Genomic DNA, 40,447 nt, shown 5'->3' on the forward strand with positions numbered 1-40,447 from the left:
GTTCGGGAGAGGAATACCGCGAACGCCGCGTGCAGGACCATGAAGAGGGTGGCCCGGTGCCGGGACGCGAGGTCGGTGAGGGCGCGGTGTTCCGATGCCCCGAGGTGGAACTCGACGGTGGCCGCGGCCTGCGTCATCGTCGCGGGTCGGGGCCGATCGGTGGGCAGTTCGAGCTGGTCGGGTTGCGCGGCGAGGGTGTCGCGCCAGTAGGCGATCTGCCGCGCCATGGTCGACTCGGGATCGTCCTCCGATCCGAGGGCGGCGCGCTGCCAGAGCGCGAAGTCGGCGTACTGCACGGGCAGCGGCTCCCAGCCGGGTTCCTGCCTCGAGGTGCGGGCCGTGTACGCGAGCATCAGGTCGCGGATCATCGGCCGGGTGGAGAACCCGTCGCCGCTGATGTGGTGCAGCGCGAGCGCAAGAACGTGCACCGGCTCCCGGTCGTCGGTGGGCGTGAGCCGGAAGACGGTGCCGCGCACCGGGATCTCCGCGGTGACGTCGAATCCTTCGGTGAGCACCCGAGCCAGGTCGGCGAGGAGCGTCTCCTCGGTGGTCGGCACCGGGTCGAGGACCAGGGCCACCCGCTCGACCGGGAGCACCACCTGGATCGGTCCGTCCTCGGTGTCCGGGTAGACGGTGCGCAGGGCCTCGTGTCGCGCGAGCACGTCCCGCACCGCGGCCTGCAGCGCGTCGACGTCGAGGCTGCCGGTCAGGCGCAGCGCGTACGGAATGTTCTGCGCGGCCGAGGTGACGTCGACCCGGTTGAGGAACCAGATTCGGGATTGGGCCAGCGACAGCGGAATCCGGTCGGGTCGCGGACCCGCCACCAGCGGCGGTCCGGCGGCGCGGTCCGACGCGTCGGCGCGGGCGGCCAGTGCCGCGACCCCGGGGGCCTCGAACACGTCCCGGATCCGGATGGTCGAGCCGAGCGCGGTGTTCACCCGGGCCACCAGCTGGGTGGCCACCAGTGAGTTCCCGCCGAGCACGAAGAAGTCGTCGCTCGCGCCGACCCGATCCACGCCGAGCAGGTCGGCGATGATGCCTGCGACGGCGACCTCGGCGGGCGTCGACGGGGCCAGGTAGTCGGCGACCGCGAGCACCGGCTCGGGCAGCGCCCGGCGGTCCAGCTTGCCGGTGGGGCCGAGCGGCAGGGCCTCGAGCACGGTCAGCGAGGACGGCACCATGTACGACGCGAGGGACGCGGCGACGGCGGATCGCAGCCGCTCGGTGTCGATCCGGGTGCCGGGGTTCGGGACGAGGTAGCCGACGAGCCGCTCCCCGACCGCCGTCGAGGCGACGACCACGACGGCCTGGCCGACCGACGGGTCGGCGAGCAGCGCTGCCTCGACCTCACCGAGCTCGATCCGCTGTCCGCGCAGCTTCACCTGGAAGTCGGTGCGCCCCACATACTCCAGTTCGCCGTTCCGGTTCCACCGCACCAGGTCGCCGGTGCGGTACATCCGTTCGCCCGCCCGGTCGAACGGGTTCGCGACGAACCGGTCCGCGGTCAGGTCTGCCCGGCCCAGGTAGCCGCGGGCCAGCTGGATGCCCGTGAGGTACAGCTCACCCGCGACACCCACCGACACCGGCCGCAGCCGGGTATCGAGCACCCGGACACCGGTATTCCACAGCGGTGCACCGATCGGCACCACCGACGTGTCCGCGTCGTCGACGCGGTGGTACGTCACGTCGACCGCGGCCTCCGCCGGGCCGTACAGGTTGTGCAGCACCGCCCCCGGCAGCGCGCGACGCACCCGCGCCGCGACCTCGGCGGGCAGCGCCTCCCCGCCGGAGAAGATCCGCCGCAGGCCGGTGCAGTCGGCAAGGCCCGCGGTCGGCGCGGCGACGAAGAGCGCCAGCATCGACGGAACGAAGTGCACGGTGGTGACGTTCTCGGCGACGATGAGGTCGACGAGCCGGGCGGGGTCGCGGTGCGCGTCGGGTTCGGCGACCACGACGCGGGCGCCGGACAGCAGCGGCCAGAAGCATTCCCACACCGACACGTCGAATGTCACCGGCGTCTTCTGCAGGACGACGTCGGTGCCGTCGAGTCCGTATTCGCCCTGACGCCACAGCATCTGGTTCACGATCGCCCGATGCGTCACGACGACGCCCTTCGGCCTGCCGGTCGACCCGGACGTGTACACGACATAGGCCGGGTGGTCGGGATGCAGCGGCGCGAGACGATCCGCGTCGGTGACCGGGCCCGCCGGGACGGCGTCGAGGTCGAGGCCGTCGATCGGGAGGGCCGCGACCGCACCGGTCGGGACGTCCACCGGACCCGCGGTCAACACGCACAGCGGCCACACGTCCGCGACGACGAGCGCGTTGCGGTCGGCCGGCTGGTCGGGGTCGACGGCGACATAGGCCGCACCGGCCCGCACCACCGCGTGCACCGCGACGAGGAAGTCGACCGAGCGGCGGATCGCGACCGCGACGACGGTGTCCGGGCCAGCGCCCTCCGCGATCAGCAGCCGCGCCAGCCGGTTGACCCGCGCGTCGAAGTCTGCGTACGACAGGCACCCGTCGGCCGCGGTCACCGCGCGCGCGTCCGGCGTCCGATCCGCCTGCGCGGACACGAGATCCGACAGGGTCCGGTCCGGAACCGGCACCGTGGTCGCGTTCCACTGCTCGGTGGACGCGATCTCGTCGGGGGCACGCAGCTCGACCTCGCCGACCGCGCGGCGCGGGGCCTCGAGGCAGGCGGCGAGCACCCGGACGAACCGATCGGCGAGCGTCGCCACGCTCGCGCGGTCGAACAGGTCGGTGGCAAACACGATGGTGCCGGGCAGCGCGCCCGCGGCGTCGGCGCGCTCGGACACCGTCACCGACAGGTCGAACTTCGCGGTGGCGACCTCCGTGTCGAGGGGGGTCAGCGTGAGACCGGGCAGGTCGACCGGTGCCGCGTCGAAGTTCTCGAACGAGAGCAGCACCTGGAACAGCGGCGTGTACGCGCTCGATCGGGTCGGGGCAAGCACCTCCACCAGCCGCTCGAACGGCAGGTCGGCGTTGGACAGCGCGGCAAGGTCACCGTCCCGCACGCCGCCGAGCACCTCGTCGAAGGAGGCGGCCGGGTCGATTCGGGTGCGGAGCACGAGGGTGTTGACGAACATGCCGACCAGATCGTCGAGGGCACGCTCACCGCGGCCGGCGACCGGGGTGCCGACCGCGACGTCGGCGGCGCCGGACAGCCTGCTCAGCAGGACCGCGAGTGCCGCGTGCACGACCATGAACACCGTGGTGCCGTGGTCGGCCGCGTACCCGCGGAGGCGCTCCACGACGGCGGCCTCAATCGTGAAGCCGATCCGGTCACCGCGCCCCGACCGGACCGCCGGACGCGGCCGGTCGGTGGGGAGTTCGAGCAGGTCGGGAAGTCCGCCGAGGGTGGTGCGCCAGAACTCAATCTGCCGCGCCGCCACCGACCGCGGGTCGTCCTCCGACCCGAGGACGGTCCGCTGCCACAGCGCGAAGTCCGGGTACTGCACCGCAAGCGGCGCCCACCCCGGTGCGGCTCCGTTGCGCCGCGCCCCGTAGGCGATGACGACGTCGCGGGCCAGCGGACCGACCGAGAAGCCGTCGGCCGCGATGTGGTGCACCCCGATCAGCAGCACGTGCTCCCGGTCACCGACCCTCAGCAGCCTGCCGCGCATCGGGATGCCCGCGGTGACGTCGAATCCGCTGCCGAGCACGGCAACCGCCTCCGCGGACACGTCGTCCGGGTGGGTCGGGATGGCGGTCAGGTCGAGGTCGACCTCGTCGACGGGCAGCACCACCTGGTGCGGCCCCGCCCCGGTGTCGGGGAACACGGTGCGCAGCGACTCGTGCCGCTGCAGCACGTCCCGCACCGCCGCCTGCAGGGCGGGGACGTCCAGTTCGCCGGTCAGCCGCAGCGCGAGCGGGATGGTGTAGGCGGCCGAGCCGGGGTCGAACCGGTTGAGGAACCACATCCGGGTCTGGGCCGGGGACAGCGGGATCCGCGCAGGCCGGGCGCCAGCGACCAGTGCGGGCCGGGTGGACGGGTTCCCGGCCGCGGTCGGTGCGGCGGCGACCAGTGCGGCGAGGGCGTGCACGGTCGGCGCGTCGAACAGCGCGCGCACCCCGATGGACGTGCCAGCGGCGGCGTTCAGTCGGGAGACGACCTGGGTCGCGGTCAGCGAGTTGCCGCCGACGGCGAAGAAGTCGTCGTCCGCTCCGACCCGTTCGGCGCCGAGCACCTCCGCGTAGACGGCGGCGACCAGCGCCTCCGTCCCGTCGGCGGGTTCACGGTAGGACGATGCCCCCGAAGCGAATTCGGGTTCGGGCAGGGAGCGTCGGTCGACCTTGCCCGCCGGTGTCGTCGGGATCGTCTCCAGCACGACCAGGGCAGACGGCACCAACGCCCGCGGCAGGCGCCCTGCCGCGGCCTCAAGCACCGCGGTCACGTCGACCGGGGCACCGTCGGCGGGGACGACGTAGCCGACCAGCTGATCGCCGAGGACGGGGTGCCGGTGCACGGTCGCCGCCGCAACGGCGACCGCGGCATGCCGCGACAGCGCCGCCTCAATCTCGCCGAGTTCGACCCGCAGTCCGCGGATCTTCACCTGCGCGTCGGCGCGGCCGACGTACTCGAGCAGACCGAGCGCGTCCAGGCGCACCAGATCACCGGTCCGATACATTCGGGAACCGTTGTCGCCGTATGGGTTCGCGACAAACCGGTCCGCGGTCAGCGCGGCCCGCCGATGGTAGCCGCGCGCCAGTCCGGGGCCCGACAGATACAGCTCACCAACGACACCGACCGGAACGGGTCGCAGCCGGGTGTCGAGGACCGCCGCGGCGACCCCCTGCAGCGGGGCACCGATCGTGATCCGCTCCCCGACCGCCATCGCATCGGTCAGGGTGACGACGATCGTGGTCTCCGTCGGCCCGTACCCGTTGAGGAATCGACGTCCCGGCCCAAACTGTTCGAGCAGCGCGGGCGGGCACACGTCGCCGCCGACGGCAACCATTTCCAGGTCGGGAAGGTTCGTCGGATCGACCGTGCCAAGCGCGGCTGGCGCGGTCAGCACGTGCGTGACCCGCTCGCGGCGCAGCAGATCGGTCAGTTCGCCGCCGCCAATCACCTCCGGTGGCGCGACGACCATCGTTGCGCCAGCGCTGAACGCCTGGATCATCTCGAACAGAGAGGCGTCGAAACTCGACGACGACAGCCGCAGCACCCGCGACCGCGCGGTGGTGGCCATCTCGGGGCGCGCCTGCGCGGTGAACGCGCCGAGCCCGGCATGGGTGACCACGACGCCCTTCGGCACCCCCGTCGAACCCGACGTGTAGATCACGTACGCCGCGTGCTCGAGCAGCAACGGCATGGTCCGGTCGGCATCGGTCACGGCCGCGGACGGGAACCCGTCGGCGGCCCCCAATGTCAGCCACTCGACCCCGCCGGGCAGCGCGGCGGCACCGGCCGGGTCGGTGAGCCCGAGCAGCACACCGGAATCGGCGAGCATGTGCGCGATGCGATCGGCCGGATAGCCGGGGTCGACGGGCACGTACGCGGCGCCGCTCTTCGCGACCGCCCACAGGGCGACGATCGAGTCCACCGACCGCGGCAGCGCCACCGCCACCGCGCGCTCCGGTCCGATGCCCCGCCCGATCAGCAGGCGCGCCAGTCGATTCGACCGTTCGTCGAGTTCCCGGTACGACAGCTCGACGCCCGCGCACGCGACGGCGACACCGCCGACATCGACACCCGCGGTCAGCAGGTCCGGCAGCAGCGCGGCGGGCACCCCCGCCGTCGCGGCGACCGGCAGTCCGGCCCGCTCGTCAGCGGACAGGATCTGCACGTCGCCCACCGGCACCGCGGGGTCCGTCGCCACCGCGTCGAGCAGTCGCACGAATCGCTCGGCGAATCCCAGCACCGACGCCCGGTCGAACAGGTCCGTCGCATAGGTCCACGCCACCGAGGCGCCGCCGGGACGCGCCAGCAGGGTCACCTGCAGGTCGGCCTTCGCGGGCACGATGCCGAGATCGACCGTGTCGATGCGCAGGCCGGGCAGTTCGAGGCTGCTCACGTCCTGGTCCTCGATGGACAGGCCGACCTGGAAGATCGGCGAGTGGGACTGCGACCGCACGGGCCGGAGCACGTCGATGAGCTTCTCGAACGGCAGGTCCGCGTTGTCGAAGGCGGCGAGATCCACCTCACGGACCGCGGCAAGGTGGTCGGTGAAGCTCGCGGCGGGGTCGATGTTGGTCCGCAGCGCGAGAGTGCCGACGAACATGCCTGCGAGATCGGCGAGGTCGCGTTCCGTGCGACCCGCGATCGGTGTGCCCACCACGATGTCGGTGCTCGCGCTCAGCCGGGCCAGCAGCACCGCGAGCGCCGCGTGCAGCACCATGAACCGGGTTGCGTCGTGCCTGCGCGCCAGCGTGTCGAGGCGCCCGAGCAACGCCGGGTCGAGGTCGAGGTCGACGACATCGCCGCGCATCGACGCGACCGCGGGCCGCGGCCGGTCCACCGGCAGTTCCAGCAGTTCGGGTGCACCACGCAGCTGTTCGCGCCAATAGGCGATCTGCCGGGCGGCCCGGCTGCCCGGGTCGTCGTCGGCTCCGAGCAGTGTGTGCTGCCAGAGGCTGAAGTCGGCATACTGCAGCGGCAGCGGCGCCCAGCCCGGTGCGTGTCCGTCGGTGCGGGCGGTGTACGCCAGCATCAGGTCCCTGGCCAGTGGCGCGACCGACGCACCGTCGGCGCTGATGTGGTGGATGACCAGCACAAGAACGTGCTCCCCCGCGCAGCGGAACAGGCTGCCCCGCAAGGGGACCGAGGTGGTGACGTCGAACCCTTGGGACAGTTCGGCGAGGATCGCCGATCGCAGGGCCGCGCCATCGGCCACCTCGACCGGGTCCCGCAGCACCGTCGCCTCGGCTGCGGGCAGAATCCACTGCGTCGGCCCGGCCGCGGAGTCCGGGTACACCGTCCGCAGCACCTCGTGCCGGTCGACGAGGTCCCCCACCGCGGACCGCAGGGCGGGGACGTCGAGGTCACCGGACAGGCGCAGCACCAGCGGAATGTTGTAGGCCACCGACGCCGGGTCGTAGCGGTTGAGAATCCACATCCGGGACTGCGCGGGCGACAGCGGAATCCGGTACGGCCGGGTGCCCCGCGTCAGCGCGGGCCGGTCCGAGACGCCCGCCGAGTCGACCGCGACGGCCAGCGCGGCAACGGTCGCGGCGTCGAACACCGACCGCACCGCCAGCGCGGTGCCGAAGGCCGCGTTGACGTGTGCGACCACCCTGGTGGCGCTGAGCGAGTTGCCGCCGAGGTCGAAGAAGTCGTCCTCGGCGCCGACCCGCGTCGTTCCGAGCACCTCCACGTAGATGTCCGCGATCAGCGATTCCGTCACCGTCCGCGGCGCCACGTACGGGCGCGCCGCGAACACCGGTTCCGGCAGGGCCCGCCGATCCACCTTGCCCGCCGGGGTGCGGGGCATCTTCTCGAGGACGGTGATCGAGGCGGGAACCATGTACCCGGGCAGCGCCGCGGCCAGGTGTGCGGTCAGGTCGGCCGGCGCGACCGCCCGGCCCGCGGCGGGGACGACGTACGAGGCGAGTGACACCGCCCCTCCGGATCCGGTGTGCCCCACGGTGACCGCGAACTCGACGTCGGCGTGGCCGGCGAGCGCGGCATCGATCTCGCCGAGCTCGATCCGGTGTCCCCGGATCTTCACCTGGAAGTCGCCACGGCCGAGGTACTCGAGCTCGCCGGTGGCCCGGTCGCGGCGGGCCAGGTCGCCGGTGCGGTACATCCGGTCCCCGCGGCCGCCGTACGGGTTCGCCACGAACCGGTCCGCGGTCAGGCCGGCCCGGTCCCGGTACCCGCGGGCGAGTCCGGGGCCCGCGACGTAGAGTTCGCCGGTGACACCGGCGGGCACCGGGCGCAGTCGCCCGTCGAGCACCAGCACCCCGGTGTCCCGGATCGGGGTGCCGATCCGCACCGGTGCACCGGCGGTCATCGGTCCGGCGAGGGTCGCCATGATCGTCGACTCGGTCGGCCCGTATGCGTTGAACATCCGGTGCCCTGGCGCCCAGGCCGCGACCAGGGCCGCGTCGCAGGCGTCGCCGCCGACCACCACGACCTCGAGGTCGGGAAGGGCGGCGGGATCGAGCGTGGCCAGCGCGGCCGGGGTCACGAACGCATGGCTCACCCCGGCGCGGCGCATCCGCTCGGCGAGGTCGTCACCCCCGTACACCCCGACCGGCACCACGACGAGGCTGGCGCCCGCGGTGAAGGCCATCAGCAACTCGAGGATCGACGCGTCGAAGCTCGGTGACGCGAAATGCATGGTCCGGCAGCGGGAGTCGATGCCGTAGCGCTCGCTCTGCTCGGCGGCGAAGGCCGCGAGGCCTGCGTGGGTGACCACGACGCCCTTCGGGACGCCGGTCGATCCGGAGGTGTAGATCAGGTACGCGGGGTGCTCCAGGCGCAGCGCCGACCGGCGGTCCGCGTCGGTCACCGGCGCCGCGGACAGGTCCGACGTCGCCGCCACGGTGTCGTCGACACGGACCCAGTCCACCTCGCCCGAGCCAGGCAGGGTGGCCGAGGACGCGAGATCCGTCACGCCGAGCACCGCACCGGAATCGGCGAGCATGTGCGCGATCCGGTCCGTCGGATAGGTCGGGTCCACCGGCACGAATGCCGCACCCGACTTCGCAACCGCCCATACCGCGACGATCGATTCCACCGACCGGGGCAGCGCCACCGCCACCGCCAGCTCCGGGCCTGCGCCCCTGCCGATCAGCAACCGCGCCAACCGGTTCGACCGTGCGTCGAGCTCCGCATACGACAGTTCACCGTCGTCGCTGACGATCGCGGTGCCCCCGCGGGCGAGTCCCGTCCCGGTCGCAAGCAGCTCCGGAAGCGTCGCCTGCGGAACCTGGGGTTCGGCCTCGGCGGTCACGGCCGCGCGCTCGCCAGCATCGAGGATGTCCACGTCGCCGACCGGGACGGCCGCGTCCGTGACCACCGACTCGAGGACCCGCACGTACCGCTCGGCGAACGCCTCCACCGATGCCCGGTCGAACAGGTCCGTCGCGTAGGTCCACGCCACCTCGGCGCCACCGGACCCGGTGGGGGTCACCGCCACCTGCAGGTCGAACTTGGCGATCGCGGCGTCGACCCGCTCGGGCGACACGATCAGGCCGGGCAGGTCGACGCGCGGCGGCGGCGCATCCTCGACCGAGAGCATCACCTGGAACAGCGGATGGTATGCCGACGACCGGGTCGGGGTGAGGACCTCGACCAGCCGCTCGAACGGCAGGTCCGCATGGGCGTAGGCGTCGAGATCCGTTGCGCGCACCCGCTCGAGCAGGTCGAGGAAGGACGCGTCCTGGTCGATCCGGGTGCGCAGCACCAGGGTGCCGACGAACATGCCGACGACGTCGTCGAGTGCCGCGTCGCCACGGCCCCCGACCGGGGTACCGATCGCGACGTCGGCGGTCGCCCCCAGCCGGGCCAGCAGGACGGCCAACGCCGCGTGCAGCACCATGAACGGCGTCGACCGGGTCCGGCGGGCCAGGTCGTGGACGGCACCGAACAGCGCGGAGTCGATCGTCGTCTCGACCGCCGCGCCCCGGTGGGTGGGCTGCGTCGGATGGGGGCGGTCGGTGGGCAGGTCGAGACGCTCCGGGAGCCCCGCCAGCGCCGCGGTCCAGTAGCCGAGCTGGCGGGACGCGACCGAGTCGGCGTCCCGGTCCGATCCGAGGGCGTCGAGCTTCCACAGCGCGTAGTCCGCGTACTGCACCGGTAGCGGGGTCCAGTCCGGCGCCGACCCGCGCATCCGGGAGGTGTACGCCACCATCAGGTCCCGTGCCAGCGGCCGCATGGACCAGCCGTCGGCGCTGATGTGGTGCACCACCATGACCAGGACGTGCTCGGTTGTGGTGAGCCGAAGCAGCGCGGCCCGCAGCGGCACCTCGGTGGTGACGTCAAAGCCGTCGGCGACGAGGCGGATGACCGCGGCGGGCAGGTCGGCCGGATCGACGTCGACCGGCGCCAGGTCCGGTGTCGCGTATCCGACCGGGAGGACGAGCTGTTCCGGCCCGGCCGTCGAGTCCGGGAACACCGTCCGCAGCACCTCGTGCCGTTCGAGGACGTCGAGCATCGCGGCGTGCAGCGAGTCGAGGTCGAGGTCCCCCGACAGGCGCAGGGCCGCCGCGATGTTGTATGCGCCGGACGCGGTGTCGAGCTGGTTGAGCAGCCACATCCGGGACTGCGCTGGCGAGAGCGGCAGCCGGTCGGGGCGCGGGCCTGCGACCGGCGGCAGCGGTGCCAGGGCACCGGGATTCGCCGCCTCGGCCGCGGCGGCGAGCGCGCGCACGGTCGGAGCCTCGAACAGCTCGCGCACCCCGATCGCGGCACCGAGCTCGGCGTTGATCCGGGCCACCGCGCGGGTCGCGGTCAACGAGTTCCCGCCGAGGTCGAAGTAGCTGTCGGTGGCACCGACGTCCGGTACGTCGAGCAGTTCGGCGAACACCCGGGCAATCGCGAGTTCGGCCGCGGTGGCGGGGGCATGGAACTCGGTTGCCGCGCGTTCGGGTTCGGGCAACGCCCGCCGGTCCAGCTTGCCGTTGGCGCTGAGCGGCATCGACTCGAGAATGACGAACGCCGAGGGCACCATGTAGGACGGCAGTTCGGCGGCCGCATGCGCGCCGAGCGCCGCCACGTCGAGCGGTCCCGCGTCCGGTGCCGCCGCTGCGGCGGCGGTCACGTAGCCGACCAGCCGTTCGGATGCGCCCGAGCCGCGGACCGTTGCCGCCGCCTGCGCGACCGCGGGGTGCCGCTGCAACGCGGCTTCGATCTCGCCGAGCTCGATCCGCAGGCCGCGGAGCTTGACCTGGAAGTCGGTGCGCCCCAGGTATTCCAGCTCCAGGTTCTCGCTCCACCGCACCAGGTCACCGGTCCGGTACAGCCGCCGCCCGTGATCGAACGGGTCCGCGACGAACCGGTCCGCCGTCAGGTCCGGGCGGCCGATGTAGCCGCGCGCCAGCTGCACACCGGCGAGGTACAGCTCGCCGGGCACGCCCGCCGGGACCGGTCGAAGTCGGGCGTCGAGCACATACACCCGGGTGTTCCACACCGGTGCACCGATCGGCACCGGGCCCGTGCCCGTGGGATCGGTGGGGTGGTAGGTGACGTCGACGGCGGCCTCGGTGGGGCCGTACAGGTTGTGCAGGTCCGCGCGCAGTCGCTCGTGCCAGCGGGAGACGGTGGTGCGCGGCAACGCCTCACCGCTCGCGAACACCCGGCGCAGCGAGGTGCAGGCGGTGGGGTCGGCGTGGTCGAGGAAGACGTCGAGCATCGACGGCACGAAGTGTGCGGTCGTGACCGAGTGGTCCCGGATCAGTGCGGACAGGTAGTGCGGGTCCCGGTGACCGTCCGCAGCAGCCACCACCAACCGCGCGCCGGCAATGAAGGGCCAGAACAGTTCCCACACCGACACGTCGAAGGTCGCCGGCGTCTTCTGCAGCACCACGTCGCTGCCGTCGATCGGGTAGGTGTCCTGCATCCACAGCAGCCGGTTGACGATGGCGTCGTGGGTGACGGCGACGCCCTTCGGGCGGCCCGTGGACCCGGAGGTGAAGATCGCGTAGGCCGGGTTGCTCCGGCGCAGCGGCGTTCGCCGCCCGGTGACGGGTGCGTCGTCGGTTCCGGTGAGGTCGAGGTCATCGAGGACCACCGCATCGACACCCACCGGAATCGCGGCGGCATCCGCGGCGCCGGTCAGTACCAGGACCGGTGCCGCGGTGTCGAGGACATGCCGGTTCCGTTCCGCCGGATGGTCGGGGTCGAGCGGCACATAGGCGCCGCCCGCCCGGACCACCGCGTGCAGCGCGACGACCTGGTCGATGGAGCGGCGCATCGCGACGCACACCAGCGACTCCGGACCCACGCCGCGCGAGGCGAGGTGGCGGGCCAGCCGATGCACCCGCGCGTCGAACTCCGCATAGGTCAAGGAGATTCCCTCGGCGGTGATCGCGACCGCGGACGGTGTCGCCGCGGCCTGCCGGACGAGCAGGTCCACCAGGGTGACGGCCTCGACGTCGTTGGCGGTCGCGTTCGGCCGGACCAGCGTCGCCGCCCGCTCGGCGTCCGACAGCAGGTCCAGTCGTGCGACCGGGGCGTCCGGGTCGGCGGCCAGCGCGGTAAGGGCCCGGGTCAGTCGCTCGGCCAGTCGATGCACCTCGTCGGCGGAGAACATCTCCGGGGAGTACTCCAGCGTGAGACGCAGTTCCGGCTCGAGCAGGGTGACCAACGCGATCGGATAGTGGGTTGCGTCGGCGACGTCGATCCCGGTGACCCGCAGCCCCGCGATGTCGGTGTTCTCGTCGAGCCCGGCCCGGTCGATCGGGTAGGACTCGAACACGGTGAGGGTGTCGAAGACGGCGCCCGCCCCGACCGCGGCCTGCACCTCGGCCAGCGAGAGGTGGTGCCGGTCGAGCAGCCGCACCTGCTCGTTCTGCACCCGGGTGAGCAGGTCGCTCACCGATTCGACCGGATCGATCCGCACCCGCACCGGGACGGTGTTGATGAACAGGCCGAGCATCTCCTCGACCCCGGCGAGGTCGGCGGGGCGGCCGGACACGGTTGCGCCGAACACCACGTCGTCGCGGGAGGTCGTCCGGGACAGCAGGATTCCCCACGCCACCTGGATCACCGTGTTCACGGTGACACCGCGCTCGCGGGCCAGGTCCGCGAGCGCGGCGGTCAGCTCCGCGGTGATCGGCGCGTCGATGTCCGCGGGCACGGACGCGACCTGCCTGCCTGCCTGGTCCGGCGCGAGCAGGGTCGGCTCCCCCACCCCGTCCAGCGCCCGCACCCACTCGTCGACCGCACCGGCCCGATCCTGCATGTCCAGCCAGGCAAGGTAGCCGCGGTAGGCCTTGGCGGGCACCGTGATCGGCGCATCCGTCGCATACAGCAGCAGCAGATCCTTGACGAACAGCGGCATCGACCACCCGTCGAGGAGAATGTGGTGATTGGTCGCCACCAGGGCTGCGGTGCCGTCGGGCAGCCGGACCAGCAGCCACCGCAGCAGCGCGGGTACCGCCATGTCGAAGCGCCGATCGCGCTCGGCGTCGACGATCCCGGCGAGGTCCGTCTCCGCGGCGTCGAGCTCCCGCCAGTCCACCGTCACCCGATCCTGGATCAGCTGGGCGGGGATGCCGTCACCGTCGTACACGAACGCGGCACGGAGATTGTCGTGCCGGTCCAGCAGTCGCTGCGCGGCACGGCGCAGGCGGGCGGCGTCGACGGTGCCGCCGAGCCGCAGCACGATCTGTGAGGTGTACACGTCAACGGCGTCGGCCGTCAGGCCAGCGTGCAGCAGCAGACCGGACTGCAAGGGCGACAGCGGCCAGATGTCCGTCATCGACGGGTACTCGTTCTCCCACAGGTCGATTCGATCCTGGGTCACGGACACCAGCGGGACGTCGGACGGGGTGAGTCCGCCCGCGGTGCCGCGCCGCACGTGGGTGACCATCGCCAGCAGCGCGGTCCGCCACAGTTCGGCCAGCTCGGCGACCTCCGCCTCGGTCAGCACGCCGGACGGGAAGTCGACGGTCGCCGACAGGCGCTCCCCCGCATCGGGGTCCGCGGTGACGATCGCGTTGATGTCGAGGGCAACCCGGGTCGGCATACCCGACCCGCTGCCCCCATTGAGGTCGGCGCGTTCCGGCTCCGGGATCCAGCCGAGTTCCCGGAGCGCATCGGGGATGTCCGCGGCAGCGACGCGGCCGAGATAGTTGAATGCGATCTGCGGTTCGGCGTACCCGGCGAGCACCGGGCGGGTGTCGGCGCGCAGATGTCGCAGCACCCCGAATCCGGTGCCGTGGCCTGGAACCGCGCGCAGCTGCTCCTTGACCCGCTTCAGCGCGCGGCCGGTGGCGGGTCCACCCGCCAGCGCGTCGTCCAGGTCGATCCCGGTGACATCGAGCCGGGCCGGGTGCGCGGTGGTGAACCAGCCGACGGTCCGCGACAGGTCCGCGCCGGTGATCAGGTCCTCGTCACGGCCGTGTCCCTCCAGGGTGAGCAGCACCGACGGTTCCCCGGTGCCGCGGCGCGCGCGCCACTGCACGACGGCGAGGGTCAGTGCGGTCAGCAGCCCGTCACCGACACCCCCGCGGTAGGCGGCGGGCACCGTGGTCAGCAGGGCCTCGGTCGCGTCGGCGGACAGCGTGAGGTGCACGCGCCCGGCGGTCGCACCGGTGTCGAGCGTCGGGTCGAGCGGGCGGGCGCCGATCCGCGGGTCCGGTCCGTCCAGAATGGCCTGCCAGGCCGCCAGTTCGCCGACGATCACCTCACCGGCGGCCATCTCGGTGAGGCCGTGCGCCCACCGCCGGGCCGACGTGCCGACGGGGTCGAGCGCTGGCTGTTCACCGGAGACGATCTGCCCCCACGCGGCGGCGAGGTCCGGCACCAGGATCCGCCACGAGACGCCGTCGATGACCAGGTGGTTGGCGACAACGAGGAGCCTGCCTGCCGTCGACGCATCGGCCGGGTCGAGCCAGACCACCTGCACCATCACCCCGGCCGCGGCGTCGAGACGCCCTGCGGCGGACGCGCACCGGGCGGACAGCTCCGCATCGAAGGCGTCGGTCCCCGGCGCCGAGTCCGTCACCACCCGCTCGATCAGGTCCGCGGCGGCGACCGTTCCCGCGGGCCGCACCACCAGCGCGGGGACGGCGTCGCGGACCAGAACGGATCGGAGCGCGTCGTGGTGATCGAGCACCGATGCCAGGGTCGCCGTGAGGGTTTCGACATCGAGACCTGCGGGGGCGGTGAGCGTCAACGCCTGATAGAAGCGATCGATGTCGCCGCCGCGCTCAAGCGTCTCGGCGGCGATCGGGACCAGCGGCATCGATCCGACTCCGCCGCCCGGCAGTTCGGGCAGCCGCTGCGGGTCGGCGTCGACCGCCAGCGCCACCTCGGCGAGCGCGGCAACCGTCTTGCGCTCGAACACGTCCCGCGGGGTGAACCGAAGACCGGCCGCCTTCGCCCGGGACACCAACTGGATCGCGATGATGCTGTCGCCGCCGAGGGCGAAGAACGAGTCGTCGACGCCGATCCGGTCGAGCCCGAGCACCTCGGCGACCGCGCGCGCGATGGTGGCCTCCGCCGGGGTGGACGGCGCCCGGAACGCGGTGGTGCGCACGCCGGGATCGGGCAGGGCGGCCCGATCCACCTTGCCCGCCGCGGTCAGGGGGATCTCGGTCAGTTCGACGACCGTCGAGGGCACCATGTGGGCGGGCAGGAACTGGCCAGCGAACGCCGTCAGCGCCTCCGCATCAAACGAGTGACCGGCCGCGGTCCGCGCGTAGCTCACCAGGACCGCCGTGTCGCCGCGGCGGTGCGCGACCGTCACCGCGAAGTCGACCCCCGCGTGCGCGGCGAGCACCGCGTCGATCTCGCCGAGCTCGACCCGGAAGCCACGGATCTGGACCTGAAAGTCACTGCGCCCCACGTAGTCCAGGACCGCTGTCGGCTCGCCGTCCGGCCCGATGCGCCAGGTCCAGCGGACGGTGTCCCCGGTCCGGTACAGCCTGCCCCCGACCGCCCCGAACGGGTCGGCAACGAACCGGGATGCGGTGAGCGCGGATCGCCGATGGTAGCCCTGCGCAAGGCCGGGTCCGCCGAGATACAGCTCGCCGACCACGCCGGGCGGCACCGGGCGCAGCCAGCGGTCGAGGACCACCGCGGTGGCGCCGGGGATCGGGGCACCGATCGTGATGTCGCGCGGGTCGCGCAGCGGATCGGTTGTGGTGATGACGATCGTGGTCTCGGTTGGGCCGTAGCTGTTGACGAACCGGCACCGTTCGCCGAACCGGGCGACCAGGTCCGGCGGGCACACGTCACCACCGACGACGACCGCCTCCAACGCGTCCAGCCCCGCCGGATCGACGGTACCCAGCATCGCCGGCGCACAAATGACATGCGACACCCGTTCCGCGCGCATCAGTTCGGTGAGCTCGGCGCCGCCAAGCAGGTCGGCGGGGGCAATCACCAGTGCCGCGCCCGCGCTGAACGCCTGCACCATCTCGAACATCGAGGCGTCGAAGCTGGGGGACGAGAATCGCAGCATCCGCGAGCCCGCCGTTACCCCGAGTTCCGGGCGGGCCGCGGCCGCGAAGGACGCGAGCCCGGCGTGCGTGACGACGACCCCCTTCGGGGCGCCGGTCGATCCGGAGGTGTAGATCATGTACGCCGGATGGGCGGCAGTCAGTCGCGCCGGTCGATCGGCGTCGGTCACCGCCGCCGGCGACAGCGCCGCGCAGCCGCCCTCGACGGCAGCCGTGTCGAGGGCAAGCCACTCGAGGTCACCGGGCAGCCGATCGAGGTGCGACGTGGAGGTGATGCCAAGGGCCGCACCGGAGTCGGTGATCATGTGCGCGATCCGCTCGACCGGATAGCTGGCGTCGACCGGCAGGTAGACCGCACCGGACCTCGCGATCGCCCACAGCGCGACCACCGACTCCGCCGATCGGGGCAGGGCCATCACGACGACGCTGCCCGGCCCGGCGCCCCGCGACAGCAGCAGTCGCGCCAGCCGGTTCGAGCGGGCGTCGAGTTCCCGGTAGCTGATCGTGTCGGGGCCGCGCCGCAGCGCGATCGCGTCCGGGTCAACGGCGGCCCCGGCGGCGAACAGGTCCGGCAACAGCACCGGCTCCGGCGCAGCGCCGCCGACGAACGGCACCAGCGCGGCCCGCTCGGCCGCGTCGAGCACGTCGAGGTCGGCGACCCGGTCGGCGGGGTCCGCGGACAGGAAGCGGTCGAGCAGCCGCAGGAACCGGTCGTGGTGATCGCGCAGTTCGCGGTCGGTGTACCGGTTCGGGTTGGCCTCGAAGTCGATGCGGGTGCTGCGCCCAACCACGCTCGGGTAGATGTTGATTGACAGATCCTCGACCGGACCGGTCGAGAGCACGTTGAACCGTCCGGTCTCGGCGCCGAGGGTGATCTCGGAATGGAAGTTCATGATGTTGATCGCGGGACCGAAGAACCCGCGGTCCCCGCCGGCGCCGAGGCCCTCCGCGAGGTCGCGTCGGATGTCCTCGTGCCGGTACCGCTGGTGCCGCAGGGCACCCGTCATCTCCAGGCCGGCAGCCGAGATCAGGTCACCGACGGTGGTGTCGGGGGTGATCGACATCCGCAGCGGGACGACGTTGGACACCATGCCACCGGACCTGCGCAGCACGGCGGTGGTCCGGGCCGACACCGGCAGGCTCAGCACCACGTCGGTGGCGCCGGTCATGCGCGCGAGGTAGGCGGCCAGCGCGGCGACCGTGATCGCGGTGTCGGCGGACCCGTGCCGGGTCGCCGCCTCCTGGAGCGCCGTCAGGGTCGGGGCGGGCAGTGCCCCGCCCGCCAGTCGCGAGCGGGCGTCGACGGCCCCGGGGCGCGCGGACAGGCTCAGCGGCGACGGCAGGTCCGCCGACCGCGCGAGCCAGTACTCGCGGTCGGTGTGGAACCGGGTCGACTCGCGGTAGCGGTCCTCGGCGTCGGTGACCGCCGTCAGCGCCCCGGCCACCGAGGGCGCCACGTCCCGGCCGAGGACCGCCGCGGTGTACAGCTCCGCCATCCGGGTCATGAACGTGACGGCACCGAACCCGTCGAGCGCGATGTGGTGGATCGCGAAGTACCAGTAGTAGTGCCGGTCCCCCACCTGCAGCACCGCGCCGCGGAGCAGCCGGTCGGTGAGCAGGTCCATCGGGGCGGAGTGGTCCTGCCGCATCCAGGAGACGGCCGCGGCATGCGGGTCGGCCTCGCCCCGCAGATCGCGGTATGGCAGCTCGTCGTCGAGCGTCTCGTCGACGACCTGGAACGGCTCCGCATCGACTTCGACGATCCGCAGCAGGGGGGTGCCGAACTCGCGGGCGACGATCCGGCCGACGTGTCGCATCACCTCGACGTCGAAGTCGCCCTCGATCTCGATGTACTGGGCGATCGTGACCGGGACGTCCGGGACGAGGTGCTGGGCGAACCACATGCCGCGCTGCGCGGCCGAGAGCGGGAACGGCTCAGCGGGGGCGCCGACGACCACCGGGAAGCGGGCAGCAGGGGACTCCGACGGATTCAGCACAAAAACCCCTTCGTACGACGCGCTCCGACGCGGAGCTGTTGCGCGTTGACGAAGCGGAGCTGTTCCGGGCCATCGGCCGCTCCGAGCAGGAACGATCCGATGATCCGGGGAAATCCTTGAGCGCCGACAATACAACGCGCACCCGCATCATGTTCACGAATCGAAACCGCTTCGCGCTGGTCTTCGTGATCGTGGCGTGCTATGACCCGGCGCTGCCCGTTTCGACCGGTTTCGCGGCGGTCCTGGCGAACTCAGCTCTCGAGCTTGTACCCGAGCCCCCGCACGGTGACCAGGTGCTCCGGCTTGGCCGGGTTCTCCTCGATCTTCGACCGCAACCGCTTGACGTGCACGTCGAGGGTCTTGGTGTCGCCGACGTAGTCGGCGCCCCACACCCGGTCGATCAGCTGGCCGCGGGTCAGGACCCGCCCCGAGTTGCGCAGCAGGTACTCGAGCAGGTCGAACTCCTTGAGCGGCAAGGTCACCGGAACACCGCCCACCTGCACCGTGTGCCGTTCGACATCCATCCGGATCGGTCCCGCCTCGAGCACCCCGTCGTCGACCCCCGATTCGGCCTCGGTGTCGGCGCCGCGGCGCAGCACCGCACGGATCCGGGCGATCAGCTCCCGAGCCGAGTACGGCTTGGTGACATAGTCGTCCGCGCCGAGTTCGAGCCCGACCACCTTGTCGATCTCGCTGTCCCGCGCGGTGACCATGATGACCGGGACCCCGGACCGGGCCCGCAGCTGCTTGCACACGTCGGTGCCGCTCATGCCGGGCAGCATCAGGTCGAGCAGCACGATGTCCGCGCCGGAGCGGTCGAACTCCGCGAGCGCCGACGGTCCGTCGCCGACGACCGTCGCCTCGAACCCCTCCCGACGGAGCAGGAAGGCGAGCGGATCGGCCAGCGATTCCTCGTCCTCCACGATCAGCACGTTCGTCACCGGTTGGCCTCCATACTGGATGTGCCCTGACGGGCGGGGTTCGGTGCGCCCGGATGGGCGCGGTCTGAGTGAGTGGTCGGCACCGGGGTTCCAGGTGTGCCGGTGGGGGGCCCGAGCGAGTCGGGCGCCGGTGGGTCGTCGGGGGAATCGAGCTCCTCGGCGTGCGCGGGCACGATCAGGGTGAAGGTGGACCCGGTGCCGGGTTTGCTCCACAGGGTGATCGATCCGTTGTGGTTCGCGGCGACGTGTTTGGCGATCGCCAGGCCGAGCCCGGTGCCCCCGGTGGACCGGGATCGGGCCTTGTCCACGCGGAAGAACCGCTCGAATACCCGCTCCTGGTCCTCCTTCGCGATCCCGATGCCGCGGTCGGTGACGGCGATCGCCACGTCACCGCCCCGCAGCGCGCGGCTCACCGACACCGACGACCCCTGCGGCGAGTACGCGATCGCGTTCTCCACCAGGTTCGACAGCGCGGTCACCAGGAGGGTTCGGTCGCCGAGCACCTCGAGGCCGCTCGGGCGGTCGGCGGCGACGGTGATGCCCGCGGTCTCGGCCGTCAGCGCGCTGCGCCGGATCGCCTCGTCGATCACCTCGTCCACCGCGACCGGCTCGAGGTCGGGCAGCTTCTCGGCGCCCTGCAACCGGGACAGCGCGATCAGTTCACCGACCATGTTGCCCAGCCGCCGCGACTCGAGGAGCACCCGCTCCCCGAAGTGCCGCACCGATTCCGGGTCGTCGGCCGATTCCAGGAGGGCCTCGGCCAGCAACCCCATCGCCCCGACCGGGGTCTTCAGTTCGTGGCTGACGTTGGCGACGAAGTCGCGGCGGGTGGCCTCCATCCGCGCGACCTCCGAGTCGTCGTCGGCGAACAGGACGACGAACCGGCGGTCCTGTTCGCTGAGCAGTTGCGCGAGACCCCGCACGGCGATGTGGCCGCGGCCACGGGCCGGGTTCTTGACGCCGAGATCCACCTCGACGGGTTCACCGGTGTCGAGGACCCGGTTGGCGGCCGCCCAGGCGCGCGGCTCGACGGTCCGGTTGTGCACCAGGCCGAGCTCCTCGGCGCGCGGGTTGAACAGGACGACGTCGTGGAATCGGTCGACGACGGCGATGCCGCTCTGGCTGGCGAGCACGATCAGGTCGAGGACCTGGGACATCGTCAGGCCCGCCCGCTCGGCCTCCCGCCTGCTGAAGCGCGCCCGCAGTCGCGGGACGAGCACCCCGCCGACCAGATATCCGGCCACCGCGGCGGCGGCGACCAGGGCGACGACCTGAACAACAGTCACGAGTGAATCGTACGGCCGCGAAAAGGTCGGGCGGCGCCGGGTGGCGGCATTTCACTGCACGTCACGGGCCCGAGAGCCGGTGTTTTCCGGCTGTTCACCTGGCGTTCGACCCGGGCCCGCGGGCAACACGCGGGCCCGGGTCGCGTCACGGTGATGACTACTTCGCGCCCTGGTTGGCGACGGCGGCGGCGCCCGCCGCGGCGGCCTCCGGGTCGAGGTAGGTGCCACCCGGGTTGAGCGGCTTCAGGTTCTCGTCGAGGTCGTAGCGCAGCGGGATCCCGGTCGGGATGTTCAGCGCGGCGATGTCCTCGTCGGAGATGCCGTCGAGGTGCTTGACCAGCGCGCGCAGCGAGTTTCCGTGCGCCGCGACCAGCACGTTCTTGCCGGCGAGCAGCTCACGGGAGATGGTGTCCTCCCAGTACGGGATCAGCCGCTTGACGACGTCGAGGAGGCATTCGGTCAGCGGCGCCTGCTCGAGGTGCGCGTACCGGGGGTCGGCGTCCTGGCTGTACTCGCTGCCCGCGTCGATCGGCGGCGGCGGGGTGTCGTAGCTGCGACGCCACAGCATGAACTGCTCGTCGCCGTACTCGGCCTTGGTCTGCGCCTTGTTCTTGCCCTGCAGCGCGCCGTAGTGCCGCTCGTTCAGGCGCCAGTCCCGCACCACGGGGATCCAGTGCCGGTCGGCGGCGTCGAGGGCGATGTTCGCGGTGCTGATCGCGCGGCGCAGCAGCGAGGTGTAGAGGACGTCGGGCAGCAGGTCGTGCTCCCGGAGGAGCTGGCCGGCGCGCTTGCCCTCGGCGATGCCCTTGTCCGTGAGCGGGACGTCCACCCACCCGGTGAACAGGTTCATCGCGTTCCATTCGCTCTCGCCGTGGCGGAGCAGCACAAGGGTTCCGGTACTCATGTGCCCATCCTGGCATGTGGACCGCGGGTGGTGAGCAGGCCACCGCGTCGCTCCGATCACGCCGTCGGCGGGTCGCGCCCCCGAACCGTCCCGGCTGTGAGATACCTGACATGTGGCAACAGCCGTTGTCACAATCTCGCAGTGTCCCAACCGGGGGTGTGGCATGCGCGAACGGCAGGTAGGCACACGAAGCAATCGGGGCGTCACGCGGCGGGCGGTGCTGGCCGGGGTGGCGGGGGCCGGGGTCCTGGCCACCACCCGGGCGACGACGGCCCGGTCCGCCCCACCACCGCGCCCCGCCGGGCGGACGGTCGCGGTATTCGGCGGCGGCATGGCCGGCCTGACCGCCGCCCACGAGCTCGCCGAGCGCGGCTTCGACGTCACGGTGCACGAGCCGACCGCGCTCGGCGGCAAGGCCCGCAGCATCACCGCACCGGGGACCGGCACCGGCGGTCGCGGCGATCTGCCCGGCGAGCACGGATTCCGCTTCTTTCCCGGCTTCTACCAGCACATTCCGGACACGATGCAACGAATCCCGGTACCCGGCAACGCGAACGGGGTCTTCGACAATCTCGTCGCCGCGGGCGGACTACGGATGTCGATACCCGGTGGACCGGACCTGATGTCGCCGAGCCCCGCCGCACCGGTGCGCCTGGACATGTACGACGCGACGACCCTGCAGGACTCGCTCGGGGCGATGTTCAACCTCGGCACGGCGGTGCCGCCCGCCGAGATGCAGGTCTTCCTCCGGAAGCTGGTGATGTTCCTGACCAGCAGCATCGAACGCAGGGACAGCGAATGGGAGCACGCCACCTGGGCGCAGACGCTCGAAGCGGACGGCAAGTCGGAGGCGTACCAGTCGGTGCTGGTGTCCGCGCTGACCCGGCAACTCGTCGCCGCGCGGCCGGATCGCGCGTCCACCCGGACCATCGGCCGGATCGGGCAGGCGTTCGTCCTCAACGCCGCGGGCCTCGTCCCCGAGTACGGGCACCTCGACCGCCTGCTCAACGGCCCGACCAACGAGGCCTGGATCGACCCGTGGGCGGACCTGCTGCGCGGCATGGGCGTGCGGTTCGAGATGGGATCGCGGGTGGTCGCGCTCGACGTCGACGGCGGCCGGATCACCGGAGCCACGGCGGCCGACGCGGCAGGGAACCGGTCCCGGGTCGAGGCCGACTGGTACGTGCTCGCGGTCCCCGTCGAGCGGGCCGTCGACCTGCTGACCCCGCAACTGCTCGCGGCCGACCCCGCCCTCGCCGGACTGCGGGAACTGGCGGTGGACTGGATGGTCGGCATCCAGTACTTCCTGCGCAGGCCGACCCCGATCGTGGACGGGCACGTCGCCTACCTGGGCTCGCCGTGGGCGCTGACCTCGATCAGCCAGGCGCAGTTCTGGCCGGGCGACTTCGCCGCCCGCTACGGCGACGGCACCGTCCACGACTGCCTGTCCGTCGACATCTCCAACTGGGACGCCCCCGGCATCCTGTTCGGCAAGACCGCCAAGCAGTGCACCCGCGAGGAGATCGCGAAGGAGACGTGGGCACAGCTGCGGCAATGCCTCGACGACGGACCCCGGCCGGTGCTGCGGGACGAGGACCTCGCGCACTGGTTCCTCGACCCCGGCGTCTCGTGGAACTCCGCGCTCGGCGCCAACACCAACGCCACGCCGCTGCTGGTGAACACGGCCGGATCGCTGCGACACCGACCGGAGGCCAGGACCGCGATCGGCAACCTGTTCCTCGCGGGCGACTACGTGCGCACCGACATCGACCTCGCGACGATGGAATCGGCGAACGAGTCGGCGCGGGCCGCCGTCAACGCGCTGCTCGATGCGGCGGGCTCCCCCGCCCCGCCGTGTCGCATGTACCGGCTGCACGAGCCGCCGGAACTGGCCCCGTTGCGCGCCATCGACGCGCAGCGCCACGCCGCAGGCCTGCCGCACCTCCTGCACGCCTGATCGGGGCGGCGCAGACTGAGCCGATGGGCACCTGGGTGCTGCACGTCGACCTCGACCAGTTCGTCGCGGCCGTCGAGGTGCTGCGCCGCCCGGAGCTGCGTGGGCGGCCGGTCGTGGTCGGCGGGCGAGGCGACCCCACCGAACGCGGGGTCGTCTCCACCGCCTCCTACGAGGCGCGCGAGTACGGGGTCGGGTCCGGGATGCCGCTGCGGGTCGCGGCCCGCAAACTGGCCGAGGTGCCGGACGCCGTGTTCCTTCCGGTGGACGCCGACGCATACACGGCGGCGTCGGAGACGGTCATGGCGACGTTGCGCGCGCTCGACGTGGTGGTGCAGGTGCTCGGCTGGGACGAGGCGTTCCTCGGCGCCGAGACCGATGACCCGGAGGCCCTGGCCCGTCGGGTGCAGCACGCCGTGCTCGCGGCGTCGGCGTTGCACTGCTCGGTCGGGATCGGCGACAACACGCTGCGGGCCAAGATCGCGACCGGCTTCGGTAAACCCCGCGGGATGTTCCGGCTGACCGCGGACAACTGGTTCACGGTGATGGGCGACCGGGACACCTCCGCGCTGTGGGGCATCGGCACGAAGACCGCGAAAAAGCTTGCCGCGCTGGGTGTTCACACGGTGCGGGAGCTCGCCGACGCCGACGAGGTTCGGCTCGCCGACGCGCTGGGCCCGACCACCGGACCGTGGCTGGCCCGGCTGGGCCGCGGGCGCGGCTCGACCCGGGTCAGCGACGAGCCGTACATCGCTCGCGGGCACGGCAGGGAGACCACGTTCCAGCACAATCTCGCGGACCGCGCCGACATCGAGGACGCGGTCCGCACCCTGGCCCGGCGGGTGGCGGGCGACGTCCGGGCCGAGGGGCGTCCCGCGACCCGGGTGACGCTCAAGGTGCGCTATGCCCCTTTCGAGACGCACACCAGCTCGCGGGCCCTGCCCGAGCCGACCTTCGACGTTCCGACGATCACCGATGCCGCGCTCGCCCTGACCGAGCGCCTCGATCCGTCCCGCGCGATCCGGCTGCTGGGCATCCGCCTCGACATGACCCCTCCCCGGTGACGGCCGCGAGTTGATTGTTTCCCACCGATTCCGCCCGAATCAGCATCAAAACAAACAGCTCGCGCCGCGGGACGGCGCGAGGCTAGGTTCATCGCGTGGCCACACCGATGAACCCCACCCACGTCCCCGACCCCGCGTCCTTCCTCGCCGGGGACGCGATCGTCGAGATCGACCACCCCGCGGTGCTGGCGCTCGGCGACACCCTCCTGGCGCGGTCCACCGACGAGGTCGACTTCGCGCGCCGGGCGTTCGAATGGGTGCGCGACGAGGTCGCGCACTCGTACGACGCGCAGGATCCCCGCGTCACGCTGCTGGCGTCGGAGGTCCTCGCGCAGCGGGTCGGCCTCTGCTACGCCAAGTCGCACCTGCTCGCGGCGGTGCTGCGCGGCAAGGGCGTCCCGACCGCGCTGTGCTATCAGCGCCTCGCGCACGGCGACGGGCACGTCCTGCACGGTCTCGTCGCGGTGCACCTCGGCGGTGCGTGGCATCGGCAGGATCCGCGGGGGAATCGGGAGGACATCTCCGCCGAATTCTCCGTCGACGGGGAACGACTCGCGTGGACGGTCGACCCGACGCTCGGCGAGATCGACTACCCGACGTTCCACCTCGCGCCGGCCGGGGTCGTGGTCGAGGCCCTGCAGCGGACCACCGACGTGCTGTCGATCTACGACGTCGGGCTGCCGTCCGCACTGGCCTGAATGCCGCGAGTCAGTACTTGTAGAAGCCCTCACCGGTGGCGACCCCGAGCTTGCCCTTGTCGATGTAGTTCTCCTTGATGTACTGCGCGAACCGCTGCTGACCGGGCCCGCCCGCCATCGAGATGTTGTATGCGGTGTTCAGGCCGACGACGTCGTAGATCTCGAACGGGCCCGCGGGGGCTCCGGTGCCGATCTTCCAGGTCTTGTCGACCATCTCGGGCTCGGCGATGCCGTCGACGACGAGCTGGCCCGCGGCGGACAGGAACGGCACCAGCAGCGAGTTCAGCAGGTAGCCCGCCTTCTCCTTCTTCATCTCGATCGGCACCATCCCGATCGAGGACGCGAAGTCGGCGACCCGGCGGTACACCTCGGGATCGGTCTCGGTGGTGCCCATCACCTCTGCGGTGTTGTGCGCCCACACCCGGTTGGCGAAGTGCAGCGCGAGGAATTTCGCGGGCCTGCCGGTGAACGCCATCAGGTCGCTCGGCAGCAGCGTCGAGGAGTTGGTCGCGAAGATCGTCTTCTCGGGGGCCACCTCGCCGAGCCGGGTGTAGGTGTCGCGCTTGATGTCGATGTTCTCCGGAATCGCCTCGATCACCAGGTCGGCGTCGGCGACTGCCGCCGCCAGGTCCGCGGAGTAGGTGATCCGGCCCAGCGCGGCGTCGGCCTTGCCGTCGGCTGCGCCGTCGACCTCGGCGCGGTAGGTGTCGGCCAGGCCCGCGAACCGGGACTTCGCGGTCTCCAGAATGTCGTCATTGATGTCGTAGGCGACGACGTCGACGCCGTGATAGGCGGTCTGGTAGGCGATCTGGGAGCCGAGGACGCCTGTCCCCAGCACGGTGACCTTGGTGATGGCGGTCATCTGACCCTTCCTTTCGGGTGCGGTGTCAATCCTGTTGGGCGCGAGCGCGATGGCCCGCGACGATCATGTTCACCTGGCGACGCAGTGCGCCGGAGGCGACGCCGGGCGTGTCCGCTCGGACGACGGGTTGCGCGATCTCCATGTGCAGGACCGCGAAGACGGCGCGCGCGGCGGCGACGGTGTCGTCGTCGTGCCGCCCACCCCCGGCGAGGCAGTCGGCGATCGACGCCTCGAGCCGGGTGACGATCTGCAGGCCAGCGCGGCGGAACGGGGCGTCCGGCGGACCGAACAGCAGGTCCCGCTCGTACGCGACGATGTTCTCGTCGTGGTCGCGGCCGGAGTAGATGACCGGCGCGATCAGCGTCAGCACCCGCTCGACCGGATCCGCGATCCCGGCCGCGTCCGCCTCGCCCCGGGTGACGGCGGCGGCGAACACCTCGTTGTGGACCATCAGCAGCAGTTCGGCCTTCGACGCCGCGTACCGGAACAGGGTGCCGTGCGCGATGTCGGCGCGGTCCGCAACCTGCTGTGTCGTCACGGCCTCGTAGCCGCGCTCGGCGAACAGCTCCTGCGCGGCAAGGCGAATCCGGGTCTGCTTCTCGGCCTTGCCGCGTTCGCGCCGACCGGCTTCCATCGAATCCACCTCCCGAACTTCACTCATTAATGAGTGTACTCCGTTTTGTGGTTCCACACCTCGGCGTGGTCGACGTCACCCCGCCCCCGTACCGAATGGGGCTTTCGGTCACTTGATGTGACCGAAAGCCCCATTCGGTACCGCGCACGCGACGACAGCGCACATGCCTATCCGCGCGCCTCCCCGGCACGCAGATCCTTGCGCAGGATCTTGCCCGCACTGGACTTCGGGACGGTGTCGATGAACTGCACCCGGCGCACCTTCTTGTGCGGCGACACCCGCTCGGCAACGAACGCCATCACCTCGTCCGCGGTCAGCTCGGCGCCGGCCTGCAGCACGACGAACGCCTTCGGCACCTCCTCGCCCTCGGCGTCGCGCACGCCGATCACCGCGGCGTCCGCGATCTGCGGGTGGGTGAGCAGCAGCGACTCCAGCTCGGCGGGCGGCACCTGGTAGCCCTTGTACTTGATGAGCTCCTTGAGCCGGTCCACGATGTACACGTTCAGGTCCGCGTCGACGACCGCGACGTCCCCGGTGTGCAGGTAGCCATCGGCGTCGAGCGTCTCCGCGGTCGCCGCGTCGTTGTTCAGGTAGCCGAGCATCACGTTCGGGCCCTTGACCCACAGCTCGCCGGGCTCGCTGCGCCCCTCGGCGGGGACGGCGATCTCGGCGCCCGTTGCCGGGTCGACGATCTTGTTCTCGGTGTTGGGCAGCGGCTTGCCGATCGAGCTCAGCGACACCTCCAGCTCGTCGACCCCGATGATGTGGCTGACCGGGCTGAGCTCGCTCATCCCGTACCCCTGCAGCACCCGCGTCCCGAGCCGCGCCGCGACCGCGTTGCCGAGTTCCTCGTCGAGGGACGCCGCCCCGGAGACGATGGTGCGCACGCTGGACAGGTCGTGCTCGTCGACCATCGGGTGCTTGGCCAGTGCCAGCGCGACCGGCGGGGCGACGAACACGAAGGTGCACTTCTTCCCGGACACGAGAGTCAGGAACTTCGACAGGTCAAACTTCGCCATCGTGACGAGACTGGCGCGCTGGTACAGCGACAGGTTCAGCAGCACGGTCAGGCCGTAGATGTGGAAGAACGGCAGCACCGCGAGCACCCGGTCGTCGGCGCGGACCGGGACGGGCAACCCGACCTGGCAGACGTTCGCGACCAGGTTGCGATGGGACAGCTCGACGCCCTTGGGGTTGCCGGTGGTGCCGGACGAGTACGGCAGCACCGCGACCTGGGTGGCGGGGTCGAAGGCGACGGTCGGTGCGGACGCATCCTCGGCGATCAGGTCCGCCAGCGACAGGTGCCCCTCGGCGCCGTCGAGGACGATGACCCGCTCGGCGGGGATGCCGACCTGCTCGGCCGCCGTGACCGCCTGCGCCAGCATCGGCGAGACCGTGAACAGCGCCTTGGCGCCGGAGTCCTTCAGCTGCTTGGCGATGTCGGCCGCGGTGTAGAGCGCGTTGATCGTGGTCGCGGTGCCGCCGCCACGCAGAATGCCATGGAAGGCGACCGCGAACTCGGGCGAGTTCGGCGAGTGCAGGCCGACGACGTCGCCGACGCTCAGGCCGCGGGCCGCGAGCGCGCCGGCGACGGCGTTGATCTTCGCGATCAGCGTCCGGTAGTCGGTTTCCTCGCCGGTGGCGCCGTCGATCAGCGCAACCCGGCCCAGGTCCTGTTCGGTGATCGACCCGAACAGGAAGTCGTAGAGACCGAGGTTCGGGATGTCCACATCGGGGTACGGGCTGGTGAAGCTCACGGAAGCACTCCTCATCCGGGCGGCGAAACTAAGCGCTCGCTCATGTTCCCCGAACCTACCCCGACGCACCCCGGTCCGCGACGCCAGGCGTGCCCGCACCGGGCCATGGCGCGCCGCCGCCCTCGACGCCGCCACCCTCGACGAGGTGCCGGAACGGCTCCAGATTCTTCAGCGACTCCCCGCGCGAGACACGCCACTCCCATTCCCGCCGAATCGAACTCGCGAACCCGTGCTCGAGCAGGATGTTGAAGTCGCCGTCCGCCGCCTCGAGCACCTGCCCGAGGACCCGGTCGAGCTCGTCGCCGGTGACCGCGTGGGTGCTGATCCGGCCGACGAGGTAGATGTCCCCGATCTTGTCGATCGTGTAGTGCACCCCGTACAGGCGGCGGTTGCGGCGCAGCAGGTACTTGTAGACGCCCTCGAAGTTCTCGTCCGGTTTGCGGCACACGAACGCCTCGACCCGCACCCCGTGGTTGCCGACGGTGAGCAGGCAGCTCGTCTTGAGCTTGTGCTCCCCCGGCAGCTCGACGACGAACTGGTGGGGCGCGGGCCGCGAAAACTCGAGGTCGCGGTCGGTCAGGGCCGCCTCGATCAGGGTCGCCGTCTCGTTCACCGCAGTGCTCATGCGCGTACTCCTCCCCGCCGGCGCAGTTTCCACAGGCCGCGGCCGCGCCGCTGGGTGAGGTCGCCGCTGCGCCGATAACCGGCGACCGCCCGGTGATAGCTGTCGAGCAGTCCGTCCGCGGTGTGCTCCCACGAGAAGTTCGCCGCGTGCACCGGCGCGTTCCGCGCGAACGACGCCCGCAGCGCGTCGTCGACCAGCACGGTCCGCAGCGCGTCCGCCCAGTCCCCGGTGTCGTGGCCGGGCACCAGCAGCCCGCTGTGGCCGCTGCGCACGGCGACGCCGAGCCCGCCGACATCGGCCGCGACGACCGGCGTCCCGCTGGCCTGCGCCTCGAGCGCGACCAGGCCGAACGACTCGGAGTAGCTCGGGACCGCGACGACGTCCGACGCCCGGTACACCTGCACCAGGCGGTCCGGCGGCTGCGGCGGCAGGAACGTGACCCGCGCGGAAATGCCGAGCTCGGCGGCCAGGTCGATCAGCGAGTCCGGGCGCTCGAGTCCACTGCCGGACGGCCCACCGACCACCAGCACCCGCACCGGAAGGCCGGGCTCACGCCGGTGCAGTTCCGCTGCGGCCCGCAGCAGCACGTCCGGCGCCTTCAGCGGCTGGATGCGGCCGACGAACGTGACGATCAGCTCGGCGGGGTCGAGGCCGAGTTCGGTGCGGGCGGCGGCGCGGTCCCCCGGCCGGTACCGGCCGAGGTCGGCGCCCGGCGCGACGACGTCGATGCGGTCGCGCTCGGCGCCGTAGATGTCGACGAGCTGCCCCGCCTCCTCGGCGGTGTTGGTGATCAGCCGGTCCGCCTCCGCGACCACCTGCTGCTCACCGATCTGCCGGGCCGCCGGTTCCGGGGTGTCGCCGTCCGCGAGGGACGCGTTCTTCACCGCAGCGAGGGTGTGGGCGGTGTGCACCTGCGGCACCCCCCAGCGGTCCCTGGCCAGCCAGCCGACCTGCCCGGACAGCCAGTAGTGGGAATGGATCAGGTCGTAGTACCCGGGTTCGTGGTGCGCCTCCTCGCGCAGCACGCCAGCGGTGAACGCGCACAGCTGGGTCGGCAGGTCGTGCTTGTCGAGACCCTCGAACGGCCCGGCGACGACATTGCGGACCAGCACGCCGGGCGCCGCCTCCACGACCGGCGCGTCCGCCGACGACGTGGCCCTGGTGAAGATCTCCACCTCGATGCCGCGGCGCGCGAGTTGCAGCGCGCTCTGCAGCACGTAGACGTTCATGCCGCCCGCGTCCCCGGTGCCCGGCTGCGCCAACGGCGAGGTGTGCACCGACAGGACGGCCACCCGTCGAAGTCGATGATTCTGTGCTGGCGTCACGACTCCATCTTGCCCTGTCCCCGCCGACGCCCCGCATCGCACCGCGCGAAGGCTCATCCCCCACGGGTGAAGCACCGTCCCCTTTCCGGTGCCACTGTCGGGTCACGAGGCATCGGCCGTCCAGGCGGTGCCCGGTGTCGCCAAGTAGACCGATCGCTCCGTCCGGTGCAGTCCGCGACGAGCCCGGTCCCGTGGAAGGAGAGCCATGACGGATACCGTGTCGGCAAGCGTGAAGGCCCAGCACGACGACGCACAGCAGCGGTTGCCGTTCGGCGACGAGCAGGACTTCGAGGACGCGAGACGCGGCTTCATTGCGGCGCTCGACCCGGGCGTGGTGAAGAACGACGCCGGCAAGGTTGTCTGGGACAGCGACGCCTTCGGCTTCCTGAACGAGCAGTGCCCGGACACGGTGCACCCGAGCCTGTGGCGGCAGTCGAAACTGTGCGCCATGCAGGGCCTGTTCGAGGTGACCAACGGGATCTATCAGATCCGCGGCCTCGACCTGTCGAACATGACCCTCGTCGAGGGCGACACCGGCGTGATCGTGATCGACCCGTTGATCTCCGCGGAAACCGCCGCCGCCGGGTTGGCGCTGTACCGCGAGCATCGCGGCGATCGACCGGTCACCGGGGTCATCTACACGCACTGCCACATCGACCACTTCGGCGGCGTCAAGGGGGTTACCACCCAGGAGGACGTCGATGCGGGCCGTTGCCCCGTGCTTGCGCCCGCGGGCTTCGTCGAGCACGCGGTCGCCGAGAACGTGTACGCGGGCGCCGCGATGGCGCGCCGATCGGCCTACATGTACGGGGCCGCGCTGCCGCGCGGGCCGCATGGCGCGGTCGGGGCAGGACTCGGACCCACCAACTCGACGGGTACCCCGACGCTGATCGCCCCGACCCTCGACATCACGCACACCGGTCAGACCGAGACCGTCGACGGTGTCCGCATCGAGTTCCAGATGACGCCGGGCACCGAGGCGCCTTCGGAGATGAACTTCCACTTTCCGGATCATCGGGCGCTGTGCATGGCGGAGAACGCCACCCACACGCTGCACAACCTGCTGACGCTGCGCGGCGCGCTGGTGCGTGATCCGCACATTTGGTCGAAGTACCTGACCGAGTCGATCAACAAGTACGCGGCCCGCACCGACGTGGTCTTCGCGTCGCATCACTGGCCGACGTGGGGCACCGAGCGGCTGACCGAGTTCCTTTCCGTGCAGCGCGACCTCTACGGCTATCTGCACGACCAGACGCTGCGTGCAATCAACAAGGGCTCCACGGGGATCGAGTTCGCCGAGGATATCCAGCTGCCGCCCGCGATCGAGCAGTCCTGGCATACGCACGGCTACTACGGGTCGGTCAGCCACAACGTCAAGGCGATCTACCAGCGCTACATGGGTTGGTTCGAGGGCAACCCGGCGACCCTCTGGGAGCACCCCCCGGTCGAGTCCGCGAAGCGCCACGTCGAGTTCATGGGCGGCGCGCAGACGGTCCTGGAGAAGGCACGACAGTCGTTCGCCGAGGGCGACTTCCGCTGGGTCGCGCAGGTGCTCAACTACGTGATCTTCGCCGACCCGACCAACGCCGAGGCCACCGCCCTGCAGGCAGACACCCTTGAGCAGCTCGGCTTCGGCTCGGAAAACGGGACCTGGCGCAACTTCTTCCTGATGGGCGCCTACGAGCTCCGCAACGGCGGAATCGGAACCCCACTCGCCACGAACTCCCCGGACATCGCGGGCGCGCTGACCGTCGAGCAGCTGTTCGACGCCATCGCGCTCCGGCTCGACGGTCCGCGATCCTGGGATGCCGACATCACGATCGACTGGCGGGTCACGGACGCCGACCTCGTGCACCGCAGCCGGCTGCGCAACGGGGTGTTGGTGCACTTCGACGTCGACGGCGAGGTGCCCGCGCCCGACGCCACGTTCACCATCAGCAATGCGGACCTGCATCGCCTCCTGCTCGGCGGGGCGGACCTGAGCGAGCAAATCGCAAGCGGCAGCGTGGCGGTCGAGGGAGACGCCGCGAAGCTGGCCACGTTGGTCGGCTACCTCGACGGACCCGACCCCGATTTCGCCATCGTCACACCGTAATCGCCCGGACCAACTCGGTGAGGCCCTCCCGAAGGAAGGGCCTCACCGCTCGGTCCTGATCGGTTTGCTCACGACGGGAGTGCCTCACATGCGTGTCCTCGTTCTCGGCGGTGACGGGTTCTGCGGCTGGCCGAGTGCCCTGCACCTGTCCGCGCACGGCCACCACGTCACGATCGTCGACAGCGGGGTGCGGCGCCGGATCGATGATGAGCTCGGGGTGCAGTCACTGACCCCGATCCGTCCGCTCGCCGAACGGGTTCGGGCCTGGCACGAGGTCACCGGCAACACCATCGGCACCGTCGCCCTCGATCTGGCCCGCGACTACGACGAGCTGGTCGACCTGCTGACGACCGAACGTCCCGACGCCGTCGTCCATTTCGCCGAGCAGCGGGCCGCCCCGTACTCGATGAAGTCGCCCAGCCACAAGCGGTACACGATCGACAACAATCTGAACGGGACGCACAACCTGCTCGCGGCGGTGGTGCAGACCGGACTCGACGCGCATGTGGTGCACCTGGGCACGATGGGCGTGTACGGCTACGAATCGGTGCCCGTCGACCTGCCGGAGGGCTATTTGACGGTGACCTATCCGGACCGCAACGGCGATCCGCACACCAGGGACATCCTCTATCCCACCCAGCCGGGCAGCGTCTACCACCTGACCAAGTCGTTGGACCAGTTGCTGTTTCAGTTCTATGCCCGCAACGACGGCGTCCGGATCACCGACCTGCACCAGGGCATCGTCTGGGGAACCCAGACCGACGACACCGCCCGCGACGGACGCCTGATCAACCGGTTCGACTACGACGGCGACTACGGCACCGTCCTCAACCGGTTCCTGGTGCAGGCCGCGGTCGGGCATCCGTTGACCGTGCACGGGACCGGCGGCCAGACGCGGGCGTTCATCAACATCCGGGACACCGTCCGCTGCATCCGGTTGGCCGTCGAGTCCGGCTCCGAGGTGTCCGCGTCGCGGGTCCGGGTGATGAACCAGGTCACCGAGACCCATCGGGTAGCGGACCTGGCCGAGTTGGTCGCGGCGACAACCGGGGCGACCGTCGCGTACCTGCCGAATCCGCGGGCGGAGGCCGACGAGAACGACCTCGACGCCCGCAACGATCAGCTGCTCGGCCTTGGCCTGACCCCGACCCGGCTCGCGACCGGACTGCTCACCGAGTCGGTGGACATCGCGCAGAAGTACGCCACCCGGGTCGACACGTCCCGCATCCCGTGCACCTCCGCGTGGAACGACACTCGCAGGGCCGCAACGGGAGAACCCAGCATCGGGCGACGATGACCACCGAGCCTGGCGACGGATCGACGCTGCGGCGGGAAGGACGACGATGAGCAACGACGGCGAGGACACCGGCGGATCGGGCACGTCAGACCACGACAGCAGCGACCGGGACCGGCCGGGCGGGGCGAGCCCCGACGACACCGGACGCTACTTCAAGGGCGAAAAGGGGCGCACCGTCCCGAGATCGGCGTGGTGGGTGCTCGGTGTCGCCCTGGTCCTGCTGGCCGGCTTCATCGTGGTGCGGCCGTCGTGGTTCACCAAGGACGTCGACGACACCAGTCTCGAGGTTCCACCCGAACGCCACTTCGCGAAGACCCTCGCCGGCTCCGGTCACGCCGACGGGGTCTGGCTGACCGACGACTCCCCGTCGACGAGCTATCTGGTGACCCTGCCCGCGGATTCGGGGCGCGACGAGACCCGGCTGCACCTGACCGGGTCCACGCAGGTCGCCGCCGACAGCACCGTCTTCCTGGTGGTGAGCATGGACGGCCAGCAGGTGTCCAAGACGCAACTCGCCACCGGCGACAACCCCCTCGACACCTTCGTCGACGTCCCCGACCAGGCGGCGGGCGACGGCCGGGTCCGCGTTCAGGTGCGGGCCGAGGGCACCCGCCACGACGAGACCTGCACCCCCGATCATTCGGCGGGGATGCAGGTCCACCTCGACCCGGCCAGCGTGCTCGAGGCGGCGCTGGACCAGCCGATCCACACGGTCCGCGATACGGTCGCCTCGTGGGACCGGGCCCTCACCGTCGTCCTCACCGACCGCGGCGATCAATGGCGCACCACGGCAGCATATCTCGGCATGGCATTGACCCGAGCGGGCCACGACGTCAGCTACACGGACAGCCCGCCGGACGGCGACCTGCGCAACACCATCCTGCTCGGCCCGGCCGCCACCCTCACCGAGGCCACCGGATGGCGGCCCGTCGACGGCGACGCGGCCGCCGTCACCGTCGGCCGGATCGACGGCGCACCGGTGCTCGGGCTCGTCGAGCCGCGCGGGGATCTGCTGTCCACCTTCCTCACCGAGCCGACCGTCGCGACGGCCGACTCCGACACCGCCGATCCCCGCGCCGTCACCCCGGCGACGCCCGGCGGCGACCAGGTGCCGCTCGCGTCGCTCGGCGCGGACATGTCGCGGGGCCAGATCACCGAGACCCGGCGCTGGCGGGTCGGATACTCCCTCGCCGACCTCCCCGGTGGCAGGGCGCCGGCCTCCGTGCGGGTCGCGGTGCAGCTGCCCGACTCCCCCGACGACCTGACCTGGCTGTTGAATACCGACCTCAACGGCCGCTTCCTCGGCAGTCAGCGGCTCAACGCGACCGGCGGGGTCGCCACGATCGACCTGCCGCCCGCCGACCAACTGCTCGACAACACGCTGACGCTGACCGTGCAGCGCGACCGCGACCTCGGCGGCTGCAACGTGCGGGTGACGAGTTACCCGATCCAGCTGCGCGGCGAATCGGCGCTGCAGTTGGGCGACGATCCGGGTGCCGGGTTCACCGCGCTGCCGCGCCAGTTGGCGCCGGGGTTCGCGGTCTCTCTCCCCGACGCGACCGAGGCGAACGCCGTCGAGCAGCTCAACGCGGTCACTCCCGTCCTCACCGATTTCGTTCCCGCCCAGTACGATCCGGAGTTCCGGTGGGGCGGCCAGCCGGCGCCGGGGCAGCCGTTCATCCTGGTCGGGGACAGTCCCGACGTGGCGCCGCCGGTGCGCCTGGCGGACGGCCGCATCGTCGCGGGCCCGGACCCGACGCCGCTGGACATTTCGGCGTTCGACACCGGCCTGGTCGTCGAGACCGCGACCGGCACCGGCGGCGCCCCCGGACTGGTGGTCCAGTACGCGGGCGACGCCGGGGCCGTCCGGCTGCCCGACTTCGGCCGCGAGTCCGCGCAGATCGTGACCTCGCAGGGCGCCATCGTGGTCAACCCGGACGGCACGATCGCCCCGACCACCCCGGTCCGCCGCGACGCTCCACGATGACCGGGGTGGCACGCCCCAAGGGCGGGGCGATCACCGACCACTTCCGGTCCGTCGACAGCGCCCCGAAGGGCTACGCCGTCGACCGGCCCGCCAGCGCGGCCAACGGATTCCTGATCACGTTCGCGGCGCTCGGCATCCTCGTCATGTGCCTGCGGACCCTGCTGGTCCACACCGTCGACCGGGACCTGCCGCGTGATCTCATCTTCTTCGCGGGCGCCGGGGGGGACGTGGTGTTCCCGCTGCGCATGTTCCTGGTCGTCTTCTTCGTCACCTACGCGGCGTTCGCCTACTCGAACCGCTGGCGGCGGTTGTTCATCGGCGCCGCGCTGCTGGGGAAGTTCGCGGTGTTCTGCACCGTCGTCGACGTCGGCGCCTGGGTGCTGCACGGTTCCGGGATCGTGTCGATCTCCGCGTTCGCGCTGCAGATGCTGTCCGGTCTGGCGGCGCTGGCCCTGTTCCCGCACACCATTCTTCGGCAGGCGCACCTCCCCGATCCGGGTCCGGTGCCGACCAGCCCCGGCACGCCGCGACGGGCGTTCGCGGTGTGGTTCGGCTGCCTGGCGGCGTCGATTCTGGTGACCGCGGTCGCGCTGCACTTCCTGTCCGCGGTCGTGGACGCGTTGAAGGCGTGGGCGATCCTCGGTGGCATCGGCGCAGGCGTCTTCCTGGTCCAGCAGTTGTTCGCGGCCTCGACCGCGTGGTTCGGGGTCCGCGCCCTCGACCGGTCCCGCCGGGCGGGCGCGGGCCATGTCCCACCGGCGGCGATCCTGGTCCCCGCCCACAACGAGGCGCATAGCATCGGCGCCACCATCGCGTCCGTCGACGCGGCCGCCGCGACCTACCCCGGCCGAATCCATCTCTGCGTGGTGAACAACGCCTCCTCCGACGACACCCATGCGGTCGCCCAGCTGGCGATCGACGGATGCGTCAACATCACCGGCGAGGTGCTCGAATGCCCGACCCCCGGCAAGGCGATCGCGCTGAACATGGGCATCGCGCACCTCACCGAGGAGTTCATCGTCCGCATCGACGCCGACACCGTGATCGGCCCTGGCTGCCTGCAGACCGCGATGACCCACTTCGCCGACCCGAATGTCGGGTCCGTCGGCGGCATTCCGATGCCCGCGGAGGAGCGGACGTGGATCGACAAGGTCCGTCTGGTCGAGGTGTACATGCGGCACGGGTTCTTCCAGGTGTCGCTCGACGGCTATCAGGGGGTCCTCGGCGTCCCCGGCATGTTCACCGTGTACCGGCGCAGCACCCTGGTCGAGGTCGGCGGCATGGTCCAGGGGATGAACGGCGAGGACACCGACATCTGCATGCGGTTGACCGCCGCCGGCTATCACAGCATCTCCGACCCGGTTGCGGTGTACCACAGTGAAACTCCGGCGTCGTACGCCCACCTGCGCGAGCAGCGCACCCGCTGGTTCCGCAGCATCTACCACCTCACCGCACGGAATCGCGCGATCCTGTTCGACCGTCGCTCGATGACCGGCACGTTCGTCCTGCCGTTTCAGCTGGTGAACGCGGCCCGCCGGGCGATGCTCGGTCCGCTGCTGCTGTTCGCGGTGATCGCGGAGGTCTTCTTCCGCGCGACGTTCACCACGATGCAGTGGCAGCCGGTGGTGGCAACGCTGCTCGGCATGTCGCTGTTCGTGACGCTCGGGGTGTGCCTGTACTGGCAGCCGCGGGCGGTCAAATACATCCCGGGCTACCTGTGCTTCCGGGTGCTGCGCAGCTACTTCACGCTGCTCGCGGCCCTCACCCTCGTCTACCCCCCGATGCGTCCGCGGCTGCCCCGCCTGCCCCGCTCCGGGCGCCGTCCGGCCCGGTAACGGTCCTGGCGCCAACGATTGTGGCGCAGTTCACTGTCACGTCTTCCGCCCGAGCGGTGTCCCAGGTATGAGGATCACTCGAGTCGAGGGAGGACGTGGTGGAGATGAACGGCACGAGGCGGGTCGTGGTCGTCGGGGCGGGGTACGCCGGCGTGATGGCCGCCAACCGGATCGCGGCGGGACGCCCGGAGGCGACCGTGACGGTGGTCAACCCGCGGGACGAGTTCGTCGAGCGGGTGCGACTGCACCAGTACGCCGCCGATTCCGGTGACGCCACCGTGCCGCTGGCGGGGGTGCTGCACCCCGACGTCGTGCTGCGGGTGGGCACGGCTGACCGGATCGAGGATCGCCAATTGCTGCTGACCGACGGCGAGGTGATCGATTTCGACCACCTGATCTACGCGGTCGGCAGCAGCACCGGCGGCGGACCCGACGGCGCCGAGCACGCGTTCGCGGTCGGCGACCTGGAGGACGCGGAGCGGCTGCGCACCCGGCTGCGGGATCTCGACGTGGGGGCGTCGGTGGTGGTGATCGGCGGCGGCCTGACCGGCGTCGAGACGGCGGCGGAGATCGCCGAGCAGCGCCCGGACCTGCGGGTGCGGCTGGTGTCGTCCGGCCCGGTCGCGGCGAGCCTGGCGCCGCGGGGTCGCCGCGCCGTCACCCGCGCCCTGGCCCGGCTCGGGGTCCGGATTGGGGAGGGAGCGCGCGCGACCCGGATCGAGGCCGACCGGGTGCTCCTGGACGACGGCACCGAGTGCGCTTCCGCTGTCGCGGTGTGGGCAGGCGAGTTCCGGGTCCCGGACCTGGCGCGGCGCAGCGGGCTCCCGGTCGACACGCAGGGCCGACTGCGCACCGACGGGGCCCTGGTGGTCCCGGGCCACCCGACGATCGTCGGGGTCGGCGACGCGGTCGCACCGCCGGACAGCGTCGCCGGGCACATCCGGATGAGCTGCCAGGCCGCGATCCCGCTCGGCGCGCACGGCGCCGACACCGTGCTCGCCCTCCTCGACGGCCGCGACCCGGAACCGCTGTCGATGGGCTTTCTGCTGCAATGCGTCAGCCTGGGGCGGCGCGCCGGCGTCGTGCAGTTCGTCCGCACCGACGACAGCCCGCGGCGCTGGGCGCTGCGCGGCCGGACCGGCGCGCGCGTGAAGGAGCAGGTCTGCCGGACCACGCTGCGGTGGATCGGACCCGGCGCGGGCGGGTACCGCTGGCTGCGCGGTCCGCGGCGGGCGCGCGCAGAACAGGGGGCGATGGTGTGAGCGCCGTCGACACGTTCACCGAGTACCGGCCGCTGCTGTTCACGGTCGCGTACGAGATCCTCGGCAGCGCGACCGACGCCGACGACGTGCTGCAGGACAGCTACCTGCGCTGGGCGGAGGTGGACCCGGCGACGGTCGGGAATCCGCGCTCCTACCTCGCGCAGATCGTGACCCGGCAGGCGCTGAACCATCTGCGCACCACCGGGCGCCGCCGGGAGGACTATGTCGGGAGTTGGCTTCCGGAGCCGATCCGCACCGAACCCGATGCGACAGAAGACATTCTGCTCGCCGAGTCGGTGTCGATGGCGATGCTGCTGGTACTCGAGACGCTGAGCCCGGACGAGCGGGCGGTGTTCGTGCTGCGCGAGGTGTTCGGCTTCAGCCACGCCGAGGTCGCGGCGGCGGTGGGCCGCTCCGAGACGGCGGTCCGGCAGACCGCGCACCGCGCCCGGGGTCACGTGCAGGCCCGCCGCCGCCGGTTCGCGCCCACGTCGGCGGACGCGCAGGAGGTGGCCGGGAGGTTCCTCGGCGCAGCGATGTCCGGCGACATTCAGGCGTTGATGGACCTGATGTCGCCGGACGTCGTGGAGATTTCGGACGGCGGCGGCAAGGTCAACGCCGCGCGCAGGCCGGTGCTGGGCCGCGAGCGGGTGGCGCAGTTCATGACCGGGCTCGGCCGGATCGGTGTCCCCGGCATCCGCTTCGAGGCCGGGGTGGTCAACTCGGTGCCGTCGGTGCTGATCTACTCCGGCGACGTGCTCGACACCGTCGCGATGATCGAGGTGTCCGACGGGCTGGTGTCCGCGGTGTACCTGGTGCGCAACCCGGACAAGCTCACCTCGGTGGCACGGTCCCGGGCCCTGTCCCGCTGAGCCGAGGCACCGCGTCGGGTCAGAGCGCGTCGATGAACGCGCTCACCTCGGCGACGAACCGGTCCGGGTCCTCGACGAACGGGCCGTGGTTGCATCCCTCCCAGTAGGAGGCGGTGGCGTTCGGGATCAACTCGGCGGCGTGCCTGCCCGCGGCGACGTCGACGACGGTGTCGTCGGTGCCGTGCAGGATCAGCGCCGGGACGTCGAGCCCCGCGAGCAGGTCGTCGTGGCCGATCTCCCGCCCGAACAGCGCCGCCCGCACCCGCGGCGGGGTGGCGAGGCTGGCCCCGAACAGCGCCTGGGAGGCGACGCCGTGCTCCCCCGGGCCGGTGAGTGCGGTCCCGAAACTGCCGAGCGCCCGGATCGCATCCCGGGGTTCCTCGGACAGTGCCGCGGGCAGCGCGGCGCGCATCGCGGGGCCGACGTGGCCACCCCTCTGGCCCCGTCCGATGCTGGTGATCGCGCCGACCAGGATGATGCCGTCGACGGCGCCGGTGCCGTGCTCGGCGAGGTAGTCGGCGATCACCAGGCCGCCGTAGGACCAGCCGAGGAGAACCGTGTTTCTCTCGATCCCCTCGGCTGCGAGGACGGCGGCGACGTCACCCGCCCAGTTCTTCGGGTCGTCGTACCCGGTGTCGGGGGCACCGGAGTAGCCGTGCCCGCGCAGATCCACCGCGATCACCCGGTACTGCTGTTCCAGCGCGGCCAGCACCGCCGGGCCCCAGCAGGTCATCGACTGCGCCCACCCGTGCAGCAGCACCAGCGGTCGGGCCCCGTCCGGTCCGGTCACCCGATAGGCGAGGGTGGTGCCGTCGATGCCGGTAGCTTCGCGAAGTGCCATGGACGCCATTGTGCAACAAACCAGCCGGAACAGGGTTCCGCACATCCGTCCGAACCAGCCCCCCACCCCTGCCTGTGCCCGACCGGGCAACGAGTCTACGTTCCCGACGC

19 protein-coding genes are annotated in these 40,447 nt (G+C 71.5%); 9 read left to right on the top strand and 10 right to left on the bottom strand.

Going from position 1 to position 40,447, the window contains the following annotated elements:
* From ACWF62_RS07845 to ACWF62_RS07860, 4 genes are all read right to left on the bottom strand, one after another.
* Window positions 1-18,098, bottom strand: an 18,098-nt coding sequence (locus ACWF62_RS07845; RefSeq protein WP_452629797.1) for a non-ribosomal peptide synthase/polyketide synthase, incomplete at its 3' end; no start/stop codon positions are given.
* A 251-nt stretch (window positions 18,099-18,349) separates the two neighbouring features.
* Window positions 18,350-19,039, bottom strand: coding sequence for a winged helix-turn-helix domain-containing protein (locus ACWF62_RS07850; RefSeq protein ID WP_378506202.1), 690 nt, complete (start codon window positions 19,037-19,039; stop codon window positions 18,350-18,352).
* Window positions 19,036-20,325 carry a sensor histidine kinase gene (locus tag ACWF62_RS07855; protein WP_452629798.1) on the bottom strand — a complete coding sequence of 430 codons (1,290 nt, stop codon included), beginning with the start codon at window positions 20,323-20,325 and terminating at the stop codon, window positions 19,036-19,038. The genes ACWF62_RS07850 and ACWF62_RS07855 overlap by 4 nt, the downstream gene beginning before the upstream one ends.
* Window positions 20,326-20,482: 157 nt before the next feature.
* A complete protein-coding gene (locus ACWF62_RS07860; RefSeq protein WP_378506200.1) occupies window positions 20,483-21,229 on the bottom strand; it encodes a phosphoglyceromutase in 747 nt (248 codons plus the stop codon).
* A 163-nt stretch (window positions 21,230-21,392) separates the two neighbouring features.
* On the opposite strand from ACWF62_RS07860, the gene ACWF62_RS07865 reads away from it, so the two are divergent.
* The 3 genes from ACWF62_RS07865 (at window position 21,393) to ACWF62_RS07875 (ending at window position 24,945) form a co-directional block, all read left to right on the top strand.
* On the top strand, window positions 21,393-23,186 hold the full coding sequence (locus ACWF62_RS07865) for a hydroxysqualene dehydroxylase (protein ID WP_452629799.1): 1,794 nt from the start codon (window positions 21,393-21,395) through the stop codon (window positions 23,184-23,186).
* 23 nt (window positions 23,187-23,209) lie between these two features.
* Window positions 23,210-24,247 carry a DNA polymerase IV gene (locus tag ACWF62_RS07870; protein WP_452629800.1) on the top strand — a complete coding sequence of 346 codons (1,038 nt, stop codon included), beginning with the start codon at window positions 23,210-23,212 and terminating at the stop codon, window positions 24,245-24,247.
* A gap of 95 nt (window positions 24,248-24,342) precedes the next feature.
* Entirely contained in the window at window positions 24,343-24,945 is a 603-nt protein-coding gene (locus ACWF62_RS07875; RefSeq protein WP_378506196.1) for a transglutaminase-like domain-containing protein, read from the top strand.
* 10 nt (window positions 24,946-24,955) lie between these two features.
* On the opposite strand, the gene ACWF62_RS07880 is transcribed toward ACWF62_RS07875, so the two are convergent.
* The 5 genes from ACWF62_RS07880 to mshA form a co-directional block, all read right to left on the bottom strand.
* Window positions 24,956-25,807, bottom strand: coding sequence for a 3-hydroxyacyl-CoA dehydrogenase (locus ACWF62_RS07880; protein WP_378506195.1), 852 nt, complete (start codon window positions 25,805-25,807; stop codon window positions 24,956-24,958).
* A 25-nt stretch (window positions 25,808-25,832) separates the two neighbouring features.
* The gene (locus tag ACWF62_RS07885) at window positions 25,833-26,468 is read right to left on the bottom strand and encodes a TetR/AcrR family transcriptional regulator (protein ID WP_378506194.1); all 636 of its coding nucleotides are present in this window, start codon (window positions 26,466-26,468) and stop codon (window positions 25,833-25,835) included.
* Between the two features lie 140 nt (window positions 26,469-26,608).
* A complete protein-coding gene (locus ACWF62_RS07890) occupies window positions 26,609-28,198 on the bottom strand; it encodes an AMP-binding protein (RefSeq protein WP_378569899.1) in 1,590 nt (529 codons plus the stop codon).
* A 55-nt stretch (window positions 28,199-28,253) separates the two neighbouring features.
* A complete protein-coding gene (locus ACWF62_RS07895) occupies window positions 28,254-28,823 on the bottom strand; it encodes a type III secretion system chaperone family protein (protein ID WP_378506192.1) in 570 nt (189 codons plus the stop codon).
* Window positions 28,820-30,205, bottom strand: a complete 1,386-nt coding sequence (gene mshA / locus ACWF62_RS07900) for a D-inositol-3-phosphate glycosyltransferase (protein WP_378506191.1) — start codon at window positions 30,203-30,205, stop codon at window positions 28,820-28,822. Before mshA ends, ACWF62_RS07895 begins: the two co-directional genes overlap by 4 nt.
* 148 nt (window positions 30,206-30,353) lie before the next feature.
* Between mshA and ACWF62_RS07905 the strand changes: the two genes are divergently transcribed.
* From ACWF62_RS07905 to ACWF62_RS07930, 6 genes are all read left to right on the top strand, one after another.
* The gene (locus ACWF62_RS07905; protein ID WP_378506190.1) at window positions 30,354-32,243 is read left to right on the top strand and encodes an alkyl/aryl-sulfatase; all 1,890 of its coding nucleotides are present in this window, start codon (window positions 30,354-30,356) and stop codon (window positions 32,241-32,243) included.
* 88 nt (window positions 32,244-32,331) lie between these two features.
* Window positions 32,332-33,540 (top strand): NAD-dependent epimerase/dehydratase family protein, encoded by a 1,209-nt coding sequence (locus tag ACWF62_RS07910; protein ID WP_378569898.1) that lies wholly within the window; start codon window positions 32,332-32,334, stop codon window positions 33,538-33,540.
* Window positions 33,541-33,586: 46 nt separating this feature from the next.
* Entirely contained in the window at window positions 33,587-35,527 is a 1,941-nt protein-coding gene (locus ACWF62_RS07915; protein WP_378506188.1) for a hypothetical protein, read from the top strand.
* Window positions 35,524-37,362 (top strand): glycosyltransferase, encoded by a 1,839-nt coding sequence (locus tag ACWF62_RS07920; RefSeq protein WP_378506187.1) that lies wholly within the window; start codon window positions 35,524-35,526, stop codon window positions 37,360-37,362. Before ACWF62_RS07915 ends, ACWF62_RS07920 begins: the two co-directional genes overlap by 4 nt.
* Before the next feature lie 104 nt (window positions 37,363-37,466).
* Window positions 37,467-38,624, top strand: coding sequence for an NAD(P)/FAD-dependent oxidoreductase (locus ACWF62_RS07925; protein WP_378569897.1), 1,158 nt, complete (start codon window positions 37,467-37,469; stop codon window positions 38,622-38,624).
* The gene (locus ACWF62_RS07930) at window positions 38,621-39,496 is read left to right on the top strand and encodes an RNA polymerase sigma-70 factor (RefSeq protein ID WP_378506185.1); all 876 of its coding nucleotides are present in this window, start codon (window positions 38,621-38,623) and stop codon (window positions 39,494-39,496) included. Before ACWF62_RS07925 ends, ACWF62_RS07930 begins: the two co-directional genes overlap by 4 nt.
* A gap of 19 nt (window positions 39,497-39,515) precedes the next feature.
* Here the strand turns inward: ACWF62_RS07930 and ACWF62_RS07935 are convergent, their stop codons facing one another.
* Complete coding sequence (locus ACWF62_RS07935; RefSeq protein WP_378569896.1) at window positions 39,516-40,337, bottom strand: alpha/beta fold hydrolase; 822 nt, start codon at window positions 40,335-40,337, stop codon at window positions 39,516-39,518.
* Window positions 40,338-40,447 lie beyond the last annotated feature (110 nt).

Source organism: Rhodococcus sp. NPDC054953, from assembly GCF_053609225.1.

Bases quoted from the DNA above. Each gene is read 5' to 3' on its own strand.
- ACWF62_RS07860 (WP_378506200.1), bottom strand. From the start codon at position 21,229: ATGAGTACCGGAACCCTTGTGCTGCTCCGCCACGGCGAGAGCGAATGG.
- ACWF62_RS07865 (WP_452629799.1), top strand. From the start codon at position 21,393: ATGCGCGAACGGCAGGTAGGCACACGAAGCAATCGGGGCGTCACGCGG.
- ACWF62_RS07870 (WP_452629800.1), top strand. From the start codon at position 23,210: ATGGGCACCTGGGTGCTGCACGTCGACCTCGACCAGTTCGTCGCGGCC.
- ACWF62_RS07880 (WP_378506195.1), bottom strand. From the start codon at position 25,807: ATGACCGCCATCACCAAGGTCACCGTGCTGGGGACAGGCGTCCTCGGC.
- ACWF62_RS07885 (WP_378506194.1), bottom strand. From the start codon at position 26,468: ATGAGTGAAGTTCGGGAGGTGGATTCGATGGAAGCCGGTCGGCGCGAA.
- ACWF62_RS07895 (WP_378506192.1), bottom strand. From the start codon at position 28,823: ATGAGCACTGCGGTGAACGAGACGGCGACCCTGATCGAGGCGGCCCTG.
- mshA (WP_378506191.1), bottom strand. From the start codon at position 30,205: ATGAGCCTTCGCGCGGTGCGATGCGGGGCGTCGGCGGGGACAGGGCAA.
- ACWF62_RS07905 (WP_378506190.1), top strand. From the start codon at position 30,354: ATGACGGATACCGTGTCGGCAAGCGTGAAGGCCCAGCACGACGACGCA.
- ACWF62_RS07910 (WP_378569898.1), top strand. From the start codon at position 32,332: ATGCGTGTCCTCGTTCTCGGCGGTGACGGGTTCTGCGGCTGGCCGAGT.
- ACWF62_RS07915 (WP_378506188.1), top strand. From the start codon at position 33,587: ATGAGCAACGACGGCGAGGACACCGGCGGATCGGGCACGTCAGACCAC.
- ACWF62_RS07920 (WP_378506187.1), top strand. From the start codon at position 35,524: ATGACCGGGGTGGCACGCCCCAAGGGCGGGGCGATCACCGACCACTTC.
- ACWF62_RS07925 (WP_378569897.1), top strand. From the start codon at position 37,467: ATGAACGGCACGAGGCGGGTCGTGGTCGTCGGGGCGGGGTACGCCGGC.
- ACWF62_RS07935 (WP_378569896.1), bottom strand. From the start codon at position 40,337: ATGGCACTTCGCGAAGCTACCGGCATCGACGGCACCACCCTCGCCTAT.